The sequence below is a fragment of the Dokdonella sp. genome (assembly GCF_019634815.1).
Classification (GTDB): domain Bacteria; phylum Pseudomonadota; class Gammaproteobacteria; order Xanthomonadales; family Rhodanobacteraceae; genus Dokdonella_A.
Window position 1 is genome coordinate 1 of the sequence record NZ_JAHCAP010000014.1, and the last position, 56,772, is coordinate 56,772.

Annotated in this window: 52 protein-coding genes, 1 tRNA gene, 1 pseudogene and 1 riboswitch (1 of these 55 only partly in view); of the genes and pseudogenes, 32 read left to right on the top strand and 22 right to left on the bottom strand. The window is 65.9% G+C overall.

Annotation, left to right across the window (positions count from 1 at the left end; translation table 11 throughout):
• From KF759_RS08405 to KF759_RS08475, 15 genes are all read left to right on the top strand, one after another.
• Positions 1–925, top strand: a 925-nt coding sequence (locus tag KF759_RS08405) for a KUP/HAK/KT family potassium transporter (protein ID WP_291224473.1), incomplete at its 5' end; no start/stop codon positions are given.
• A 141-nt stretch (positions 926–1,066) separates the two neighbouring features.
• Positions 1,067–2,140, top strand: a complete 1,074-nt coding sequence (ruvB, locus tag KF759_RS08410) for a Holliday junction branch migration DNA helicase RuvB (protein WP_291224474.1) — start codon at positions 1,067–1,069, stop codon at positions 2,138–2,140.
• Positions 2,137–2,610, top strand: a complete 474-nt coding sequence (gene ybgC, locus KF759_RS08415) for a tol-pal system-associated acyl-CoA thioesterase (protein WP_291224476.1) — start codon at positions 2,137–2,139, stop codon at positions 2,608–2,610. The genes ruvB and ybgC overlap by 4 nt, the downstream gene beginning before the upstream one ends.
• The gene (gene tolQ / locus KF759_RS08420) at positions 2,595–3,275 is read left to right on the top strand and encodes a protein TolQ (RefSeq protein WP_291224478.1); all 681 of its coding nucleotides are present in this window, start codon (positions 2,595–2,597) and stop codon (positions 3,273–3,275) included. The genes ybgC and tolQ overlap by 16 nt, the downstream gene beginning before the upstream one ends.
• A 123-nt stretch (positions 3,276–3,398) precedes the next feature.
• Positions 3,399–3,839 carry a protein TolR gene (tolR, locus tag KF759_RS08425; protein WP_291224480.1) on the top strand — a complete coding sequence of 147 codons (441 nt, stop codon included), beginning with the start codon at positions 3,399–3,401 and terminating at the stop codon, positions 3,837–3,839.
• Between the two features lie 4 nt (positions 3,840–3,843).
• Positions 3,844–4,788, top strand: a complete 945-nt coding sequence (locus KF759_RS08430) for a cell envelope integrity protein TolA (protein ID WP_291224482.1) — start codon at positions 3,844–3,846, stop codon at positions 4,786–4,788.
• Positions 4,789–4,800: 12 nt separating this feature from the next.
• A complete protein-coding gene (tolB, locus tag KF759_RS08435; protein WP_291224484.1) occupies positions 4,801–6,111 on the top strand; it encodes a Tol-Pal system beta propeller repeat protein TolB in 1,311 nt (436 codons plus the stop codon).
• Between the two features lie 118 nt (positions 6,112–6,229).
• On the top strand, positions 6,230–6,739 hold the full coding sequence (gene pal, locus KF759_RS08440; RefSeq protein WP_291224486.1) for a peptidoglycan-associated lipoprotein Pal: 510 nt from the start codon (positions 6,230–6,232) through the stop codon (positions 6,737–6,739).
• A gap of 6 nt (positions 6,740–6,745) precedes the next feature.
• The gene (gene ybgF / locus KF759_RS08445; protein ID WP_291224488.1) at positions 6,746–7,612 is read left to right on the top strand and encodes a tol-pal system protein YbgF; all 867 of its coding nucleotides are present in this window, start codon (positions 6,746–6,748) and stop codon (positions 7,610–7,612) included.
• An 11-nt stretch (positions 7,613–7,623) separates the two neighbouring features.
• A complete protein-coding gene (gene queE / locus KF759_RS08450; RefSeq protein ID WP_291224490.1) occupies positions 7,624–8,331 on the top strand; it encodes a 7-carboxy-7-deazaguanine synthase QueE in 708 nt (235 codons plus the stop codon).
• Position 8,332: 1 nt separating this feature from the next.
• A complete protein-coding gene (gene queC / locus KF759_RS08455; RefSeq protein ID WP_291224492.1) occupies positions 8,333–9,016 on the top strand; it encodes a 7-cyano-7-deazaguanine synthase QueC in 684 nt (227 codons plus the stop codon).
• Positions 9,017–9,092: 76 nt separating this feature from the next.
• Positions 9,093–9,167 (top strand) — tRNA-Lys (locus KF759_RS08460).
• Positions 9,168–9,252: 85 nt separating this feature from the next.
• On the top strand, positions 9,253–9,462 hold the full coding sequence (locus KF759_RS08465) for a hypothetical protein (RefSeq protein WP_291224494.1): 210 nt from the start codon (positions 9,253–9,255) through the stop codon (positions 9,460–9,462).
• 374 nt (positions 9,463–9,836) lie between these two features.
• Complete coding sequence (locus tag KF759_RS08470) at positions 9,837–10,238, top strand: DUF1778 domain-containing protein (protein WP_291224496.1); 402 nt, start codon at positions 9,837–9,839, stop codon at positions 10,236–10,238.
• The gene (locus KF759_RS08475; protein ID WP_291224498.1) at positions 10,235–10,639 is read left to right on the top strand and encodes a type II toxin-antitoxin system VapC family toxin; all 405 of its coding nucleotides are present in this window, start codon (positions 10,235–10,237) and stop codon (positions 10,637–10,639) included. The genes KF759_RS08470 and KF759_RS08475 overlap by 4 nt, the downstream gene beginning before the upstream one ends.
• Before the next feature lie 258 nt (positions 10,640–10,897).
• Here KF759_RS08475 and KF759_RS08480 read toward each other — a convergent pair whose 3' ends face one another.
• From KF759_RS08480 to rnk, 8 genes and pseudogenes are all read right to left on the bottom strand, one after another.
• The gene (locus KF759_RS08480) at positions 10,898–11,185 is read right to left on the bottom strand and encodes a HigA family addiction module antitoxin (RefSeq protein ID WP_291224500.1); all 288 of its coding nucleotides are present in this window, start codon (positions 11,183–11,185) and stop codon (positions 10,898–10,900) included.
• 13 nt (positions 11,186–11,198) lie between these two features.
• Positions 11,199–11,420: pseudogene (locus KF759_RS08485) on the bottom strand (type II toxin-antitoxin system RelE/ParE family toxin); the annotation flags it as partial.
• A gap of 54 nt (positions 11,421–11,474) precedes the next feature.
• The gene (locus tag KF759_RS08490; protein WP_291224504.1) at positions 11,475–12,014 is read right to left on the bottom strand and encodes a hypothetical protein; all 540 of its coding nucleotides are present in this window, start codon (positions 12,012–12,014) and stop codon (positions 11,475–11,477) included.
• Positions 12,015–12,058: 44 nt separating this feature from the next.
• A complete protein-coding gene (locus KF759_RS08495) occupies positions 12,059–13,756 on the bottom strand; it encodes a Mur ligase family protein (RefSeq protein ID WP_291224506.1) in 1,698 nt (565 codons plus the stop codon).
• 80 nt (positions 13,757–13,836) lie between these two features.
• Entirely contained in the window at positions 13,837–16,635 is a 2,799-nt protein-coding gene (gene cphA / locus KF759_RS08500; protein WP_291224508.1) for a cyanophycin synthetase, read from the bottom strand.
• 76 nt (positions 16,636–16,711) lie between these two features.
• Positions 16,712–17,560 carry a cyanophycinase gene (locus tag KF759_RS08505; RefSeq protein ID WP_291224510.1) on the bottom strand — a complete coding sequence of 283 codons (849 nt, stop codon included), beginning with the start codon at positions 17,558–17,560 and terminating at the stop codon, positions 16,712–16,714.
• 20 nt (positions 17,561–17,580) lie between these two features.
• Complete coding sequence (gene iadA / locus KF759_RS08510; protein ID WP_291224512.1) at positions 17,581–18,762, bottom strand: beta-aspartyl-peptidase; 1,182 nt, start codon at positions 18,760–18,762, stop codon at positions 17,581–17,583.
• An 18-nt stretch (positions 18,763–18,780) separates the two neighbouring features.
• Positions 18,781–19,200, bottom strand: coding sequence for a nucleoside diphosphate kinase regulator (gene rnk, locus KF759_RS08515; protein WP_291224514.1), 420 nt, complete (start codon positions 19,198–19,200; stop codon positions 18,781–18,783).
• A 322-nt stretch (positions 19,201–19,522) separates the two neighbouring features.
• On the opposite strand from rnk, the gene dusA reads away from it, so the two are divergent.
• Together dusA and KF759_RS08525 are read left to right on the top strand one after the other, a co-directional pair.
• On the top strand, positions 19,523–20,566 hold the full coding sequence (gene dusA, locus KF759_RS08520; RefSeq protein ID WP_291224516.1) for a tRNA dihydrouridine(20/20a) synthase DusA: 1,044 nt from the start codon (positions 19,523–19,525) through the stop codon (positions 20,564–20,566).
• A 15-nt stretch (positions 20,567–20,581) separates the two neighbouring features.
• Positions 20,582–22,492 carry an ATP-binding cassette domain-containing protein gene (locus KF759_RS08525; protein WP_291224518.1) on the top strand — a complete coding sequence of 637 codons (1,911 nt, stop codon included), beginning with the start codon at positions 20,582–20,584 and terminating at the stop codon, positions 22,490–22,492.
• 85 nt (positions 22,493–22,577) lie between these two features.
• Here the strand turns inward: KF759_RS08525 and KF759_RS08530 are convergent, their stop codons facing one another.
• The 3 genes from KF759_RS08530 to KF759_RS08540 are packed head-to-tail and all read right to left on the bottom strand — an operon-like array spanning position 22,578 to position 26,374.
• A complete protein-coding gene (locus tag KF759_RS08530; protein WP_291224520.1) occupies positions 22,578–23,294 on the bottom strand; it encodes a tetratricopeptide repeat protein in 717 nt (238 codons plus the stop codon).
• The gene (locus tag KF759_RS08535; protein ID WP_291224522.1) at positions 23,287–23,973 is read right to left on the bottom strand and encodes a Fe2+-dependent dioxygenase; all 687 of its coding nucleotides are present in this window, start codon (positions 23,971–23,973) and stop codon (positions 23,287–23,289) included. The genes KF759_RS08530 and KF759_RS08535 overlap by 8 nt, the downstream gene beginning before the upstream one ends.
• A gap of 34 nt (positions 23,974–24,007) precedes the next feature.
• Positions 24,008–26,374 (bottom strand): TonB-dependent receptor, encoded by a 2,367-nt coding sequence (locus KF759_RS08540; RefSeq protein WP_291224524.1) that lies wholly within the window; start codon positions 26,372–26,374, stop codon positions 24,008–24,010.
• Positions 26,375–26,698: 324 nt separating this feature from the next.
• Between KF759_RS08540 and KF759_RS08545 the strand changes: the two genes are divergently transcribed.
• The 10 genes from KF759_RS08545 to gcvH all read left to right on the top strand — a co-directional run bounded on the left by KF759_RS08545 (position 26,699) and on the right by gcvH (position 37,612).
• Positions 26,699–27,967 (top strand): HlyD family efflux transporter periplasmic adaptor subunit, encoded by a 1,269-nt coding sequence (locus tag KF759_RS08545; protein WP_291224526.1) that lies wholly within the window; start codon positions 26,699–26,701, stop codon positions 27,965–27,967.
• A 63-nt stretch (positions 27,968–28,030) separates the two neighbouring features.
• Positions 28,031–28,753: an ABC transporter ATP-binding protein gene (locus KF759_RS08550; protein ID WP_291224527.1), complete on the top strand. Its 723-nt coding sequence runs from the start codon at positions 28,031–28,033 to the stop codon at positions 28,751–28,753.
• A gap of 10 nt (positions 28,754–28,763) precedes the next feature.
• Positions 28,764–30,068 carry an ABC transporter permease gene (locus tag KF759_RS08555; RefSeq protein WP_291224528.1) on the top strand — a complete coding sequence of 435 codons (1,305 nt, stop codon included), beginning with the start codon at positions 28,764–28,766 and terminating at the stop codon, positions 30,066–30,068.
• 138 nt (positions 30,069–30,206) lie between these two features.
• A complete protein-coding gene (locus tag KF759_RS08560) occupies positions 30,207–31,430 on the top strand; it encodes an FtsX-like permease family protein (protein WP_291224529.1) in 1,224 nt (407 codons plus the stop codon).
• 175 nt (positions 31,431–31,605) lie between these two features.
• Positions 31,606–32,955, top strand: a complete 1,350-nt coding sequence (locus tag KF759_RS08565; RefSeq protein ID WP_291224531.1) for a sigma-54 dependent transcriptional regulator — start codon at positions 31,606–31,608, stop codon at positions 32,953–32,955.
• A gap of 116 nt (positions 32,956–33,071) precedes the next feature.
• Positions 33,072–34,397 (top strand): ATP-binding protein, encoded by a 1,326-nt coding sequence (locus tag KF759_RS08570; RefSeq protein ID WP_291224533.1) that lies wholly within the window; start codon positions 33,072–33,074, stop codon positions 34,395–34,397.
• An 85-nt stretch (positions 34,398–34,482) separates the two neighbouring features.
• Positions 34,483–35,433: an SPFH domain-containing protein gene (locus tag KF759_RS08575; protein WP_291224535.1), complete on the top strand. Its 951-nt coding sequence runs from the start codon at positions 34,483–34,485 to the stop codon at positions 35,431–35,433.
• Positions 35,434–35,472: 39 nt separating this feature from the next.
• Positions 35,473–35,916, top strand: coding sequence for an NfeD family protein (locus KF759_RS08580; protein WP_291224537.1), 444 nt, complete (start codon positions 35,473–35,475; stop codon positions 35,914–35,916).
• Between the two features lie 120 nt (positions 35,917–36,036).
• A complete protein-coding gene (gcvT, locus tag KF759_RS08585) occupies positions 36,037–37,122 on the top strand; it encodes a glycine cleavage system aminomethyltransferase GcvT (protein ID WP_291224539.1) in 1,086 nt (361 codons plus the stop codon).
• A gap of 91 nt (positions 37,123–37,213) precedes the next feature.
• A complete protein-coding gene (gene gcvH, locus KF759_RS08590; protein WP_291224541.1) occupies positions 37,214–37,612 on the top strand; it encodes a glycine cleavage system protein GcvH in 399 nt (132 codons plus the stop codon).
• A gap of 96 nt (positions 37,613–37,708) precedes the next feature.
• Here gcvH and KF759_RS08595 read toward each other — a convergent pair whose 3' ends face one another.
• From KF759_RS08595 to KF759_RS08605, 3 genes are all read right to left on the bottom strand, one after another.
• Positions 37,709–38,326, bottom strand: a complete 618-nt coding sequence (locus KF759_RS08595; RefSeq protein ID WP_345777429.1) for a YdeI/OmpD-associated family protein — start codon at positions 38,324–38,326, stop codon at positions 37,709–37,711.
• A 239-nt stretch (positions 38,327–38,565) separates the two neighbouring features.
• Complete coding sequence (locus KF759_RS08600) at positions 38,566–40,173, bottom strand: peptide chain release factor 3 (RefSeq protein ID WP_291224543.1); 1,608 nt, start codon at positions 40,171–40,173, stop codon at positions 38,566–38,568.
• 67 nt (positions 40,174–40,240) lie between these two features.
• On the bottom strand, positions 40,241–41,650 hold the full coding sequence (locus tag KF759_RS08605; RefSeq protein WP_291224545.1) for a M20/M25/M40 family metallo-hydrolase: 1,410 nt from the start codon (positions 41,648–41,650) through the stop codon (positions 40,241–40,243).
• A 182-nt stretch (positions 41,651–41,832) separates the two neighbouring features.
• Positions 41,833–41,952, top strand: a riboswitch (SAM riboswitch).
• A gap of 79 nt (positions 41,953–42,031) precedes the next feature.
• Here KF759_RS08605 and KF759_RS08610 point away from each other — a divergent pair.
• From KF759_RS08610 to KF759_RS08620, 3 genes are read left to right on the top strand one after another with little or no spacing between them, the layout of a single operon-like run.
• Positions 42,032–43,075 (top strand): homoserine O-succinyltransferase, encoded by a 1,044-nt coding sequence (locus KF759_RS08610; protein ID WP_291224547.1) that lies wholly within the window; start codon positions 42,032–42,034, stop codon positions 43,073–43,075.
• On the top strand, positions 43,072–44,253 hold the full coding sequence (gene metB / locus KF759_RS08615) for a cystathionine gamma-synthase (RefSeq protein WP_291224548.1): 1,182 nt from the start codon (positions 43,072–43,074) through the stop codon (positions 44,251–44,253). The genes KF759_RS08610 and metB overlap by 4 nt, the downstream gene beginning before the upstream one ends.
• Entirely contained in the window at positions 44,250–45,329 is a 1,080-nt protein-coding gene (locus KF759_RS08620; protein ID WP_291224550.1) for a homoserine dehydrogenase, read from the top strand. The genes metB and KF759_RS08620 overlap by 4 nt, the downstream gene beginning before the upstream one ends.
• 6 nt (positions 45,330–45,335) lie before the next feature.
• On the opposite strand, the gene KF759_RS08625 is transcribed toward KF759_RS08620, so the two are convergent.
• The 6 genes from KF759_RS08625 to KF759_RS08650 form a co-directional block, all read right to left on the bottom strand.
• On the bottom strand, positions 45,336–46,244 hold the full coding sequence (locus tag KF759_RS08625; protein WP_291224552.1) for a DUF4097 family beta strand repeat-containing protein: 909 nt from the start codon (positions 46,242–46,244) through the stop codon (positions 45,336–45,338).
• 21 nt (positions 46,245–46,265) lie between these two features.
• Positions 46,266–46,706 carry a hypothetical protein gene (locus KF759_RS08630; RefSeq protein WP_291224554.1) on the bottom strand — a complete coding sequence of 147 codons (441 nt, stop codon included), beginning with the start codon at positions 46,704–46,706 and terminating at the stop codon, positions 46,266–46,268.
• Positions 46,703–47,287 carry a sigma-70 family RNA polymerase sigma factor gene (locus KF759_RS08635; RefSeq protein ID WP_291224618.1) on the bottom strand — a complete coding sequence of 195 codons (585 nt, stop codon included), beginning with the start codon at positions 47,285–47,287 and terminating at the stop codon, positions 46,703–46,705. The genes KF759_RS08630 and KF759_RS08635 overlap by 4 nt, the downstream gene beginning before the upstream one ends.
• Before the next feature lie 80 nt (positions 47,288–47,367).
• Positions 47,368–48,990, bottom strand: a complete 1,623-nt coding sequence (locus KF759_RS08640) for a sulfotransferase (protein ID WP_291224556.1) — start codon at positions 48,988–48,990, stop codon at positions 47,368–47,370.
• Between the two features lie 84 nt (positions 48,991–49,074).
• A complete protein-coding gene (locus KF759_RS08645) occupies positions 49,075–50,862 on the bottom strand; it encodes a phosphoenolpyruvate carboxykinase (GTP) (RefSeq protein WP_291224558.1) in 1,788 nt (595 codons plus the stop codon).
• Positions 50,863–50,965: 103 nt separating this feature from the next.
• Entirely contained in the window at positions 50,966–51,547 is a 582-nt protein-coding gene (locus KF759_RS08650; protein ID WP_291224559.1) for a TetR/AcrR family transcriptional regulator, read from the bottom strand.
• A 155-nt stretch (positions 51,548–51,702) separates the two neighbouring features.
• Between KF759_RS08650 and KF759_RS08655 the strand changes: the two genes are divergently transcribed.
• Positions 51,703–54,174 (top strand): acyl-CoA dehydrogenase, encoded by a 2,472-nt coding sequence (locus KF759_RS08655; protein WP_291224561.1) that lies wholly within the window; start codon positions 51,703–51,705, stop codon positions 54,172–54,174.
• 45 nt (positions 54,175–54,219) lie between these two features.
• Here the strand turns inward: KF759_RS08655 and fghA are convergent, their stop codons facing one another.
• Positions 54,220–55,062, bottom strand: coding sequence for an S-formylglutathione hydrolase (gene fghA, locus KF759_RS08660; RefSeq protein WP_291224620.1), 843 nt, complete (start codon positions 55,060–55,062; stop codon positions 54,220–54,222).
• A gap of 112 nt (positions 55,063–55,174) precedes the next feature.
• On the opposite strand from fghA, the gene KF759_RS08665 reads away from it, so the two are divergent.
• Positions 55,175–55,663 (top strand): 8-oxo-dGTP diphosphatase, encoded by a 489-nt coding sequence (locus tag KF759_RS08665; RefSeq protein WP_291224563.1) that lies wholly within the window; start codon positions 55,175–55,177, stop codon positions 55,661–55,663.
• On the opposite strand, the gene KF759_RS08670 is transcribed toward KF759_RS08665, so the two are convergent.
• Positions 55,648–56,772: the 3' portion of an MFS transporter gene (locus tag KF759_RS08670; protein WP_291224564.1), read on the bottom strand. It continues 138 nt past the right edge of the window; the window shows 1,125 of its 1,263 coding nt (coding positions 139–1,263); its start codon lies beyond the right edge, outside the window — the gene reads right to left on this strand; the stop codon is at positions 55,648–55,650. The genes KF759_RS08665 and KF759_RS08670 overlap by 16 nt on opposite strands.

The following is a 56,772-nucleotide window of genomic DNA, read 5'->3' on the forward strand; positions in this document are numbered from 1 at the left end:
GATCCAGCTCGGCTTCCTGCCGCGCATGCAGGTGCAACACACCTCGGTCGAGCAAAAGGGCCAGGTTTATCTGCCGTGGGTCAATCGCCTGCTGCTGGTGCTGACGTTGGCGGTGGTGCTCGGTTTCCAGTCTTCCAGCAATCTCGCCGCGGCCTACGGCATTGCCGTGGTCGGCACGATGACCATCGATGCGGTGCTGGTGATGATCGTGTTCCGCAAGCTGTGGAACTGGAATCCGCTGCGCGTGGTTGTCGTCGGCTTGGTATTCCTTGCGGTCGATCTGGCCTTCCTCACCGCCAATGCCGACAAGGTCGAGCATGGCGGCTGGTTCCCGCTGGTGCTTGGCGCAGCGATGTTCACGGTGATGACGACCTGGCGGCGCGGGCGCGAACTTGTGATGAGCAAGATCCGTCAGGCCGGCCTCGCGCTCGAGCCCTTCATTTCGTCGATCATCGCCCATCCGCCGCTGCGCGTACCGGGCACCGCGGTGTTCCTGACCTCCAATGCCGAGGGCGTACCCAACGCGCTGCTGCATAACCTCAAGCACAACAAGGTGCTGCATGAGCGCAACATCATCCTCACCGTCGAAACCGTCGACACGCCCACGGTCGAGCCCGAGGAATGCGTCGAGGTGCAATCGCTCGGTGACGATTTCTACAGCGTTTACCTGCGTTTCGGATTTGCCGAGGACATGGACGTACCGCAGGCACTGGCCGCAATCAAGGGCTGCGGGCCCGCGCTCGACATGATGGATACGACCTACTTTCTCAGTCGCGAGAGCATTGTTGCCAACGATCGCTCGGGCATGGCGCTGTGGCGCGACAAGTTGTTCGCCTTCCTGCAACGCAACGCGATGCCGGCAACCGCCTTCTTCCGCGTGCCGGGCAACCGCCTCATCGAGCTGGGCACCCAAGTGGAAATCTGATGCGGGAAGGAGCGCCCGCGGCTTGCATTCGGCCGCGCCGCGCCGCCTGTTCATTCCCGGTATGGCTTGGCTCGCCTACCGATGCGCGGAACCCCGCATAATTGCGCCTTGTCCCGGCTTGCCAGAAACACGCCCGCTGCGATGACCGACCGCCTCACCTCTGCCAGCGCCAGCCGCGATGACGATCTCGTCGAGGCGACGATCCGTCCGCAACGGCTGGCCGAATATCTCGGGCAGAACACCGTGCGCGAGCAACTCGGCATTGCCATCGAAGCGGCGCGCGCGCGTGGCGATGCGCTCGACCACGTGTTGATCTTCGGCCCGCCCGGGCTGGGCAAGACCACGCTCTCGCACGTGATCGCCAACGAACTGGGCGTGAACCTGCGGGCGACCTCGGGGCCGGTGCTCGAGCGTCCCGGCGATCTGGCCGCCTTGCTCACCAACCTGCAGCCGCGCGATGTGTTGTTCGTCGACGAAATCCATCGGCTGTCGCCGGTGGTCGAAGAGGTGCTGTATCCGGCGCTCGAGGATTTCCAGATCGATATCATGATCGGCGAGGGCCCGGCCGCGCGTTCGATCAAGCTCGACCTGCCGCCGTTCACCCTGGTCGGCGCTACCACCCGCGCGGGGTTGCTCACGGCGCCGCTGCGCGACCGCTTCGGCATCGTGCAGCGATTGGAGTTCTACAGCCCGCTCGAACTGTCGGCGATCGTGCGTCGCGCGGCGAAGATTCTCGACATCGACTGCGATGCCGAAGGTGCGGCCGAGATCGCGCGGCGCGCGCGCGGCACGCCACGCATCGCCAATCGACTCTTGCGTCGCGTGCGGGATTTTGCCCAGGTGCGCGCCAGCGGCGTGATTACCCGCGAGGTTGCCGATGCCGCGCTGGCGATGCTCAAGGTAGATGGCGAGGGTTTCGATGCGCTCGACCGGCGCCTGCTCACCACCATCATCGAGAATTTCGATGGCGGCCCGGTCGGCGTGGAATCCCTGGCTGCGGCGATCAGCGAAGAGCGCGGTACGATCGAAGACGTGCTCGAGCCTTTCCTGATCCAGCAGGGATTTCTCGTGCGCACCGCGCGGGGGCGCATGGTCACTGCACGCGCCTACCGTCATTTCGGCCTGGCCGCGCCACGCCGCGCCGTCGTCGAGGACCTGTTCGAGGGGGGCGATGGCGGCACCGGCGGGCCGTCGCCGGGCGGAACGCCCGCATGAGTCCGGTCGCCCGGCGCGGCCCAGCGCCCGCGTGCACGTCCGTCTCGTCCACATCCCCGTTTTGCTGGCCCTGCCGCGTCTACTGGGAAGACACCGATGCGGGCGGCGTCGTTTATCATGCGCGCTACCTGCACTTCCTCGAGCGTGCACGCACCGAATGGCTGCGTGCGCTGGGTCACGGCCAGCAGCAGTTGCGCGAGCGTGACGGCGTGTTGTTCGTCGTGCATCGCATGGAACTGGCGTTCAATGCCCCGGCGCGGCTCGACGATGCGCTCGTCGCCAGCGTCGAGGTCGTCGAGCGGCGCAGTGCGAGTTTCACCGTCTGGCAGACGCTGCGTCGTGAAGGCGAGGCCGTGATCCTGCTCGATGCGCGGGTGCGCATCGCTTGCCTCGACGCGGCGCGGTTCCGGCCGCGTCCGATTCCCGTCCACCTGATTGAAGAGATCGTCCAACCATGTCCAACGACCTGAACATTTTCGCGCTTGCGCTCGGCGCAAGTCTGCCGGTCAAGCTCGTGCTTGCCCTGCTGGTCGGATTCTCGGTCGCCTCGTGGTTCATCATCTTCCGCAAGAAGGCGATGCTCGATCGCGCCAACAAGAGTGCCGATGAATTCGAGGAGCGCTTCTGGTCGGGCGCCGATCTGGCCGGGCTGTTCCGCGAGCTGAGCGCGCGCAGCGACCAGCTCAGCAGCTCGGCGGCGATCTTCGAGGCGGGATTCCGCGAGTTCGCGCGCCTGCGCCAGCGCCGCGGCGTCGATCCGCGCGGCCTGCTCGAAGGTGCGCAGCGGGCGATGCGGGTGTCGGCCACGCGCGAGGTCGACCGCCTCGAGCGCAATCTCGAGTTCCTCGCCAACGTCGGCTCGATCAGCCCCTACGTCGGCCTGTTCGGTACCGTCTGGGGCATCATGATCGCGTTCCAGGGATTGGCCAACGTCAAGGAAGCGACCATCGCGATGGTCGCGCCGGGCATTTCCGAGGCGCTGGTCGCCACCGCGATGGGTCTGTTCGCGGCGATTCCCGCGGTGTGGGCCTACAACCGCTTCGCCACCAAGCTCGAGCGCATCGGCCTGCGCTACGACACCTTCGTCGAGGAGTTCTCCTCGATCCTCGCGCGCCAGTCGCACGTTGAGGAGTAGCCGGCTGCGTCGCCCGTTTGCGGGTGACGCGGCCTGACGCCGGACGCTGTCGCGGAGACGATTCGCGCGGGCAAATCCGGCAAACCCCGAACCCTTGCCGCAGACGTTTCCAAAGATCACGCCATGTCACTCGCCAATCGCCGCCGCAAGCACAAGCTCAAGGCCGAGATCAACGTCGTGCCCTACATCGACGTCATGCTCGTGCTGCTGATCATCTTCATGGTCACCGCGCCGCTGATGAACCTTGGCGTCGACATCGAACTGCCGCAGTCGGCCGCCAAGTCGATCCACAACGACAAGGAGCCCGCGGTGGTCAGCGTCGATCGGGGTGGCAAGCTCTACCTCTCGCTGGCCAATGCGCCGCGCGAGGAGATCGACGCCGCGACCCTGCAGAAGAAGATCGCCGCCTTCGTGCGCCAGAATCCGCAGATCCCGGTCTACGTCGCCGGCGACACCGCGGCTGATTACGGCACGATCTACCAGGCCATGGTGCTGCTGCAGCAGGCCGGTGTACCCAAGGTCGGCCTCATGAGCAAGCCGCCCGAAACGGCGAAGGCGCGCTGATCGGATGGCTGCGAGCCTGACCCGCAAGCGCGAGCCCTGGAGCGATGACCTGCGTGCGCTGGTGCTGTCGCTGGGCGTGCATGCGTTGTGCGTGCTGGTCGCGGTGGTCGGTTTGTGGTGGACCAGCACCGCCAAGCCGGTACTCATGCCCGGGCCGGTGATCGAGGCAACCCTGGTCGGCCCGACGGCCGCGCCCAGGCATCCCGTTCGCGCCGCGCAGGCAGCACCCAAGCCGCAGCCGTTGCCCACGCCGCCCAAGCCCGAGCCCGAGCCACCGCAGCCACAAGTGCAAAAGCTACAGCCGCAGCCCGAGCCGCCCAAGCCGGAAATCAGCAAGCCGACCGAGGTAGTGAAGCAGGATCGCGTCGATCAGGAGAAGATCGCCGCGCTCGCGCAGGAGAAGGCCGAGCAGGAGCGCAAGGAGCAGGAAGCCAAGGTGCGCCAGCAGCAGGTCGAACTCGAGGAAGAAAAGACACGCAAGCTGCGCGAGGAGCAGAAGAAGCAGCTGGCCGAGATCAAGCAGCAGCGCGAGGCGGCCGAAAGGAAGCTCAAGCTCGAGAAACAGCGCCTCGCGCAGATCGAGGATCGCAATGCGCGCGAAGCCGCGCAGGCGCAGCCGCAGGCCGAGCATGAGGCGCCGCAGGCGCAGACGGGCGCCAATGGTGCCGATGACGATCTCGCGGCACGGTATGCGGCGGCGATCCAGGCTGCGGTCACCAACAACTGGAACCGGCCCGAGAGTGCGGTGCCGGGCCTGCTTTGCCGCATCAACGTCACCCAGATCCCGGGCGGCGATGTCATCAGCGTTGCCATCGGTTCACCGTGCAATGCCGATGATGTCACGCGCAATTCGCTCGAACAGGCGGTCAAGCGCGCGCCGCTGCCCTATCAGGGTTACGAGAAGGTCTTCCAGCGCAACATCACCTTCAATTTCAGATACGACGGATAGGAATCACACGACATGTCCCAGCCATTCATCAGCCGTGTGCTCCTCGTACTTGCCGCTTTGCTGCTTGCAGGCGCGGCGCACGCACAGGGGCTCAACATCGACATCGTCAACGGCACCGCGACGGCGACGCCGATCGCGGTGGTGCCGTTTGGATATGACGGCACGGCGCTGCCGCCGGAAGGCAATCCCGGCGAGATCGTGCGTGCCGACCTGGCGCGTTCGGGGCAGTTCCGCACCTTGCCCAAGAACGACATCGTCGAGTACCCGACGCGCCAGAGCGAGATCAAGTTCCCTACCTGGAGCCTGCTCAAGCAGGACTATCTCGTGGTCGGCCACATGAGCGACAGCGGTGACGGTGTGCGCGTGGAGTGGGAGCTCTTCGATGTGCCGCGGCGACAGCGTCTGGCCGGCAGCGCGATCAGCGGTCAACGCAGCGGCCTGCGCGACATTTCGCATCAGGTCGCCGATGCCATCTACGAGGCAATCCTGCATGTGCGAGGTGCGTTCTGGACGCGCATCGCCTACATCACCGCGACGGGTGTCGCGCCCAACGCGCACTATGCGCTGATGGTGGCCGATTCCGACGGCTACAACCCGCAAGTGGTGGTGCGCTCGCGCGAGGCCTTGCTGTCACCGAGTTGGTCGCCTGATGGTCGCCGCATCGCCTACGTGTCATTCGAGAGCGGCAATTCCGCGGTCTACGTGCAGGACCTGGCCACCGGCGCGCGCCAGGTCGTGTCCAACAGCCGCGGCATCAACAGCGCACCCTCGTTTTCGCCCGACGGCAAGCAGCTCGCCTTGAGCCTGTCCAAGGGGGGCAATCCCGACATTTACGTGATGGACCTGGGCAGCCGCGCGCTCAGGCAGATCACTCGGCATTTTTCCATCGACACCGAGCCGCAATGGGCGCCCGATGGCCAGTCGATCTATTTCACCTCCGACCGTTCCGGCAAGCCGCAGATCTATCAGGTACCGGCCGGCGGAGGCGAACCCACGCGCGTGACTTTTCAGGGGCAGTACAACGCCAGCGTGAGCGTCGTCGAAGCCAAGGGCATCAAGCTCGCAATGGTGCAGGGCAGCGGAAACGTGTATCGTATTGCGGTTTTGGATCGGGCCAGCAACCAGTCGACTCTGGTCTCGCCGGGCAGTCAGGACGAATCGCCCAGTTTCGCGCCCAATGGCAGCATGCTTCTGTACGCCGCGAGCGAGGGCACGCGCGGAGTGTTGTTTGCCGCATCGGCCGATGGCCGGGTACGCCAGCGACTGGGGTATGCGGAAGGCGACGTGCGCGAGCCGGCTTGGGGCCCGTTCAGGCCACGCTGATCATAATTGTGAAGTTTTCGTTGCGGGTGGCGGGCAGTGGCCCGTCACGGTTTCAGCGATTGCTGTGTCAAACCGATTCGTTCCCATCCACTTTTCCTGAGTTCGAGGCTCCACATCCATGAACAACACCATTCGTATTGCGTTCTCGGTTCTGCTCGTTGCGGGCGTCGCGGCGTGTGCGAAGAAAAACGTCAAGCCGGCGCCGACCGAGGAAGTCCCGACGACCACGCAGACGCAGCCCGCCGACACCGGTGGTCGCTACACGCGTGACAGTCTCGATACCGACTCCTGCCTGCGCCAGCGCGTGGTCTACTTCGATCTGGACAAGAGCGAGATCAAGTCCGAGTTCCAGGCGCAGATCGCCTGTCATGCCGAATACCTGCGCCAGTTCCCCGATGCGCGCGTGACGCTGGAAGGCAACACCGACGAGCGCGGTTCGCGTGAATACAACCTCGGTCTGGGCGAGCGTCGTGGCAATGCCGTGCAGGGTGCCCTCAGCGCCGCCGGCGCCTCGTCCTCGCAGCTCAATGTCGTCAGCTATGGCGAAGAGCGTCCGGTCTGCCGTCAGCATGACGAGTCGTGCTGGTCGAAGAACCGCCGCGTCGAGATCGTCTACACCGCCAAGTAAGCCGGCATGACGCGCAAGTTGCACCTGTTGATCGCAACGGCAGCCCTGGCGGCTGCCGTTGTCATGCCTGCCTCGGCGCAGGACCGGCTGTCCCTGTCCGAGCGCGTCGCCCGGCTCGAAGCACAGGCCAACCCCGCCCAGGGTGGCGCGGTCGATCTGGTCAACCAGATCAATGCGCTGCAATCACAAGTGCAGACCCTGCAAGGCAAGGTCGAAGAATTGCAGCACGCGCTCGACCAGGCCCAGCAGCGCAACCAGCAGCAGTATCTCGATCTGGATTCACGGCTTGGCCGTCTCGAAGGCCGTGCGCCCGGTGCCGCGCCTGCGGCAGCCCAGCCGCCCAAGGCGAACGAAGCCTTGCCCGATGTGCAGCTCGGTGGCGGCGGTGCAGCCAATGCAGCCGCGGCGGGCAATGACACCCTGACCGCGGCCGATCGTGCCGCCGGCAGCCCTGCCGCATCTGCGCCCGCACCAGCCGACCCGGCTGCTGAATCGTCGAGCTACAACGAAGCCTTCAGCGCGCTCAAGGATGGCCGCTACGCCGAATCCGCGCGCCGCTTCCAGAGCTTCATCGACCAGTATCCCGCGAGCGATCTCGCCGCCAACGCGTATTACTGGCTCGGCGAGTCCTACTACGCAACGCAGAATTACCCGATCGCACTGGAGTCATTCCAGACCTTGCTCACGCGCTTTCCGCAAAGCCAGAAGGCACCCGATGCCCTGCTCAAGCTCGGCTACAGCCAATACGAGCTCAGGCAGTTCGATGCGGCGCGCGACACGCTGACCCAGGTGACGCAGAAATATCCCGACACCACCGTTGCCCGTCTCGCGCAGGGTCGCCTGCGCGCGCTGGCGGTCGACGCGGCGCACTGAGCGCGGCAGCGATGGGGATCGCCGCGGCCACTTCCGTCGCCGACGGCGGACTCGACGAAAGCGATTGCAGCGCGGCAACGCCGCGCCTGCGCATCACCGAAGTCTTCCATTCACTGCAGGGCGAAGCCGATGCCATCGGCTGGCCGACGGTCTTCGTGCGTCTCACCGGCTGCCCGCTGCGTTGCAGCTGGTGCGACACCACCTATTCCTTCCACGGCGGCGCCTGGCGCACGATCGACTCGATCGTCGAGGAAGTTGCCGGCCATCGCGTGCGCCATGTCTGCGTGACTGGTGGCGAGCCACTGGCGCAGAAGCGCTGCCTGCTGTTGCTCGCGCGATTGTGCGATGCCGGTTACGAGGTTTCGCTCGAAACTTCGGGCGCACTCGATGTCTCGGCGGTCGATGCGCGTGTGCGCAAAGTGGTCGATCTCAAGGCGCCCGGCTCGCGCGAAGTCGCGCGCAATCTGTGGAGCAATCTCGAACACCTGCTGCCGCATGACCAGCTCAAGATCGTGATCGCCGATCGCGGCGACTACGACTGGGCGGTCGCATGCCTGCGCGAACACGCGCTCGATGCGCGCTGCCAAGTGCTGTTCTCGCCCGTGCATGGCGCGCTCGCGCCGCGTGTGCTCGCCCAGTGGATACTCGACGACCATCTGCCGGTGCGCTTCCAGATGCAATTGCACAAGCTGCTATGGGGCGATGCGCCCGGACATTGAGATGACGCCTGCGAGCAAGCCACAACACGCTGTCGTGCTCGTTTCGGGCGGCATGGATTCGGCGGTCACGCTGGCGCTTGCGCGCGAGCGCGGTCTGGTCTGCCATGCGCTCGGGGTCGACTACGGCCAGCGCCACGCTTCCGAACTCGCTGCAGCGCGCCGCGTCGCCGACGATCTCGGCGCGATCGAGCACAAGCTCGTGCGGGTGGACCTGCGCAGCATCGGCGGCTCGGCGCTCACCGCCGACATCGACGTCCCCGACGAAGGCGGCGCCGGCATTCCGATCACCTATGTGCCGGCGCGCAACACCATCATGCTGTCGATCGCGCTGGGTTGGGCCGAAGTGCTCGGTGCGCGCGAGATCTGGTGTGGCGTCAACGCGGTCGACTATTCGGGTTATCCCGACTGCCGGCCCGAGTTCATCGCTGCCTTCGATGCGCTTGCCAATCTGGCGACCAAGGCCGGCGTCGAAGGCGCGCGCATCCACGTGCAGGCACCGCTGATGGCGCTGGGCAAGGCCGACATCGTTCGCGAAGGCCTGCGTCTGGGTGTGGACTTTTCGACCACGGTGTCGTGCTATCAGGCCGACGCCGAAGGGCGCGCCTGCGCGCATTGCGATGCCTGTCACCTGCGCGCCGAGGGTTTCCGCGCTGCCGGTGTCGACGACCCCACGCGCTACCGCTGAAGGCGCGGCGCAGGTAAACTGCGCGACCCCCGATGCCTGCAGCGCAGCAGCCGCAGTCAGCACCAGTTTCAAATCCGGGCCGTTAGCTCAGCGGTAGAGCAGTGGACTTTTAATCCATTGGTCGATGGTTCGATCCCATCACGGCCCACCAGTCAAAACAGTGACTTGCAAGAAGTCGCAAGATGCGAGAAGCGCTAACGGAACAGTTTCGGTGCAGCACCGAGACGCAACGACTGATGGCGACGATCCGCAAGAAGGGTTGGCCGACCAGCGCCAAGATCTTTTGTACCAAACGCGATGCCGAGGATTGGGCGCGCCGTGCAGAGGATGAAATGGTCCGCGGCGAATATATCGACCGTTCGCGCTCGGAGCGCATGAGCTTCTCCGATGCGATCGACCGGTATGTGTCTGAAATGCTACCGACCAAGAGACTGAGCACGCAGTAGTCGGAGATGCAATGCGCCGACCGACAACGCGAATTTTTCGGTGCGCACTCTCTGGCGGCGATCACTCCAGATTTGGTGGCGCGCTTCCGTGACGAACGCCTCGTCACGCCCGGTCGGCGCGCGCATCGCCTTCCCGGCCGGCCGACGCCATTGAGTCCCAACACCGTGCGACTGGAGTTGGCGCTGCCAAGTCACCTGTTCAACACCGCCATCCGCGCTGCTACTGAACGGCATGCTGCTTGTGCCGATCATCGGCGCTGCGGCGCGTCTGGCCGAGACAGCGCCAGGCTGGCTGGGACAGTAGTCCCGGCCCGTAGGGACGGCGATGGTGTATTCTTGACGCGTACGGAAAAGTTCCGTACCCGGAGACCACCATGACCACGACCGACGCCCGCCTCGACCTGCGCCTGAACACCCGCGACAAGGATCGCATTGCCCGTGCTGCCGCACTGCGCGGCGTGCCGGTGTCGGCCTTCGTGCGCGATGCTGTCCTGCGCGAGGCCGAAGCCGCGATGGCCGCCGACATGACCATCACTCTGTCGCCCGAAGAGACGCGTCGTTTCCTCGCCGCGCTGGATAAACCGTTCAAGCCCAACGCCAAACTGAAGCAGGCGATGGAGCGCGGCCTCACGCTGGCGGTCCGGAGCGCCGAGACCGATGCCGCGCCGGCCGGCCCGACCCCAAGCTGGACCGGTTCGCTCGCCGATCGCCTGCGCGGCCGCGCCAGCTCGCGCATGAGCACCGACGACATCATGAAGCTGACGCGCGGCGCATGAGCCGCGTCCTGGTGGATGCCAACGTCCTGCTGGACGTGCTGACCGAAGATCCACGCTGGTATGCGTGGTCGGCCGGCCAGCTCGATGCCTGCGCCGAGCGCGCGCAACTGTGCATCAATCCCATCGTCTATGCCGAAGTCTCGGTCGGGTTCGAGCGCATCGAGCAGCTGGACGACGCGCTGCCGCCGGATGCCTTCATCCGGCTGGAATTGCCATGGGAAGCCGGCTTTCTCGCCGGCAAGGCGTTCCTGCACTACCGCCGTGCCAAGGGCGCGCGCACCTCGCCGCTGCCGGATTTTTACATCGGCGCCCATGCTGCGATTGAGGGCATGACGCTGCTGACACGCGATGCGCGGGGCTACCGCACCTACTATCCGAAGCTGGAAATCATTAGCCCGTGACCCGGCACCTTCGCCACGTCACCCGACCATCCCCATTCGTTCCGGTATCGCGCTCTTCCGGTGCGTGATGCTCGCGGGTTGCCGGTTGTCGCGGCCGTTTGATTTCCCCCAGCGGAAAAATGATCTGCGCGTGCGGGAACGTGCGGTTTCGAGCGCAAACATCCGCAGACTTTGCAACGTCCCTGCCCGATACGTGCTCCCCGCGTCAGTCTGGGAAGGTGCCTGGTGCTCGGTGATCAGCCTGGGCGCGGTGCTCGGTCATGTACGCGCGTGTCCGCCAATCGGGCGCACCTTCGCGCGGAACCGGCGCTGCGCTTGCCACAAGTCCTGGTCGGCTTGCATGGCATACCAGCTTCCGGGGATCGTGCCCAGCGCCTTCGATAGCCGCGAGTCCATGTCTGCGCTGACAGCGGCGGAACCGTTCAACACGCGCGACAACGCAACGCGTGTCACGCCCAAGCGGTTCGCCGCTTCAGTCACGGTGATTTCAGTCAGCCATTCGCGCAGCACTTCGCCGGGGTGTGGGGGGTTGTGCATGGTGGCCATGATGTTTGCCCTGGTGATAGTCCTGATAGTCCACAAGTATCGCGTCGCCATTCTCGAAGGTGAAGGTCAACCGCCAGTTGCCGCTAACCCAAACCGCCCAATGGTCGGCAAGCCTGCCGTGCAGCGGATGCAGCTTCCAACCGGGTGCGGCCGTGCCGCTTTGCATCGCGTGCGTCGCGCCCAGTGCAGCGGGAAGATGGGCGCATGATGCGGCGCGTGTGCCCGCGTGGATCATCGCGTGCCATGCAGCCAGCAGGCAGGGCACTGCCCTGGCGTGTCGCTCGATGCGTCAATCGACGCACAGGAAGTCAGTCAATTTCCCGTTCCTGATTTCGACAAAGCAGCCGAACGGGTTGTCGTTCCTGCTGCATTGCCCGACAGCGGCTTGCGCAAGGGGTCGTTTCTGCTCGTCGCCCTCGAACAGGCACCTGCCCTTGCACTGACCTGAATCGGTGCATGGCTGGCCGCCATCGGCGTAGGGCGTGATGCAGCGGAACCTTCCCATCCTGCCGGCCTGCGCCATTTTCCCGCCGCCTTTCTCGCAGGCGGTTCTGGCGTCCGTTGCGGGTTCGCATCTCTCTTTCTCCGCGTTCCAGATGCCTCCCCATTGTTCCGTGCACTGGCTGGCGTCGGACGCCTTGCACGGACTCGGCGTGGTCGCGATGAGGCAGATCAGGGCGAAAGCGGATGACAGCCGGCGGAAGAACCCACGGGTCGACATGGACGCGCTCCTCGAGAAAACCAATCCACGGGAAACCCGCAGCAGCGGCGCCACGGCGGGGCGCCGGACGAGCAGCAAGCGGGCATGGACAGCGTGCAACGCCTTCATGCGTGTAGCGGGGTTCACGGGAGCGTCGCGGCTGGGCACACGACTCAGCCAGGCGCGGCGGGCAGCGGCGTGCCCGGCGCCCAGTGCTGCGCCTGCATCGCCGCGAGCAAGGCGCCCACCTTGGGTCGCTCGAGCTTGCCGTGGATCGGCAAGACCAGAAGATCACCCGGCCGTGCCCAAGTGAGCAGGGTGCGCACGGCGGTGTATTCGTCGAGGCAGGTGACGAGCTCTTCATCGCGCAGTCCGCGGCGCAGCAGTTCCTCGCGCAGCAGCGCGGGCACTTCGCCGACTGCGCGTCCGCGCAGCATGCCGCTCATGTCCTTGAGCACGATGCGGTTGGGTGCGAATTCGGCGGCGACGCCCGCCAGTTCGCGGATCTCGCCATCGGCGCGGTTGCCGGCCTGGCCGAGCAGCAGCGCCAGGCGTCCGCCTGAGGTCGGCCTCGCCAGTTGCAGCAGACCGCGCAGGCCGTCGGGATTGTGCGCGTAGTCGACGAGCACGCGCACACCGCCCAGTTCGAAGTCCTGCAGGCGTCCCGGATTGTCCTGCGGCGAGTGGCCGAAGCGTTCGAGCACGCTGCGCAGCTGCGCGTCATCCACGCCGAGCAGGTGCGCGGCGATTGCCGCGGCGGCGATGTTGGCGATGTTGTAGCGCGCGCTACCGCGCAGGGTGAGCGGCATCTGCTCGATCATGCCTAGGTCGTGCGTGTCGGCGCCGTGTTCGAGCACGAGACGATCATCGCGCACGCCGCAGGTGATGCCGCCCCGCGCGCGATGCTCGCGCAGCAGCGGTGCGTCGGCATCGAGCGCGAACCACGCCAGCGGCACCGAGATGTTGGCTGCGTGGCGTACGAGCAGGGCATCGTCGGCGTTGAGGATCAGCATGCCGTGTGCATCGAGTGCGCGCGCGACCGCGAACTTGGCGAAGGCCAGATCGTCGAGGTCATGCACGCCGTATTCGCCGAAGTGATCGTCGCTGAGGTTGGTGATGATCGCGCAGCGCGCATGCGTCGGCGCCAGACCGCGACGCAGCAGGCCGCCGCGCGCGGTTTCCAGGATCGCCATCTCGACACCGGCTGCGCGCAGCGCCTCGCGCGCGCCGGCGGGGCCGGAATAGTCGCCCGCGGCGAGTTCGCGCGTGTCGACATGGACACCGTCGGTGCAGGTGTAGGCGGTGTGCCAGCCCTGGGCGCGCGTGAGCGCGGCGAGCAGGCGCGTGGTGGTGGTCTTGCCATTGGATCCGGTCACCAGCGCCACCGGCACGTCGTGCAGCGCGGACCAGTCGAGCGTTGCCGGGTCGGGCAGGGCGTTGCGCGCGAAACTCCGGCAGCCATTGCCCATGCCGATCGACAGCGTGTCCTCGTCGATCAGCACGCCGAGCCCTCGCGCTTCGGACGCGGCGACCAGTGCGCACAGCGTCGGATCCCGCTCGGCGCGCGCGTGCGCCTGGAGCGTATGCAAGGCCAGCTGCGTGTCCCATGCCGCCGGATGGCCGGGCGCGAACAGCAGGGGCGGTTCGTGGTCGGCGGCGAGCAAGGCGGCCAGCCAGGCCCATTCATTGACCTCGGTCGCGCTGAGCAACTGATCGAGCGGCGCGCTGAATGCGAGCGAGGCATCGCGCGCATGGGCACGCGCGACCAACACCTGCTCGGGCCAGTCCAGCCGGCGGGACATCTCGACGACGCGCTCGCGCCAGCCAGACACCAGCGCAGCGTCGATCGCAACGCCGCAGGTCTCGAGCACGGCGCCGACCTCGGCGAAATACGGGTTGGGGCCGGTGAGACGGCGCGAATCCTCGAAGGGCAGGGACGGCGTGGCGGTGTTCAGTCGTCGCCCTCCCGCGACAGGCGGATGCCGCGTTCGTCGCGCACGATGTTGCCGAGCGCGGCGAAGCTCGCCTCGTCGAACACCGGTTCGGGCGTGGCCACGGGTGCCGGCGCCGGAGCGGGTGCGACCTTGCGCGGCGCGCCATCGGCCTGGAAGCGGATGATCTGCTTCCACGAGCGCACCAGCGAATCGGCAAAGATCAGCAGCAGGTCACCGGCGCGGCCCATCGCCAGAGCGGCGTCGATCGCCTTCTGTTCGTCGGGGATTTCCTCGATCGCCTCCTTGGGCACGCCTGCGGCAACCAGCGCGCGCGCGATGATGCGCGGCACTTCATCGCCATCGCGCCCGCGCAAGGCATCGTCGCGCCGGCAAATGTAGTGGTCGAAGCGACCCGCGACCGCCTGCGCGATCGCCACCAGGTCCTCGTCGCGGCGATCGCCGGGGCCGGCGACCACGACGATGCGCCGCCCGCTGACGTCCAGCCGCGTGGCCAGATCGGCCATCGCAGACACCGCGGCGGCATTGTGACCATAGTCGAACAGCACCTTGAACGGATGCTCGTCATAGACGTTCATGCGCCCCGGCGCCTGGAAGAACGTCGTGTCGAAGGTGCGCAGGCCCTGGCGGATCGCGTCGAGCTTGATCCCGAGCGAATACGCCATCGCCGCCGCGAACATCGCGTTCTGCACGTTGTGCAGCGCGCGGCCCTCGAGCGTGGCCGGGATCAGGTGCGTCCACAGCAGCGGGATGTGGCTGTTCTTGTCGTAGAGCGTGATCATCGCGCCGTTGACGCCGGCTTCGAGCGCGCAGGCGCGGCCACCTGCGCGCACGTGCTCGCGTACCAGGGCGTGCGAGGGATTCATCGTCACGTAGCAGATGATCTTCGCGTCGGTGTAGCCCGACATCTTGAGCACATTCGGATCATCGGCATTGAGCACTGCGCAATCCTGCGCCACCTCGACGACGATGCGCTTGACTTCGGCGAGTTGCTCGAGCGAGTCGATTCCCTTCATGCCCAGATGGTCGGACTGGATATTGAGCACCGCGCCGACGTTGACGTGGCGCACGCCCATGCCCGCGCGCAGCAGGCCGCCGCGCGCGGTTTCCAGCACGGCGACGTCGATGCTCGGATCGGCCAGCACCATGCGCGCCGAGACCGGCCCGGTCATGTCGCCCTCGACGGTGCGCTGCCCGTCGATGTAGACGCCGTCGGTCGAAGTCAGGCCGGGCGTATGTCCGGCCATCTTGGTGATGTGCGCGAGCATGCGCGCGGTGGTGGTCTTGCCGTTGGTGCCGGTGATCGCCGCGATCGGCACGCGCGCGGGCGTGCCCGGCGGAAACAGCATGTCGATCACCGGGCCGGCGGCATCGCGCGGCGTACCTTCGCTCGGGCTCACGTGCATGCGAAATCCCGGTGCGGCATTGATCTCGCAGATGCCGCCACCGGCCTTGCGGTAGCTCTCGGCAATGTTGGGGCTGAGGAAATCCACGCCACCGACGTCGAGCCCGATCGCGCGCACCGCGCGCTCGGCCATGTCGCGATTGTCGGGATGGATGATGTCGGTGACATCGGTGGCGGTGCCGCCCGTGGACAGGTTCGCGGTCGAGCGCAGGTAGACGATTTCACCGGCCCTGGGCACCGAATCGGCCGTGCTGCCGATGCGTGCAAGCATCATCTCGGCCTCGCGGTCGAGGTTGATGCGCGTGAGAACCTTCTCGTGGCCGATGCCGCGGCGCGGATCCTGATTGACGATGTCGATCAGCTCGCGGATCGTGCGCGTGCCATCGCCAACCACGTGACCGGGCGTGCGACGCGTCGCCGCGACCAGTTGACCATTGATCACCAGCAGGCGGTGGTCATCACCCTGCAGGAAGGTTTCGACGATCACCGAACGCGAATGCTCGCGCGCGGCGACAAAGCCCGCGCGCACTTCCTCGTCGGTGTTGAGGTGGATCGAAATCCCGCGGCCGTGATTGCCGTTGTAGGGCTTGGTCACCACCGGGTAGCCGAGCCGGCGCGCCGCACGTACCGCCATGTCCTCGCTCTGCACCAACTCCTGCTGCGGCACCGGCAGGCCGAGCGAGCCGAGGATCTTGTTGGTCTCTTCCTTGTCGCTGGCCAGTTCCACCGCGATGTGCGAGGTCTTGCCGGTCACCGTGGCCTGGATGCGCTGCTGGTACTTGCCATGCCCCAGTTGCACCAGCGACTGGTCATTGAGGCGCAGCCACGGAATGTCGCGCTGCTCGGCGGCGCGCACCAGCGAGGCGGTCGAAGGTCCGAGCGCACGCCGCTGCGCGTAGCGGATGAACTCATCGCGCGCCTGCGGCCACGACCAATCGGCCTCGATGTCGCTCGCGCTGCGCAGCTTCACCGGCAGCAGCGAGGTGATGAGCTTGAGCGCGAGCTCGCCCGCGGCAATGCCTTCCTCGCGCTGCGTGTATTCATAAACCACGCTGTAGATGCCCGGCCGATCATCGCTGATGCTGCGCGTCTTGCCGAAGGTCACGTCTTCGCCGGCGATGTTCTGCAATTCCAGCGCGACGTGCTCGAGCACATGGCCGAGCCAGGTGCCTTCGTCCTCGCGCATGCGGCGCAGGAAGCCGCCGGGTTCGCGGTAGGAACAGCCATGCTCGGCCAGGCCGGGCAGGGCCTCGACAAGACCACCGATGAAGGATTCGCCGAGGCGGGCGGTGGGCCAGTGCTCCAGCTCGCCCAGATCCAGTTCCAGTTTTATGACCGGAAAATGCGCGTAGGTCGATGGGCCGACGTAGACCGAACGATTGAGGACGCGCATGGAGCCTCCGCTGTGAGATCAGGTTTGGATGATGCCTGCAATCGTGGTCTTGGGCATGTTGCGAGTGCAGCGGTGCTCAGGAATCGAGCTTGCTTGCGGCGAGCGAACCCGACGAGGCGCGGCGCGTGTGCAGATTGAAGGTTGCGCCGGCGACGAGGATGTGGATCTTGAGACCGAGCAGGCACACTGGCTCGCTTTCGCCGGCCTGATCCATCGAGGAGAACTCCAGTTCGCTGGCATCGACCACGGTGATCCCGCCCGAGCCCTCGACTTCGAGCGTGTTGTCGGGGCGGATGAACGCGGCGGTGTCCTCGTCCAGACCGATGCCGACGGCGAAGGGGTTGTAAGCCAGCGCCGCGAGCAGGCGCCCGAGGCGATCGCGCTGGCGAAAATGCTGGTCGATGACGAAGCGGTTGGTGAGGCCCAGGCCAGGCGCGAGACGCACGCTCGATGCGGTCGGCGAGCCGCCTTCCTTGCCGAACGCGATCATGTGTTCGGACAGGATCGCCGCGCCCGCACTGGTGCCGGCGACGTGCACGCCCTTGGCGTTCTGCAGGCGGATGAGTTTCGCGATCGGCGTGCCACCGAGCACGGTCGACAGGCGCAACTGGTTGCCGCCGGTGAAGAAAATGCCGTTGGCGCGTTCGAGACGTTCGAGGCGGTTCTGTTCGGCGGCATCGCGGCGGGTATCGAAGTCGAGCGCGGTGACCTGGCCCGCGCCGAGCTCGGAAAAAATGTGCTCGTAGCGCTTGCCGGTATCGGCGCGCTGGCTTGCGGTCGGGATCACCACGATGTCGGCGTCATCGCCGCCGCACAGTTCGACGAAGCGCGTGAGGATGCGCGTGTCGTGTTCCTTGTGCTCGGCGCCGCCGATCGGCACGATCCAACCGCGCTCGCTTCCCTCACGTACCCTGCTTGGACACATCATCTACCCCGGTTTCAATCTCAGGTTTCTCGGCGTGCGCTTTCGAAGGTTCCACGAATCTGCAACTGGCCATCGCGCACATGCACGACACCGCCGGCGATCACGAGATCGGCCTTGCCATCGGTGTCGAGTGCGACGAGATCGGCATCGGCGCCGACTTCGATGCGGCCCTTGCGCGCCAGACGCAGCAGTCGCGCGGGATTGCTGGTGAATGCCGGCAGCGCCGTCGCGAGCGGCACGCCGCGCGCGAGCAGGTCGTTCAGCGTGGTCAGCAAGGCGCCGGAATCGCCCACGTCCATGTGCATCATGTGGCCGTCGGCGTCGAAGCAGGGCAGTGAGCCACCCGCATCGGAGCTGATGCTGACGCGCTCGCCGGGTGCGCCGCTGTCGAGATAGCGGATCAATGCGTCGCTCGCGCTCCAGGCATCTTCGCCTTCCTCGACCGGGAATGCGGTGAGGTCGATGTGGCTTCCGCCGCGCGCGAGCGCGATGGCTTCCTCGAACAGCGCCTTGCGCCGATTGACATGCGTGGGCTGGAACACGCGCGCGGGCAATTCGCTGCCCGCCAGTGCCTGACGCACGAGTTCGAGGCCACGTGGACCGTCACCCAGATGCAGGTGGACGATGCCCGCCTTGCCGGTGAGCAGGCCCGCGACATGCACTTCGGACGCCAAGCGCAGCAATTCATCGAGCGTAGGCTGGCTCGAACGGTGATCGCTCAGTGCCACCTCGCCCGCGCCGATCAATGCGTCGATGCAGACCAGATCACTGCGCACGGTGCCGGTGAGCGTTGCCAGCGGCAGGTGATAGCCGCCCGCGTAGGCGAACGCCGACAGGCCTTCCTCGCGCAGCGCATGCACGCCGGCGAGCAGCTCGCGCGGCCCGCGCATGACATCGTCGGTGCCCAGCAAGCCCACCACGGTGGTGATGCCGTGGGCGGTGTAGCGCGACAGCCCCAGCGGCGGCACGCGCGTGTGATAGCCGCCTTCGCCGCCGCCACCGGTCACATGCACATGACCGTCGATCAGGCCGGGGATCAGGCGTCGGCCTTCGAGGTCGATCTCCTGCACCGCGAGCGCGGCGGGCAGGTCCGGGCGTTCGTTGCCGAGCCAGAGGATGCGCCCGCCACCCAGCAGCAGGTGGCACACACCCAGCGCGGCGGGCGCAAAAACCTCGGCGTTGTGGATCAGCAGCAGGCTCATCCGCGCAAACGCCTCCGCTCAGCGGTGCAGTTGTCCCGCCGCTTCGGGCTGGAAGGTGACTGCCTTCACGCGCAGGCGCAGCGGTTGCCCGTCGGGTGTCTTCCAGTCGATCGTCTGGCCGACGGTGAGTCCGAGCAAGGCCGCGCCGACCGGGGCGAGCACCGAAACACGGCCCTTGGCGGCATCGGCTTCGGCCGGATAGCACAGCGTCAGGGTGTGTTCCTTTCCACCCAGCTCCTCGACACAGGTCACGGTCGAGTTCATCGTCACGAGATTGCCGGGGATCTTGTCCGGCGCCAGCACCTGGGCACGATCAAGTTCCGCGCGCAGCGCCTGCGCGGTCGCGTTGTGCTGCCATTGCGGCGTGTCGAGCAGCGCATCGAGGCGATCGAAATCGCGGCTGCTCAAAGTGATGCTGGGTGACGCCTGCTTGGACATGGTCCGCTCCAATGCGAAAAGCGGCGCAACAAGGCGCCGCCCGGGCAAAATCTAGTCGGGATGACACTAGCTGCTGCAGCGGCCTGATTCAAGAATTGACTTTGGCAGTGGCGCCCCCAACGCAAACCGGCTCCGGGAGGCGGTTTTTGGGGGGCGGGGTTGGTTCGGCGTGCGCGCGGCGTGGTTGAGCGGCAGGTCAAAGGATCGGGGCGATATTGGCTCCGGTCGGTGTGCCTCGTGCACCGCATGGGGCGCGGCAATGCGTCAGACCATCCGAATTCGGTCATCAAGTTTGCCGTTGGCAAACGCTAAACTGACGGGCATGCATCCCCGACTTGCCGACCCGCCGCCGATCAATGGCGCGGCCAATCCCATCGCTGCGCCCGATCGCAGGCTTTGCGTCGCGCCGATGATGGACTGGACCGATCGGCATTGCCGCTACTTCCATCGCCTGCTCGCGCCGCATGCCTTGCTCTACACCGAGATGGTGACTGCGGCGGCGGTGATCCACGGTGATCGTGCGCGCTTGCTCGGGCATGACGCGGCCGAGCATCCCTTGGCTTTGCAGTTGGGCGGCAGCGAGCCGTCGCAACTGGCGCAGGCGGCGCGGATCGGTGCCGACTTCGGCTACGAGGAAATCAATCTCAACGTCGGTTGTCCGTCGGATCGCGTGCAGTCGGGGCGCTTTGGTGCCTGCCTGATGCGCGAGCCGGCGCTGGTGGCCGACTGCGTGCGCGCGATGCGCGAGGCGCTGGCGGGGCGCGCAGTCGAGGTCACGGTCAAGTGCCGCATCGGCGTCGACGAGCAGGACGAGTACGCGGGCTTGGCCGATTTCGTCGAGCACGTGCATGCGGCCGGCTGCGCGACCTTCATCGTGCATGCGCGCAAGGCCTGGCTGCAGGGTCTGTCGCCGAAGGAAAACCGCGAGGTGCCGCCGCTCAACTACGAGCGCGTGTACCGACTCAAGCACGAACACCCGCAACTCACGATCATCATCAACGGTGGCATCACCCGCGTCGATGCAGTGTGCGAGCACCTGCAACACGTCGATGGCGTGATGCTCGGCCGCGCGGCCTATCACGAGCCCTGGATTCTGGCCGAGCTCGAACAGACCTTGTTTGGTGCGCCCTTGCCCACGCGCGACGAGGTGTTGGCACGCCTGCGTCCGTATGTGGAGGCGCATCTGGCGGCGGGCGATCGCCTGCAGCATGTCACGCGCCACATCCTCGGCCTGTATCAGGGATTGCCCGGCGCGCGCGCGTTCCGTCGCGTGCTCAGCGAGCAGGCGCATCGCAGCGACGCCGACTGGCGCGTGGTCGAACAGGCCATGGCGGCGCGTCGCGGCGAACTCAGTCGCGCAGCATGAGGATCAACTGAAAACATGGCACTGATCCAGTTGCTCGGCGTCGACTACGGAGTCGGCGGTCCCTTGCTGCTCGAACAGGTCGATCTCACGATCGAACCGGGCGAGCGCGTCTGCATCGTCGGCCGCAACGGTGCCGGCAAGTCGACCTTGCTCAAGCTGATCGCGGGCGAGTTGCGCCCTGATGATGGCGAAGTGCGCGTGCAGGGTGGCGTGCGCATTGCCCGGCTCGGTCAGGAAGTACCGCATGAGGTTTCCGGTTCGGTGTTCGACGTGGTCGCGGGCGCGCTCGGCGAACTGGGCGCACTGCTCGCGCAGTTCCATCATCTCACCCACCATCTCGAAGTCGAGGGCGCTGCCGCGCAGCTTGCCGCGGTGCAGGCGCGCATCGACGCCGGCAATGGCTGGAACCTCGACCAGCGCGTGACGCGCGTGCTCGCCCGCCTCGAACTCGACGAAGAACGCGAGTTTGCCGTGCTTTCGGGCGGCATGAAGCGCCGCGTGCTGCTTGCGCGCTCGCTCGTGCTCGAACCCGATCTGCTGTTGCTCGACGAGCCGACCAATCATCTGGACATCGAGGCGATCGATTGGCTGGAAGGCTTCCTGCGCGAATTCACGGGCAGCATCCTGTTCGTCACCCACGACCGCCGCTTCCTGCGCGCGCTCGCCACGCGCATCGTCGAAATCGATCGCGGACAGGTCACGAGTTGGCCGGGCGATTACGCCAACTACCTGCGCCGGCGCGAGGAACGCCTGCATGCACAGGCGCAGGCCAATGCACTGTTCGACAAGAAGCTCGCGCAGGAAGAAGTGTGGATCCGCCAGGGTATCAAGGCGCGGCGCACGCGCAACGAAGGTCGCGTGCGTGCACTCGAAGCGATGCGTCGCGAGCGCGCGCAGCGGCGCGAAGTGCAGGGCCGCGTGCGCCTGCGCACGAGTGACGCGGGGACCTCGGGTCGGCGCGTGGTCGAGGCCGAGGATGTGGGCTTTGCCTTTGCCGGGCGGCCGATCGTGAAAGGATTTTCTACCACGATCCAGCGCGGCGATCGCATCGGCCTGATCGGGCCCAATGGCTCGGGCAAGACCACCTTGCTCAAGCTCCTGCTCGGCGAGCTCAGGCCTCAATCGGGCGAGATCACACTTGGCACCAACCTGCAGATCGCGGTGTTCGACCAGCATCGCGCGAGCCTGCGCGAGGACTTGTCGGCGCTCGACAATGTCGCCGAAGGGCGTGAGTACATCGAGATCGACGGCAGCCGCAAGCATGCACTCGGCTATCTGCAGGACTTTCTGTTCAGGCCCGAACGCGCACGCGCACCGATCACCGCGCTCTCGGGTGGCGAGCGCAACCGCCTGCTGCTGGCCAAATTGTTCGCCAAGCCATCCAACCTTCTGGTGATGGACGAGCCGACCAACGATCTCGATGTTGAAACGCTTGAACTGCTCGAAGAACTGCTCGCGGCCTACCGCGGCACCTTGCTGCTGGTCTCGCACGACCGCGAATTTCTCGACAATGTGGTGACCTCGACGCTCGCGCTCGAAGGCGAGGGCGGGGTCGGCGAATACGTCGGCGGCTACAGCGACTGGTTGCGTCAGCGGCCGGCCGCACGCGCGCGCAACGATGCGGCCGCAACCGGGAAGAACGCCGCGTCGCAAGAAGGCACGCCTGCCATTGCGCTGACTGCAGCACCGGCGGACGCCACACCCGCCAGGCGCAAGCTCGGCTTCAACGAGACGCGCGAACTGGCGCAGTTGCCGCAGCGAATCGAAGCGCTCGAGACGCGCATCGCCGAACTCGGCGCGCGCATGCAGGAGCCGGCGTTCTATCAGCAGGATGGCGCCCTCATCCTCAGCGCGAACACGCAATTGTCTGCCTGGCAGGTCGAGCTCGACGCGGCCTACGCACGCTGGCAGGAGCTTGAAGGCTGAAGGGTGTGCCAAGGCGCGTGGCGTGTGCGTGGCGCGAAACCGGTGTGAGGACGAGGCCGCGGGCAAGCGGGCCTGCGCGCAGCACTCAGGTCGGCATTTCCGCGGTGAGCGCCCGCAATTGTGCATGCGACGAGGCGGCGAGCTGCGCGCGCAACTGAGTCAGAAAGGAAGGCGAGCCGTTGACGATTGCACGGCGCAACCATGCTGCGGCCTCATCGATTTCGCCGGCGTGGGCGAGGATCGCGGCGAGGCTGGCCTGACCACGAAAATCGCCCGCCTGCGCCGAGCGCCGATACCATGCGAGTGCGGCCCGTGGATCGGCTGCGACCTCCCAACCTTCCTCGTGGAAGCGGCCGACGAGATTCATTGATTTGGCGTGACCCAGTTCCGCTGCCTGCCGGTACAGCGCATAGGCGCGTGCACGGTCGGGCGCCACGCCGCGGCCGGTGGCGAGCAGGTTGGCGAGGTTGTACATGCCCCAGTCGAGCCCCTGATCGGCGGCCTTGCGATACCAGGCGGCCGCAAGCGACGCATCGACGGGCGTGCCACTTCCCAATTCGTGGCAACGTCCGATCATGTTCATCGCCAGCGCATGCCCGCCGCTGGCGGCGAGCGAATACCAGTACAGGCCTTCGCCTTCGTCGCGCTCGCCCGCGCGACCTTCGCAGTACATCTGCCCGCACAGGAATTGCGCATCGGTGTCGCCGCGTCGCGCCGCAGCCAGCAGATGCTCGCGCGCCGCGCGCGGGTCGCTGCTCAGCATGCGCTCCAGTTCAGCGCGTTCGATGGCCTGCTCAGGCATCGCTCCATTCGCGCAGCAGGTTGTGGTAGACGCCAGTGAGCTGCACCAGCTCGCGGGCGTCGGGAAGTTGCATGGTGAGTTTCTGGATCGCGACGTCGAGATCGAACAGCAGGCGCCGGTGCGCCTGCGATCGCACCAGGCTCTGGATCCACATGAACGATGCGACGCGGGCACCGCGCGTCACCGGCCGCACCTCGTGCAGGCTGGAACCGGGATAGAGCACGAGATCGCCCGCCGGCAACTTGACTTCGTGCGTGCCGTAGGTGTCCTCGATCACGAGTTCGCCGCCGTCATATTCATCCGGCGCGGCGAGAAACAGCGTGGCCGACAGATCGGTGCGGATCGGCATGGCCGGTTCGACACGGCGGTCATAGCGCACCGCATTGTCGACATGCCAGCCGAAGGCCTGGCCGCCGGCGTAGCGGTTGAACAGCGGCGGATAGATCCGTCTTGGCAAGGCGCCCGCAAAGAACGTGGTATTGCGTGAGAGCGCATCGACGATGATGGCGCCCAGTTCCTGTGCAATCGGATCGCTTTCCAGCAGTTGACCATTGTGCTTGGCGCGCGCCGATTGATAGCCCGCGGTCACGCGACCATCGGCCCAGTCCGCGGCGGCCAGGCGCGTGCGGCACTGGCCGAGCTGATCGGCGTCGAGCACCTTTTCGATATGCAGCAACACGATGCTTGCTCCTGGCCGACGCGCGCGTTCGAAATCAGAACTTCAGGCTTGCCGAGAGGATTGCCGTGCGGCCCGGGGCCATCGCCGCGAAATGTACCGGATAGGCCTTGGTGTAGTAGGTCTCGTCGGTGAGATTCTGCAGGTTCAGGCGCAGATCCAGGTTCTCATTGATGTGCCAGCTCGCCATGGCGTCGAAGCGCCAGTACGAGGGCACGCCGTATTGGGTGATCTGCCGGTCGGCGGCGTTGACGCGATAGCTGCCCGCGACTTCGCCGACATGGAAGGCACCCCCGGCGAGGCTGATCGCCGGTGTCAGCTGCCAGTTGGTCCATAGACTCAGGCTGTGCCTGGGCGTATTGGCCAGCGGCGTGCCATTGAGCGGGTTGGGCCCGCCGTTGACGAAGCCGCCATCGAGCAGCTTGCCGTGCATGTAGGCATAGCCGGCGAACACGCTCCAGCGCTCGGTCAGCTGGCCGTTGGCCGATAGTTCCACGCCTTGCACGCGGGTCTTGCCGATGTTGGAAAAGCCGCCCTCGGCATTCTGCTGGCGCGCATTGGTCTTCTCGGTCTGGAAGATGTCGGCGCTCACCGCGAGTCGTTCGCCGAGCAGGTTCCATTTCACGCCCAGTTCGAGATTGCGAGTGTGTTCGGCATCCAGATCGATCTTGCCGAGCGGGTTGGTGTCGCTGCCTTCGCCGAGGAAGCTGCCCGGCGGGGTCGCCGAGGTCGCCCAGGAAAAATAGACGCTCGCCGGTTCAACAGGTTTCCACACCACACCCGCTTGCCAGCTCCATTGGCCACTGGTCGAACGGTGATCCTCGGTGATGCGTGTGCCCTGATAGCCGCGCGGGCAGACGTAGCCGGGAAGGTCCGGGCACCAGGTGACTGGTGCGGTGGTCGAGAAGCGGTCGTAGCGTGCGCCCAGATTGAGCAGCCACTGCTCGGCCAGCTGCACGGTATCGAGCGCGTACACGGCCTGAGTGGCCGAGCGGGTGCGGATCGGCGCATTGGCTCGCGTGATCGCAGCCGGTACGAAGCTGCCATTGGTCCAGGTGCCCGGCTGCCACGGATCGTGAGGATTGGCATTGCCGAGCAGGGTGCAGTTCCACATCGAAGCCGCGCCGGGCCCGAGCTGGCCGCAGGCGGTGGCGGCATTGAAATAGGGCACGACAAAGCTGTCACGATGGGATTTTTCGTTCGCCAGTTCCAGACCCGTGCTGAAGCGGTTGTCGAAACCACCGAGCTGGAAGGTGCCGGACAGATCGGTCTGGTTGATCGCGCTCACGGTATTGCCCGCACGCGTGTTGACGCGGCGCCAGACCTCGCCGTGCACGACATTGCCCTGACTGTCGTCGGGCTGGGTGAGGATGTAGTCCTGCTGTGAGCGACCGTAGCGTGTGGTGTTGCGCAAGCTCAGGCCGCCGTCGAATTCGTGGCTGAGGATCAGGGTGCCGATGTTGGTGTCGCTACGGCGGAAATCACGGTCGAGCAAGCCATAGAAGGCATCGCGATTGCCGCCATCGTCGGGGCGCACCACGCGCACGCCGGCCGGCAGATTGCTCATGCCGAAGTGATACGGCACACCCGAGTCGGGCACTTCATCGGTGTCGAGATGGTAGAAGCTCAAGGTGGCCTGGGTCGGGCCGCCGAGGCCGAAGCTGAAGGAAGGCGCAAGGCCGAAGCGGCGACCATGCACCGCATCGCGCCCGGCAACGCCTGCATCATGGCCAAGCAGGTTCACGCGCAGTGCGGCATTGCTGCCGATCTGCAGATTGCTGTCGATGGTGGCGCGCCGGTAACTGCCATTGCCGATGCCGACATCGATGCGGGTGAAGTCGTCGGCCTGCGGCAGTTTGCTGATCAGGTTGATGCTGCCGCCGCCGTTGGAGCGGCCGTTGAACACCGAGTCGGGCCCCTTGACGACTTCGACCTGCTCGATTGCGAAGGTCTCGCGTGACTGCGCGCCGACATCGCGCACGCCATCGACGAAGATCGAGCTCTGCGCATCGAAGCCACGCAGGAATGGCCGATCGCCCTGCGGGTTGCCGCCTTCGCCGGCGCCGAAGGTGATGCCGGGAACCACGCGCAGGGCGTCGATGAGGTCGGTCGCGCCCATGTCGGTGATGAGCTTTTCGGGAACCACGCTCACGGCGCGCGGGGTATCGAGCAAGGGCGCGGTGAACTTCGGTGAGGCCGGTTCGCGCACGAACTTGCCTTCGACCGTGACGCGTTCGAGCTGCTGGGTGTCGCGCGCATCCGGATCGGGCGCAGCAGCGTCGTTCGGCGCTGCGGCAGCCGGGTTCGCGGCGGCCGGGCCGGCGATCAGGACGGCGCCGATCGCAGTGGCGAACAGGCGGGTGGGCGGAAGGGCGCGGGTCGTGATGAACGAAGTCGATGACATGAATGGATCCGTGGAAAGGACAGGACGGGCACGCCCAATCGCCCGGCGCAGCGCGGTTTGAACGCGCAACCGGTCGGCCAGCACCCAAGCGAAACTCGATTGAATTGTATAGCAATGCGAATCACTCGCACTACCGTTTGCGAGTCGAGCCCAAACTCGGCATGGCCGCGTTTCGAGCGTGTCCGCAGATCGTCCGCAGGGTGCGCGGACGCTGTCCACGACAAGCGGACAGTCATAAAGACGTTTATTATCAATTAGATGGCGTTGGCACGGTGCTTGCTGGATTTGGATCATCGAAATCGATCCACCCGGAGTTCCAACACCATGATCCGCGATACCTCTGCCCAGGATCGGACCATTACCGCACCGAAGAATCGCCGCAAGCCGGTCCTGCTGGGGGCCGCTGCGCTAGCGCTGATTGCGGTCCTCGCCCTGTTGGCGCCGACGGTGCTGCGACTGTTTTCCGCCGATTCGACGGCCAGTACGGCGCGCCTGCGCATTGCCGAGGTCAGGCGTGGTGACTTGGTGCGTGATGTTTCGGTGCAGGGCACCGTGGTCGCCGCCAACAGCCCGACCCTCTATGCGCGCAACGGCGGCACGGTGAATCTTGAAGTGCAGGCTGGCGACAAGGTGGAAAAGGGCGAGGTGCTGGCGGTGATTGATTCGCCCGAACTGAGCAATCGCCTGCAGCAGGAACAGGCCACACTCGATGGCCTGGAGCTGGAAGTCGAACGCGCGACCATAGCCAACCGCAAGGCCGAGGCCGCCTCGCAGACCGCCTACGAACAAGCGGTGATCGACCGCGAAACCGCCGAGCGTGAGGTCGAGCGCAATCGCCGCGCCTTCGAAATGGGCGCGCAGGCGGAAATGCCGGTGTTGCGCGCCAAGGATGCACTGGCCAAGGCCCGGCTCGGAGAGGCCAATGCGCGCCGCAACGTCGGTCTGGATCGTGAAACGCTCGCGTTTGAACTCAAGACCAAGCGCTTTGCGCACGATCGCCAGAAGTTGCTGGTCGATGATCTCACGCGCCAGGTGGACGAGCTCAAGATGCGCTCGCCGGTCGATGGTCAGGTCGGTCAATTGCTGGTGCAGCAGCGCGCCAATGTCGTTGCGGGTGCGGGCGTGCTCAGCGTGGTCGATCTGAGTGCCTACGAAATCGAAGTGCGCGTGCCCGAAACCTTCGCGCGCGAACTGGGGCCCGGCATGAGTGCGCAAATCCAGGATGCCAATGGCAAATACGCCGGCAAGGTCAGCGCGATCTCGCCCGAGGTGGTCGATGGCCAGGTCGTGGGCCGCATCCGCTTCAGCGGCGACCGGCCCGAGGGGCTGCGCCAGAACCAGCGACTGACCACCCGCATCCTCATGGATGAGCATCCGGGCGTGCTGATGGTCGAGCGCGGTCCGTTCGTGGACACCGGCGCCGGTCGCGTTGCCTATGTCGTGCGCGGACAGGTCGCCGAGCGCACACCAATCCAGATCGGTGCCACCAGCCTCGATGCCGTCGAGATCGTCAGTGGTGTCAAGGAAGGCGACCGCATCGTGATTTCCGGCACCGACGAGTTCAAGGGCGCGCAGCGCGTCGCGCTCAACTGATTGCCTGCGCCGCTTGCCCACACCCACGCATCCCACCCGACGCACCCAGACGAGGCCCGCTCCATGTTGAAGATGACCCACCTGCAAAAGGTCTACCGCACCCACCTGATCGAAACCTATGCCCTGCGTGATTTCTCGATCAACGTGGCCGAAGGCGAGTTCGTGGCAGTGACCGGACCATCGGGTTCAGGCAAGACCACCTTCCTCAACATCGCCGGTTTGCTCGAGGAATTCACCGGCGGCAGCTATCTGCTCGATGGCGTCGATGTCCATGGCCTCGATGACAATGGCCGCTCGCGTCTGCGCAATGAAAAGATCGGCTTCATCTTCCAGGGCTTCAACCTGATTCCGGATCTCAACCTGTTCGACAACGTCGATGTTCCGCTGCGCTATCGCGGCTACGGTGCGGCCGAACGCAAGCGCCGCATCGAGGAAGCGCTGGGTCGGGTCGGTCTGTCCTCGCGCATGAAGCATTACCCGTCCGAGCTGTCGGGCGGTCAGCAGCAGCGCGTCGCGATCGCGCGCGCACTCGCAGGCTCGCCTCGGCTGCTGCTCGCCGACGAACCCACCGGCAACCTCGACTCGCTGATGGCGCGTGGCGTGATGGAACTGCTCGAAGAGATCAATGGCCAGGGCACCACCATCGTGATGGTCACTCACGATCCGGAGCTGGCGGCGCGGGCACATCGCAACGTGCACGTGATCGATGGCCAGGTCACGGATTTCGATGCCGAGTCGTCGCCACGCCACGTCGATGCCGGCGCCCCTGTCGCCGCGATCTCCTGAGGAACGGACCATGTTCGCCTACTACCTGCAGCTGGGCCTGCGCAGCCTCCGGCGCAATCCCGTTCTCACTGCGCTGATGGTGGCCGGTATTGCACTGGGCATCGCCGCCAGCATGACCACGCTCACCGTGATGCACCTCATGGGCAGCGACCCGATCCCGTGGAAGAGCGACCGGCTGCATTATGTGCAACTGGACAACTGGGGTCCCGACCAGCCTTACAGCGAAGATGGCCGCCCCCCGGACCAGGTCACCTACCGCGATGCCACCGCGCTGATGGCGGCAGGCAAGGCCGACAAGCAGACGGCGATGTTCAAGGTCGTGCTGCCGGTGCAGCCGGAAAATACGCAGCTCAAGCCGTTCCGCGCCTTGGGCCGCGCGACCTACGCCGACTTCTTTTCAATGTTCGAGCCGCCGTTCAAGTACGGCGCCGCGTGGAATCGCGATCAGGACGCCGGCCATGCGCGCGTCATCGTGCTGGGCAAGGAGCTGAACGAGAAGCTGTTTGGCGGACAGGACAGCTCTGGCAGGACCGTGCGCATGGATGGTATCGACTACCGCATCGTCGGGGTGCTCGATGACTGGAACTTGCGCATCAAGTATTACGACCTCACCGTGGGCGCCTTCAGCAGTGCCGACGAGTTCTACATGCCGTTCACCAGCGGCGTCGACCTCAAGCGACGCTCCAGCGGCAACAACAGTTGCTGGAAATCGCCCGGCGACGGCTGGGATGCATACCTGCAATCGGATTGCGTATGGATCCAGATGTGGGCCGAGCTCGATACGCCGGCGCGACTGGCCGACTACCGGTCGTTCCTCGACAGCTACGTCAACGAGCAGAAGAAGCTCGGCCGCTTTGCCAGGCCGCTCAACAATCGCCTGCTCGACGTCAATCAGTGGATGCGCGATCAGAAGGTCGTCTCACGCGATGTCCAGGTGCAGACGGGGTTGGCTTTTGCGTTCCTGCTGGTGTGCCTGATCAATACCGTCGGTTTGCTGTTGGCCAAGTTCACGCGCAAGTCCGGTGAAATCGGCCTGCGTCGCGCACTCGGTGCGAGTCGGCGCGAGGTGTTCACGCAATTCTTCATCGAATCGGGTGTGATCGGCTTGAGCGGCGGCGTGCTCGGCCTGATGCTGACCGCGCTCGGCCTCATGACGGTGCGAGCGCTGTACACCAGCTACAAGACCGTGGCGCATCTGGATTGGGCAATGGTCGCGGCAACCGTTGTGCTTGCGGTCGTGTCGGCGCTGCTGGCGGGTTTGTATCCGACCTGGCGCGCGTGTCGGGTGCAACCGGCCGCCCAGCTCAAGCTGTGAGCCTTGCGCGGTGTGGTGCGCAGCGCCGCGGCTGGCAATGGCGCAGCACGCTGCGAGTCTGCCGTCAAGCGATGATTTTTCGCCATCAACCCTGCCGGCATCGTCTCTCGCCGGGAGCAGAAAGAACAGGAGAATCCCGTGGAAATACGCCCCATCCTTTCCGCACTGCTGCGCAGCAAGGTATCGATGATCCTGATCGGCTTGCAGGTCGCCTTGACGCTGGCGATCGTGTGCAACGCGTTGTTCATCATCGGCCAGCGCTTCGAGCGCATGCAGCGGCCAAGCGGGATGAACGAAACAGACACGTTCGCAGTGTCGAGCGTCGGCTTCGGCGAAGGGTTTGACGTGCGCGCCGTGCAGGCGGCCGACCTCGCCCTGCTGCGCCGGCTGCCCGGCGTCGTCGCAGCCACCTCGATCAATTCAACTCCGCTCAGTGGCAGCGGCTGGTCCAGTGGCGTGCAGTTGACGGCGGAGCAGAAGACCCAGAGCGCCAACGCCGCGTTCTACATGGTCGACGATCACGGATTGGACGCGCTGGGCGCCAAATTGATCGCCGGGCGCAATTTCCTGCCTACCGAGGTCGGCATTCGCACGCTCGACGAGACGGTCGCGCCGGCCAGCATCATCATCAGCCAGGCGCTGGCCAAGAGCTTGTTTCCGGGCGAGAGCGCGGTGGGCAAGCAGATCTACATCGACGACCCGCAGACCACGCCCAAGGCCACCATCGTCGGCGTCGTCGAGCGCCTGCAGACGCCGTGGGTCAATGACGGCTATGCGGATATCGAAAACTCGCTGATCCAGCCGCAGATGCTGGTCATTGGCACGGCCTCCCAATACCTGATCCGCGCCGAGCCCGGACGACGCGACGAAGTGATGAAGGCGGTCGAGACGCAGTTGGCGGCAGCCAACCCGAGTCGCATCGTCGGCAAGTTGCGCGACATGGAGGCGCAGCGGCGTGATGCCTATGCGAACGATCGCGCAATGGCGATCATCCTCGGTGCCGTGATCATCGCCCTGCTTGCGATCACCGCGCTGGGTATCGTCGGCATGGCCAGCTTCTGGGTCGCCCAACGCACGCGTCAGATCGGAACGCGGCGCGCGCTCGGCGCCACGCGCGGTGACATCCTGCGCTATTTCCAGACCGAGAACTTCATCATCACCACGTTGGGACTCATCCTTGGCAGCATTCTCGCCTATGCGCTCAGCCTGTGGATGATGCAGGCCTATCAGTCGCCGCGCCTGCCCTGGCATTACGTGCCGATCGGGTTCCTGTGCCTGTGGGCACTGGGCCAGATTGCGGTACTCGGCCCGGCCTTGCGCGCCTCACGCGTGCCGCCTGCGGTGGCGACACGGACCTTGTGAGTGAGGACGGGCGTGAGCGATTCAGGTCGTTCAATGCGGACACCACGCCGCGCCGGGCGCGACGGCTTGCGGCGCGCCCGGACCGCATGCCACGCTCGCCATCGTTGCCTGCAACCCTTCGCCGCCTTGCCGCATCCAAGTCTGGATGCGGCGAAACCGACACAGCGATGAACCCATGCGCACCGTTCTGGTGATCGACGACAATCCTGCCGTAGGCACCGCGCTCGAACTGCTGTTCGGCTTGCGTGAAATCGTCACCTTGCATGCGGATTCGCCTGCACGTGGCCTGGCGATGCTTGCCGACGAAGCGGTCGACGTGGTTGTCCAGGACATGAACTTCGCTGCCGACACCACCTCGGGCGACGAGGGCATTGCCCTGTTTCGCGCAATCCGCGCTGGGCATCCGGACTTGCCGATCGTGCTGCTCACTGCATGGACGCATCTTGAAACCGCGGTGGAATTGGTCAAGTCGGGCGCCGCCGACTATCTGTCCAAACCGTGGGACGACAACAAGCTGATTGCGACGGTGGAAAACCTGCTCGAACTGGCGCAGGCCACGCGCGAGGTCGCGCGCTTGCGCGGGGAGCGTCGTCGTCGCAGCAAGGTACTGGCCGAAAAATACGACCTGCGTGGCATGGTGTACGCGGCGGCCGCGACCGAACGCGTGATTGAGCTGGCATGCCAAGTCGCGCGCGCCGACGTGCCGGTGCTGATCACCGGGCCCAACGGCGCCGGCAAGGAACGCATTGCCGAGATCGTGCAGGCCAATTCGTCGGTGAAGTCGGGGCCGTTCATCACCGTCAATTGCGGCGCCTTGCCTTCCGAGCTGATCGAGGCCGAACTCTACGGCGCCGATCCCGGCGCCTACACCGGAGCCTCAAACCGTGCACGGGAAGGCCGCTTCGAACTCGCCGATGGCGGCACGCTGTTCCTCGACGAGATTGGCAACCTGCCACCCGCCGGCCAGGCCAAGCTGCTGCGCGTGCTCGAAAGCGGGCAATTCGAGCGCCTCGGGTCGAGTCGCACGCGCTCGGTGCGCGTGCGGGTGGTCAGCGCCACCAATGCCGATTTGCCGGCGATGATCCGCGAGGGCCGCTTTCGCGAAGACCTGTACTATCGGCTCAACGTGATCGAGCTGCGCCTGCCACCGCTGGCTGAGCGCAGCGATGACATCCTGCCGTTGGCCGAGCATTTTCTCGAAGGGCACGCCCGTTTCGACGACGGCGCACGCGCCGCCTTGCTCGCGCATGCCTGGCCGGGGAATGTGCGCGAGCTCAAGAATGCGATCCAGCGTGCCCGCTTGCTCTGCGCCGATGGCGTGATCAGCGCGTCCGATCTCGGTCTCGGGCCGGCACGTCCGGCAAGCGCGCGAACCCATGGCGATGTCGAACCAGACCGCGCGATGATCGAAGAAGCCCTGGGCAATGCCCGCGGGGTGATCAGTCAGGCAGCCAGCGCCTTGGGCCTGTCACGTCAGGCGCTGTATCGGCGCATGGAGAAGATGGGCCTCAAGATCGAAGGGTGATGCAAAGGCAAATGATCGAGGTGCGCGAACGGGGGCGTCGACCCCGGGGCGCGGCGATCGGTCATTGCCAGCAGCATCGCGGCCTGCGATCTTGGCAGGCCTCGCAGCTTGACCGTATGCAGATGCGCTTGTACTCGCTCGAAGGAAAACTCGCCGCGGCATTGGCCTTGGCGATCCTCGCCGCGGCCATGTTGGCAGCATGGCTGGCGATGGTCACCGGATCGCCTTGGCTCGGTGCGGGCGTGACGATCCTGTTGCTGATCCTGCCGGTCATGCTCGCCGCGCGATTCCTGGCGCGACCGGTCGCGGCCTTGATTCGCGCCTTGTCGGGCAGCGTGAGTGCGTTCCGCGACGGCGATTTCAGTTTCGCCATCGCCGTCCGCCGCCGCGATGAAGTCGGTGATCTGGTCGCCGCCCACAATGAATTGGGACAGGTCCTGCGTGAGCAGCGGCAACACCTGTTTCAGCGTGAATTGCTGCTCGACACAGTCGTGCAGAACACGCCGACCGCCTTGGTACTGATCGACCCGCGCGGCAAGATCGTCCATGCCAATCTTGCCGCGCGCCATCTGCTCAATGGCGGGCGACCGTTGTTGGGTCTGGCCTTCGATGCCCTGGTGGCCGCGGCACCGCCGACGCTAGCGCAAGCGCTGGCGCGTGGGGACGAAGGGCTTTTCAGCGTCGAGCACGAAGGTGATGAGGAAACCTTCCATCTGTCCACGCGACGCTTCGTGCTGCAAGGACGCGCGCATCGCCTGTTGCAGGTCAAGCGATTGACGCGCGAGCTGGCGCGTCAGGAAGTGGCGACCTGGAAGAAGGTCATTCGCGTGATCAGCCACGAACTCAACAACTCGCTCGGCCCGATCCGCTCGCTTGCGCACAGTGGTCGCCAGCTTGCGCAGCGCGGCGATCTGACACGCTTGACGACCGTGTTCGACACCGTCGAGGAACGCACGCGCCATCTGGAAAGCTTCATCCAGGGCTATGCGCGCTTCGCGCGCCTGCCTGCACCGCGGCCCGAGTGGGTCCAGTGGCCGGCATTTCTGGCGGCGCTCGAGCGGCATTACCCGTTCGAGTTGCGCGATCCGCTGCCGTCGGCTGCGGCGTGGTTCGATCGTGGCCAACTCGAACAGGCCCTGATCAATCTGCTGAAGAACGCGCACGAGTCCGAAGGCGCGCCCGGACAGGTGGAGCTGGCGGTTGCTCAGCTCGGCCACGGCGTGCGCATCGAAGTTGCCGACCGCGGCAGCGGGATGAGTGAAACCGTGCTTGCCCACGCCCTGCTGCCGTTTTATTCGACCAAGCGTGCCGGGACCGGGCTTGGCCTTGCCCTGGTGCGTGAAATCATCGAGGCCCACGGCGGCCGTGTGCATCTGGCCAACCGCAGCGGCGGCGGGCTGCGCGTGACGCTGATGCTGCCGGGTCCGTCGCCATCCGCCTGAGTCCGCGCGCCGCTGCGCGGGCCGCGCCTTTGCCGCGCCGATGCCGTTTATACTGCGGGCACATACTGGGGTTCGGGAGAGCGTCGTGGGTGGATATGTAGCCGTTGTCGTCTTCATCTTTGCCATCGTGCTGGTCACCAAGCTGGTACGCATCGTGCCGCAGGGTTTCGAGTGGACAGTGGAGCGTTGGGGCAAGTACACGCATACGCTTTCGCCGGGATTCCATCTGCTGATTCCGGTCATGCAGAACGTCGGCCGCAAGATGAACATGATGGAACAGGTGCTCGAAGTGCCTTCCCAGGATGTCATCACCAAGGACAACGCGGTGGTGCGCGTGGATGGCGTGGTGTTCTATCAGGTGCTCGACGCGGCGCGCGCGGCCTATGAGGTCTCCAATCTCGAGAACGCGGTCATCAATCTGGTGATGACCAATATCCGCACCGTGCTCGGCGGGCTGGATCTCGACGAATCGCTGTCCAAACGTGACCAGATCAATGCCGCCCTGCTCAAGGTCGTCGACGAGGCGACCCACCCGTGGGGTCTGAAGGTCACGCGCATCGAGCTCAAGGACATCCAGCCGCCGCGCGATCTGGTCGATTCGATGGCGCGGCAGATGAAGGCCGAACGCGAAAAGCGCGCCAACATTCTCGAGGCCGAGGGCTTGCGCCAGGCGGCGATCCTCAAGGCCGACGGCGAAAAGCAATCGGCGATCCTCGCCGCCGAGGGCCAGAAGGAGGCCGCATTCCGCGAGGCCGAGGCGCGCGAGCGCTTGGCCCAGGCCGAAGCCAAGGCCACCGAGGTCGTCTCCACGGCGATTGCCGGCGGCGACGTCAACGCGCTCAACTACTTCGTCGCCAACAAGTATGTCGAGGCACTCAAGGCGATGGCGGGCTCGCCCAACCAGAAAATGCTGCTGCTGCCGATCGAGGCGAGCGGCATCATCGGTTCGATGGCCGGCATCGCCGAACTGGCCAAGAATGCGCTCGACAAGCAGGTCGATTCGCGTCAGGCGCAGCCACGCACGCCGCCGCGCTGATCGGAGGCGTGAAATGACCTTGGTTGATCGGGACGGGCCATGAACGAGTTTCTCGACCATTACGGCTGGTGGGTGCTGGCCTTGGTGCTGGTTGGCGCGGAAATGATCGCGCCTGGCTATTTCCTGCTTTGGATCGGTATCGCCGCCGGTTTCATGGGCTTGGTCACCCTGGTGTTTCCCGACCTTTCCGCATTGCCGCAGGCGGTGATCTTCGGCGGGTTGGCAATCGGCACCTGCTACGGCTACTGGAAATACCTGCGGCCGCTGGCCGAGCGGCGCAATGACCAGCCCCTGCTCAACCGGCGCGGCCAACGCATGATCGGCCGACACGTGCTGGTGTGCGAGGCAATCGTCAACGGTCGCGGCAAGGTTGCGGTCGGCGATGGCGAGTGGCTCGCCGAAGGCCCCGATCTGCCGGTGGGCAGCGAAGTCGAAGTGGTCGCCGTCAACGGCACCACGTTCACCGTGCGCGCGGTCCCCTGAGCACGGCGCGGTCGGGCCGAACCCGGCACTTTTCCGTGTCTGCGCGCACGCAGCGGACAAGACAAGGTCGCGCCGCGCCGCGATAATGGGCGACTCCCCATCCACCAGGCCGCCTCAGCCATGACCCAGAAGACCGTCCTCAACGACACCCACCGTGCGCTCGGCGCGAAGATGGTCGATTTCGGTGGCTGGGACATGCCGATCCACTACGGTTCGCAGATCGAGGAACATCATGCTGTGCGTCGCGACGCCGGCATGTTCGACGTTTCGCACATGACCGTGGTCGATCTGCATGGTGCGCGCTGCCGCGAATTCCTGCGCCACCTGCTTGCCAACAACATCGACAAGCTCAAGGTCACCGGCAAGGCGCTGTATTCGTGCATGCTCAACGAGCAGGGCGGCGTGATCGACGATCTGATCGTCTACTTTCTCGGCGAAGAGTTTTTCCGCGTCGTCGTCAATGCCGCCACGCGCGACAAGGACCTGGCGTGGATCAGCCGCCAGGCGGCGAGTTTCTCGGTGCAGGTCGAGGAGCGCCCCGAGTTCGCGATGATTGCGGTGCAAGGTCCGCACGCGCGCGACAAGGTGCTGGGTCTGCTGTCGCCGGCAACGCGCGAAAAGGCCGCCAAAATCGGCAAATTCGTCGCCGCCGAAGGCGATGGCTTGTTCATCGCACGCACCGGCTACACCGGCGAGGACGGCTTCGAGATCATCGTGCCCGAAGCACAGGCCATCGACTTGTGGAATCGCCTGCGCGATGCCGGTGTTGCGCCTGCGGGTCTTGGCGCGCGCGACACCCTGCGTCTGGAAGCGGGCATGAACCTTTACGGCCAAGACATGGACGAGACAGTCACGCCGTGGGAAGCCAACCTCGGTTGGACGGTATCGCTCGATGCCGGGCGTGATTTCATCGGCCGCGCCGCACTCGAAGCGCAAAAGGCGCAGGGCGTGCCGCGCGAGATGATCGGTCTGGTGATGGATGACAAGGGCGTGCTGCGCCACGGCCAGCGCGTGGCGACGCCGCAGGGCGATGGCGAGATCCTTTCGGGCAGCTTCTCGCCGACGCTTGCCTGCGCGATTGCCTTTGCGCGCGTGCCCAGTGGCGCGCGCGACGCCCTGCAGGTCGACATCCGCGGTCGCTTGGTGCCGGTGCGCGCGGTCAAGTATCCATTCGTGCGCGACGGCCGCAGCCAGCTCGGGGCCTGAGCGGCTCCTGCTTGGCGTTTCGCCAAGGCGATGTAGAATCGCTGCCGTTCGTGTGCAACGGTTTCATCCAACCCACCATCAGGACCGTGTCATGCAAGAAATCCCAGGCGATCTCAAATTCATGAAGTCCCACGAGTGGGCGCGCGTGGAGGATCAGGGCACGGTCACGATCGGCATTTCCGATCATGCGCAGGGTCTGCTCGGCGATCTGGTCTACGTTGAACTGCCGGGAGTCGGCGACACGGTCAAGGCCGGTACCGCCTGCGCGGTGGTCGAGTCGGTGAAGGCGGCTTCCGATGTCTACGCACCGGTGTCGGGCGAGGTCGTGGCGGTCAATGAGGCACTCGCCGACAAGCCGGAGACGATCAACGAAGACGCCTACGGTGATGGCTGGTTGTTCGTGGTCAAGCCCGACAACCTCGCCGAGGAACTCGACGAATTGCTCGATCCCGATGCCTATGCCGAGCAGCTCGAGGAAGACGAATCCTGAGTCTGCTGATCCGAAGCAAGGAAAAAAAGGGCGCTTTTGGCGCCCTTTTTCGTCTCCGCGGCCTCGTCGGGGCAGTGCAGCGGCTGAAGCGGGAGGCTACTGTTCGGCCTCGGGCGAGCGGAAGCTCTTGCTGTAGTAGCCGGATGGATCGAAGCAACACACGCGCTGCTTGCCGCTGGCAAGCATCTTGCGGGCAGTGTCCACGCGTGACTTTCGTGTCGCCGCCTGCTTCGCGGATTCGACCCAGTGAACCCAGTCGATGCGCGCAATGGTTGTCGTGGACTCCCACGCGCGCGTGGCTTGGGGGCACGCCGCAATCGCATTGCGCAGATCAACCGGAACGCTTGGTTCGAACTCGGATTTCGCGCGAGACACTTGCAGCTTGACCACGTCCCCGAACTCGATGCCCGCAGCCTTCCGCAACGGCTCGTCCACGCGGAGCCAGTGGCTCAGCTGGCCATCCGGCTCAAGCGTGGCCTGGAACGGATGGCCATTGATGGTGCCGACCACCGAGGTTCTGCCACGCCTGGGCAAGAGCGCGCTTGCTTGCCTTGGCAAGACGAGGAACGCCCACGAGTCGTCCATGCCTGGCTGCGCCGGACGCAAGACCTTTGCTTCGAAGCTGATCGAGTCCGACTTTGCCACCATGAGCCTCCCGAGACAGTGTGCGCACGAGCTGCGGTGAGCCGTCAGGTCGAACGGCTTGTGCCGCATCAATCTCGATCCGGCGCGCCAAGCGGAAACAGGCAACGGCCGGGCTGCGCTTCGTCAACGACGCGCGCAAGCGAAGGATGCCGGAGCACCTGCGCACGATAGACCTTGAGCGCGCCGGAAGGAATCGGCTGCGCCCAATCGGAATGGAACGGTGTCGGCGCCGCGGCGCAGTCGGTGATGCTGAAGCGGTCGCGGTGGGCGCGAAGGAGTCTGCGCCCGCCACTGCGAAACAGGACGGATTACTCGGCGCCGAGCGTGGCGCTGGCATGCTCGCGCGTGGCCGAGAATCCCACGCCGGGCGAGCGCTCCTGGGTGAGTTGCAGGTTGACGCGGGTCGGCGCGAGATAGACCAGTTCGCCTGCGGCATCGATCGCGAGGTGGCTGGCGTTCTTCTCGCGGAATTCCTCGAGCTTTTTCGCATCCTCGCAATGCACCCAGCGCGCGGTCGTGACGGCGACGTTCTCGAACACCGCTTCCACGCCGTATTCGTCCTTGAGTCGGTAGGCAACCACGTCGAACTGCAGCACGCCGACCGCGCCGAGGATGAGATCGTTGGACATCAGCGGGCGGAAGAACTGCGTCGCACCTTCTTCCGACAACTGCGCCAGCCCCTTCTGCAGCGCCTTCATCTTGAGCGGATCCTTGAGGCGCGCGCGGCGGAACAGCTCGGGCGCGAAGTTGGGAATGCCGGTGAACGACAGCGCCTCGCCGTCGGTGAAGGTGTCGCCGATCGAGATCGTGCCGTGGTTGTGCAGGCCGATCACATCGCCCGGCCAGGCGGTGTCGACGATCTCGCGATCGGAGGCCATGAAGGTGAGTGCATTGGCGATGCGCATGTCCTTGCCGCTGCGCACATGCAGCATCTTCATGCCGGCGTCGTAGCGGCCGCTGCACACGCGCAGGAAGGCGACGCGATCGCGGTGCGCTGGATCCATGTTGGCCTGGATCTTGAACACGAAACCGCTGAATCTTTCCTCGGTCGGCTCGACCTGCCGCGTGGTGGTCGCGCGACTGCGCGGCGCGGGGGCGTGTTCGACGAAGAAATCCAGCAGCAACTGCACGCCGAAATTGTTGACTGCCGAACCGAAGAACACCGGCGTGAGCCTGCCGGCGAGGTATTCGTCGGCATCGAAGGCGTGCGAAGCGCCGCGCACGAGATCCAGTTCTTCGCGCAGTTCGACCAGCGCCTCCGCGCCGATGCGCGCAGCCAGCTGCGGATCGTCGAGCCCCTTGAAGATCGTCGAATCCTGACGGGTGAAATTGCGCCCCGGCTCGAACAGGTGCACCTCGTCGAGCAACAGGTGATATACGCCCTTGAGCCGCGAGCCCATGCCGATCGGCCAGGTGATCGGTGCACAGGGAATCTTCAGCACCGACTCGACTTCATCGAGCAGTTCGATCGGCGCGCGCCCCTCGCGGTCGAGCTTGTTGATGAAGCTCATGATCGGCGTGTCGCGCAGGCGGCACACGTCCATCAGCTTGATCGTGCGCTCCTCCACGCCCTTGGCGCAGTCGATCACCATCAGCGCCGAGTCGACCGCGGTGAGCACGCGATAGGTGTCCTCGCCGAAATCGGCATGGCCGGGTGTGTCGAGCAGATTGACGATCTTGCCCTCGTAGGGGAACTGCATCACCGAGCTGGTGACCGAGATGCCGCGCTCCTTCTCCAGCGCCATCCAGTCGGAGGTGGCGTGGCGTGCGGCCTTGCGGCCCTTGACGCTGCCGGCCATCTGGATCGCGCCGCCGAACAGCAACAGCTTTTCGGTCAGCGTGGTCTTGCCCGCGTCGGGATGCGAGATGATCGCGAAGGTACGGCGGCGCGCGGTCTGGCTGGCGTGTTCGGACATGGGGCAGGGCAAGGGGACAAACCGTGCATTGTAGCCTCTGCCGCGCCATGGCGACCGCGCAGTTTGATCAACGCGGTGCGGAGGGGCGATCCAGCAGTTTGAGCAGTCGATACCAGTAGTCGAGCGCGGCTGGTACTTCGGCGGTGGGCAGGCGCTCGTTGAGTCCGTGCGCAAAGGTGTCGTTGGGTTTGGCGAAGTTCGGGCTCACACCGAAGCTGGGCACGCCGGCGACGCGGAAGTACATGCTGTCCGTCGCGCCCGCAGACATTCCCGGCACCACGTCCAGCCCGGGAAAGCGAGCGCGGATGGCCGTGGTGACTGCCGCGAGCACGTCGGCGCGCAAGGGCGAGCTGGGGCTTTCCACCGGCGGTGGCGGGCGCACCGTGATGGTCACGCTGGAATCGCCAATGACCTGCTCCAGCGTGTGCTTGACCGCCGCCACCCCGGTGCCGGGGAAGATGCGGCAATTGATGTTTGCCTGAGCGTGCTGCGGCAACGCGTTGAGTGCATGGCCACCCTCGAGCGTCGTCGCAATGCAAGTGGTGCGGATCTGGCCGACGTAGGCTGGATCCGCCGTGATGGTCGCGGCCGCCTGGGCGTTGTCAGGCGTGGCGGCAAAGTCGCGCATCGCCTGCGCCAGAGGTCCTTGCCCGCGGGAGCCGAGCGCCTTGAGCGAGGCGAGTGTGATGTCGCTGTGCTGCACCGGGAACTGGTAGGCGGCAATCGCTTCGAGCGCGCGCGCTAGGTGGTAGATCGCATTACGAGCCGGGTCGGGTTCGCTGGAATGGCCGCCGGCCGAGGTCACCGTGAGCGTGAAGTCGGCGTAGCTTTTTTCGGCTGCCTGGATCTCGTAGCCGATCGGCTTGCCATCCGCATCGAGCGTGCCACCACCTGCGTCGGCATTGAGCAGGAAGCGTGCCTGATGAAAGCGGCGCGCCAGTTCGCGTGTCGAAGCCATCTGCGTTTCCTCGTCGCCGGAAAACAGCAGGATCAAGTCCTGTCGCGGAACGAAGCCTTCGCGCTTGAGTCGCATGAAGGTCGCCACCAAGGTCACCAGATTGGTTTTCATGTCGGCGACGCCGCGCCCGTAGAGGTAGCCGTCTTCCTCGATCAGGGTGAACGGATCGCGCTGCCAATCGGCTGGATTTGCAGCGACCACGTCCATGTGCCCGGATATCAGGATGGGTTCGCCTTTGCCCTTGCCGCGGTAACGCACCACCAGTGCGGCGGTTTCGCCGACCGGGATGATTTCGATGTCGGCCTTGGCGAAGCCGGCCGATTCGAGCTGGTCGGCAAGACGGCGCGCAAGCGCGGGTACCTGGCCCTTGCCTTCAACCGTTTGAGTGGAAATCGCCTCGCGCAGCAGCTGCATCGTTGCCGGCAGGGTCGGCCCGCTGGTCCGCGCATGCAGCGGAGTAAGGCCGGCCAAGGTACAGGACATCAAGGCGACGAGCGCGGCGCATGAACGTGGTGACATGGCAGACCTTCGCAGGCAATGGCGGCGCGACAGTATACGCGCCGTGCCGGCGCGCCGGCGGCGACGGGGCGTTTCCATGGGTTTGCTGCCGAAGGTGGCGCAAATCACCACTCGACATATGGGTGGATGGACGGCTATATGGCCGTTGACAGGAACGGCCGGGATCACTACAGTGCGCGCACTGCTCATCAAGACCGGCTGAGGGACAGGCCCTTTGACGCCGGGGCAACCAGCGCAACGCATTCGCGCCACGGTGCCAACTCCCGCGGGGACGTGACCAGCGTCCAGCCGAGAGATGAGTCGCAAGACGCGCCGTGCCGGCGCGCGCTGCGATGCACTCGAAGGCTTCCTCGGGGCGATGGGCCCAACCGGAGCCTAGCGATGTCACTGCACGCCAGCCAGATCGACCAAGCCGCCGCACCCGCCGACAGCGCGCGCTTCGAGGCCTTCTCTGCGCCTGCCGCGCAGGAACGCCGGCAGGGCGAGGCGCGCGTGTGCATGACGCCGCGATACGGCGAGGGCGAGCGTGAAGTGCGCGTGCACTGGCGCCTCGAAGGCGCCGCGGGTGCTCCGGTCATCATCGTTCAGGGCGGCATTTCGGCCGATCGCAATGCCTTGCCCAGCGCAACCCATCAAGGCTGGTGGCGCGGCTTCGCCGGTGCCGGTTGTGCAATCGACACCGCGCGTTGGCGCGTGCTCGGCATCGACTGGCTCAGTCGGCGTGATCTCGGAGCTGCACGTGCGATCGACACCGCCGATCAGGCCAGCGCGATCGCGGGTGTGCTCGGTGCCCTCGGTATTGCGCAGGTGCATGCCTTCATCGGGGCTTCCTATGGCGCGATGGTCGGGCTGGCCTTTGCGGCCCGGTTCCCGGCGCGGCTGGCGCGCCTGTGCGCGATTGCTGGTGCGCACCGTGCACATCCGCTGAGCGTTGCCCTGCGCAACATCCAGCGCGACATCGTGCGTCTGGGCGCACGCAGCGGCGATGGGCTGGGCGGCCTTGCCCTGGCAAGGCGCCTGGCCATGACGACCTACCGCAGCGATCGCGAGTTCGCCGAGCGCTGCAGTGATGCGCCGGTATATGCCGATGGCCGCTTCCAGTTTGCCGAGGAGCCGTGGTTGCGTGCGGCGGGCGAGCGCTTTGCGGCACGCTTCGACGCCCAGCGTTACCTTGCCCTGTCCGAATCGATCGATCTGCATGCGGTCGAGCCCGAACGCATCGGCGTGCCGGTGACCCTGGTAGGCATATCGTCCGACCGCGTGGTGCCACTGGCCGATGTCTGCGAATTGCAGCGCCGCTGTGGCAGCAGCGCGACCCTGCATGTGATCGATTCGCTGTACGGACACGATGGCTTCCTCAAGGAAGACGCGCAGATCGGCGCGATCGTCAGCGAAATTCTTGAATCCCGTGGAGGTGTGCAGTGAGCCCTGGTGCCCAGACCCGTGCCGTGCGTGCCGGCATTGAGAGCGACACGCAACATGGCGCGGTGGTGCCGCCGCTGCACTTGAGCACGAACTACACGTTCGATGGCTTTGGCCGCAAGCGCACCTACGACTACTCGCGCAGCGGCAATCCCACGCGCGACCAGCTCGCCGGCGCACTCGCCGATCTCGAAGGCGGCGCCGGCGCGGTGGTGACCGCGAGCGGCATGGCTGCGGTGGCGCTGGCACTCGAACTGGTGCCGTCAGGTGGCCGCGTGGTCGCCGCGCACGATTGCTACGGCGGCACCTGGCGTTTGCTTGATGCATGGGCGAAGAAGGGACGCTTCCAGGTCGAGTTCGTCGACCTCACCGATCCGGTGAAGCTCGCCGCGGCACTGGCGCAAAAGCCCGCGCTGGTATGGGTGGAAACACCGTCCAATCCACTGCTGCGCATCACCGACATTCGCCATGTCGCCCAGGCCGCGCATGCGGCGGGCGCGTTGTGCGTGGTCGACAACACCTTCCTCTCGCCAGCCTTGCAGCAGCCGATCGCGCTCGGCGCCGACGTGGTCGTGCATTCGACCACCAAGTACATCAATGGCCACAGCGATGTCGTCGGCGGCGCCGTGATCGCGCGCGACGCCGCGCTCGCCGAGCAGCTCAAGTGGTGGGGCAATTGCCTGGGTTTGACCGGCGCGCCGTTCGACAGCTTTCTCACCCTGCGCGGCTTGCGCACGCTTGGCCCGCGCCTGCGCGCGCATTGCGAAAACGCCGCACGCATCGCCGCGCTGCTCGATGCGCATACTGCCGTGACGCGCGTGTATTGGCCGGGGCTCGCCGATCATCCGGGGCATCTACTCGCCGCGCGCCAGCAGACAGGCTTCGGTGCCATGCTCAGTTTCGAGCTGGCCGGCGGCGTGGAAGCGATCGCCGCCTTCGTCGATGGCCTGCAGTTCTTCTCGCTGGCCGAGTCGCTGGGCGGCGTGGAAAGCCTGATCGCGCATCCGGCGAGCATGACCCATGCCTCGATGGCGCCCGAAGCGCGGCGCAATGCGGGCATCAGCGACGACCTGCTGCGCCTGTCGGTGGGCATCGAGGACGGCGAGGACCTGTGCCACGACCTGACCGCAGCCCTGCAGCGCGCGCAGCGCGCCGACAAGCTCAAACCGGTGTGTGCATGAGCGCCGTTCCACGTTCGCTTGCGCCGGCGGTGGCAGACACCGCACTGGTCCTGCTCGGCACGGGTGTCGTTGGCGGCGCCTTGCTCAAGCTGCTTGCCACGCCGTCCGCGGAGCGGCTGTATTTGGTCGGCGCCGCCAATTCAACACGGCAGATCGCCAATCCGCGCGGCATCGTGCCGGCCCAGGTGGTGGCGCAGCTTGGTCAGGCCGAAACCGGTCGCGACGACGCCAGCCTGCTCGCTGCGCTCAACGCCAGCGGCGCGCCGCGCCGCGTGATCATCGATGCCACCGCCTCGTCCGACGAGGCTGCGCGTCACGCGACCTGGCTTGCCGCGGGCTATCACGTCGTCAGCGCGAACAAGGCCGCCACGGGCGAGGCGCTGGCCGGCTGGACTGCGCTCAGGCGCGCCAGCGAACGCGGCGGTGTCGCCTATGGCGATGCAGCGACGGTTGGCGCGGGTCTGCCGGTGCTCTCCACGTTGCGCCGCCTGCGCGATTGTGGCGATCGCCTGCTCGCGCTCGATGGCGTGTTCTCGGGGTCGCTGTCGTGGCTGTTCAACCAGTTCGATGGCAGTCGGCCGTTCTCCGACCTGCTGCGCGAGGCGCGCGCGTTCGGCTACACCGAGCCCGATCCGCGCATCGACCTCGGCGGCGCCGATGTCGCGCGCAAGTTGCTCATCCTTGCGCGCACCGCCGGCCATGCGCTGGATGTGCGCGATGTCGATGTGGAAAGCCTGGTGCCGAAGCAGCTGCGCACGCTGCCGCTGGATGAATTCCTGTCGCGCCTGGACGAGTTCGACGGTGTGCTGGCCCGGCGCCAGCACGAAGCTGCGGCGCAGGGCAAAGTGCTGCGCTTCCTCGCGCGGCTCGACGAGCATGGCCATGCCCGCGTCGGCCTCACCGAAGTCGCCACGACGCATCCGGCCGCGCGTCTGGCGGGTGCCGACAATCTCTTTGCGCTCACCACCCAGCGTTATCGGGCGCAGCCCTTGGTGATCCAGGGCGCGGGCGCCGGCCCCGAGGTCACCGCGCAGGCCCTGCTGGGCGATGTGCTCGCGCTGCGCGTGGCGCCGTGAGTGCGCTCAGCGTTCGGCCTTGCGGATCTCGATGTCGCCACTGAAGGTCTCGATCTTGATCTCGCCGCCGGCACTTCCCAGTTGCAGCTCGAGATGGCTGCCGGGACCGTGATCGGGCTTGCTGGCGGCACCAAAATCGCTGCGGATGTCGCCACTGAAGGTTGATGCGTCCAGCTTTGCCGAGACACCTTCGGGCAAACGCAGATTGATATCCCCGCTCATCGATTCAACATCGATCTCGGCATTGCTGGCGGGCACGCCGCGAAGCTTGATGTCGCCCGAGACACTGTCAGCCGACAGCCGCTGATAGCCGCCATTGTCAGCGTCGATGTCGCCAGACACTGTTTCGAAGTGGATCTCGCCGCCGAGACCGCGGCTGAGGATGCTGCCCGAAACGGTCTCCACGTGCGTCTTGCTGGCCTTGCCGTTGATTTCGACGCTGCCGCTGATGCTGTCGACTTCTAGTTCGCCGGCACCACTGTCCAGCCGCAGCTTGCCGCTTACCGAATTCACCGAGAGGCTACGGCCATTGACCTCGCTCAGATCGACATTGGCGCTCACCGTTTCGAGTTTGAGTTGAGCGTTGCGCGGCACCTTGAGTTCGAGGGTGGTGTCGCCCATCGCGGTGTCGGCGCCCCAGCTGAACCAGCTTGTGCTGCCGGGGGCTTCGACCTTGATCTGCAGATGCGCGGCGTCGCCTTCGATGCTCAGGCCCTTGGCGCGTGCGCCGAGCGTGCCGCTGATCGCGACTTCGTCCTTGTCCCAGCCGTGGACGCTGATCGAGCCCTTGATGTTGGAGACATCGATGCGTGCATCGGAATTGACCGGGCGCGTCTGATTGATCTGGGTCTGCGCGCTGGCAAGTCCGGCCACGAAAAGAAACGGCAGGATGAGCGGGAATGCGATGGCTTTCATGGGCTTGGGCTCCGTGGTGGGTCAGCCGGTCTGGTGGCCGAATTGTTCGAGTCGATCACGTCGCGTCTGCGTGCGCTTGAGCAGATCGCGCAACAATGGATGATCCGGATCGATGCGCAGTGCCTGCTCGATCTGTGCCTGTGCGGCGTCGAGCACGATCGCGCCGGCGAGCAGGCGCGGATCCTGATTCGGCGCCTGACTGCGGGCAAGCGGGAAGGTGCTTGGCAGGTCGACCGACGGCGTCACGTCCGCCGCCAGCCAGCGATGCGCAAGGGCAGCGGCGGCCAGTGCCAGCGGCAGGCAGGCAGCCAGCGCCAGCGCGGGTCTGTGCCAGGCACGTCGGCGTGGCCGCTTGCTGTCCGGAGCGCTGATGCGCTGGGCGATCGCCGGCCACGGATCGTGTTGCGGCTGGCGTTCGATGCGCATTGCTTGCAGCTGCCGTTGAAGCTCGAGCTCGTTCATGGCTTGCCTCTCGTCGCGGCAGGCGCGGCGTGATTGTCGAGCATGGCGCGCAGCAAGCTGCGCGCCCGGTGCAGTTGCGCTTTGGACGAACCCACGGCCATGCCCAGTTCGCGGCCGATTTCCTCGTGCTTCCAGCCTTCGACATCATGCAGCACGAGCACCGCGCGCGCGCGCGGTGGCAGGTTCGCCACCGCCTGTTCGAGATCGGCGCGCTCACCGGCGCAAAATGGCTGATGACTGCCGCCGCAGGCTTCGAGCAGGGCTTCGTCGCAAACTTGCTCCGGCGGTTCGCGGCGCAGGTCCATCAAGGCGATGTTGACCGCGAGCCGATGCAGCCAGGTGGCGAACGCGCTCTCGAAGCGGAAGCCGGGCAGGCTCTGCCAGGCACGCACGAAGGCCTCCTGGGTGAGGTCCTCGGCGCGCGCGCCGTTCATGCCGCAGATGCGCCACACCACGCCGTGCACGCGCGCGACGTGACGACGATACAGGCTTTCGAAAGCGCGCAGGTCGCCGGCCGCCGCGAGGCGCGCCAACCGCGCATCGTCATCGCCGGCTTGGTGGTCCACCGCGGCTTGGCTCATCGGCATCGGCAAGGTCAGGCAGGCGTTCATCTTGCCAGCTTGGATGCGGATGCGAGGCCGCGGGTTTAAACGGCCCGCAATCAGCCGGCGGCAGATGGTTCGGCAAAGTCACTCGCCGGCAGGTGCTCGCGCAGCAGTGCGGCCGCGCCGGCCAGCGGCCCGGCGTAACGCCGCCAGGCGCCGATCGAGCGGGCATGCAGCGGCTGGCGCACCTGCGAGGTGCTGGCTGTTGCCGACGGCGCGGCGTTGCGTGCAAGTTCGGCGCACGCCGGCTCGAACGGCAGGCCGCAGAACCCGAGCGCGTCGCGCATGACCCGCTCAGGTTCGCCTACCAGGTCCTCATAGCGCACTTCGTGGATCGCGCCGGGCATGACCTCGTGCCAATGGGCGAGCAAGTCGCGGAAGCGCACGATGTGCGCCGCTGTTTCCAGCGGATCGTAGCTGTAGGGATAGAAATCGCCTGCGAACAGTTCCTTGAGATTGGACAGGCAGCTGTCGAGCGGATCCCGCACGAGGCAGATCATCTTCGCCTGCGGCAATGCCTTGTGGATCAGCCCGGCATGGAGGAAGTTGCGCGGGAACTTGTCGATCAGATGGGTCGATCCCGCGGCGCGCCAGTCGGTGCGCTGCAGATAGCCGCGGCCGAGGGCGCCGAAGTCGATCGTCCTGCAGGCTTCGAGCAAGCGTGGGTCGAGCAGCTCGGGCGTGCCGAAATCGGCCTCCCAGCACAACTGCAGATGGAAGTCGTTGAGCTCCCCCGCGCTTGCCACGCCAGTGTGGTTGCCGAGCAGGCGCTCGAACACGGTGGTGCCGCTGCGCGGCAAGCCAAACACGAACACCGGCGTGCAGGCACTGGCTTCGGCCGGAGCGCTGGCGTTGACGAACTGCGCATCGCACAGCGCCTTGACCGCCGCGAAACCGGCTTCCTCGCGAGCGCCGTCCCAATCTAGCCTGGCGCGCTTGGCGCGCATGCCTTCGGCGAGTGCGTTCCAGGCGTTTTCAACATCGCCGGCGGCATCGAGCTGGATGAACAGTGCGTACTGCAACATCGCATACTGCAGACTGTCGGTTTGCGCGCGGGTGAGCGCGGCGCGGATGCGCGCAAGCTGGCCGGCGGCGTCGGCGTGGGGGTCGTGGCCGGCGAGCATGAGCATCGCCGCGGCATAGTCGGGCGCAAGCGCAAGGCAGCGCTCGAATTCGGCGGTGGCCTCGGCGCCGCGCCCGAGGTGGCGCAGGGTGGTTGCCCGCGTGTAACTGAGCATCGGCGTCGGTGCGTGGCGCGCAAGCGCCAGATCGAGCAACTGCAGCGCATCGCCGTGGCGGTCGGCCAAGCCCAGGCATTGAGCAAGCAGGGCAGCTTCGTCCGGGTGCGTCGAAACGCGCGACCAACCCGCGCGTTCGATGATGTGCGTGGCAAATCGCGTTTCACCAAGCGCCTGCAGGTGGTGGGCAAGTTCGTTGAGGCCCTCGAAACGGCCGCTTTCGCGCATGCCCAAGGCAGCCGAGCGGGCATGCTCGACCGCGGTGCGGAATTCGCCATTGGCGTTTGCCGCCGAGGACAGCGCAAACCAGGCCATCGGGTGGGAACGGTCTATTTCGACGACCGCGGCAAATGCGGCGAGCGCATTGGCGTAGTCGGCGTTGCGCATGCATTCGTTCGCGCGCTGCCAATGGCGGGCGACTTCGGCTTGGGGATTGGTCACGGTTCGAACCTGATGCGAAAAAGGAAACCGCGGCCGCGCGCGCCTGCGCACGGCCGGGAGCGGATCATTTTGACGCGACGGCGCTCAGGATGCGACTGCAGCGTGCTTCGGCGGTGCCTGCTCGCTGGCCAGTGCCGCGGCGACGCGGCGCTGTTCCGCGTGCAGGCGCGCTGGGGTGTGCGTGCCGAAGGAGTCGAGATAGCGGCCGATGTCCTCGACTTCGGCGGCCCAGCGCGGGACGTCGATCGCAAGCAACTCATCGAGCGCGCCTTCGCGCAGGTCGAGGCCCTGCGTATGCAGATCCTGCGCGCGCGGCAGCAGGCCGATCGCGGTTTCCTGCGCGCCGGCACGGCCCTCGCAGCGTTCGATGATCCACTCGAGCACGCGCAGGTTCTCGCCGAATCCCGGCCACAGGAACTTGCCATCGGCACCCTTGCGGAACCAGTTGACGTGGAAGATCTTCGGCAGCTTCGCGCCGGCCTTGTCGAACGAGAGCCAATGCGCGAAGTAGTCGCCGTAGTTGTAGCCGCAGAATGGCTTCATCGCCATCGAGTCGCGCCGCATCACGCCGACTGCGCCAGTTGCCGCGGCGGTGGTTTCCGAGCCCATTGCGGCACCGACGAGCACGCCATGCGCCCAGTCGCGCGCCTCGAACACCAGCGGCACCAGCGAGGGCCGGCGACCGCCGAACACGATTGCGCTGATCGGCACGCCCTGTGCGTCCTCGGCCTTGGGTGACCAGCTGGGGGCCTGTTTGGCCGAGACGGTGAAGCGCGAATTGGGGTGTGCGGCCGGACCATTGGCGGGATCAAAGGGACGGCCTTGCCAGTCGGTGACCGGTGCGCCTTCCTTGAGGCCTTCCCACCACGGCTGCATGTCGGTGGTGACCGCGACATTGGTGTAAATCGTGTCGCGCTGGATCGAGGCGAGCGCATTGGGGTTGGTGCCGTGGTCGGTGCCCGGCGCGACGCCGAAGAAACCGGCCTCGGGATTGATCGCGTACAGACGCCCATCGGCGCCGGGTCGCATCCAGCAGATGTCATCGCCGATCGTCCACACCTTCCAGCCGGCCTGACGATAGCCTTCGGGCGGAATCAACATGGCCAGGTTGGTCTTGCCGCAAGCCGATGGAAAAGCGGCGGCAATGTAATGGGTCTGCCCCTGCGGGTTCTGGATGCCGACGATCAGCATGTGTTCGGCGAGCCAGCCTTCGCTGCGTGCCTGCCACGAGGCGATGCGCAGCGCATGGCATTTCTTGCCGAGCAGGGCATTGCCGCCGTAGCCCGAGCCATAGGACTTGATCGTGAGTTCTTCGGGGAAGTGCATGATGAAGCGGCGCTCGGGATCGAGTTCGCCGGTCGAATGCAAACCCTTGACGAAGCTGCCTTCGCGCTCGATGCGCGCGAGTGCCGCGCTGCCCATGCGCGTCATGATGCGCATGTTGGCGACCACGTACGGCGAGTCGGTGATCTCCACGCCGCAACGAGACAGTGGCGAGTCGATCGGGCCCATGCAGTAGGGAATCACGTAGAGCGTGCGGCCTTTCATGCAGCCGGCGAACAGCGCGTCGATCTTGGCATGGGCCTGGACCGGCTCCATCCAGTGATTGTTGGGACCGGCATCGGCCTGGTTTTTCGTGCACACCAGGGTCAGGTGCTCGACGCGGGCGACGTCCGATGGATGCGAGCGGTGCAGGGTGCAGCCCGGGTGGGTGCTCTGATTGAGTTCGATCAAGGTGCCATCGGCGAGCATCTGCGCGCGCAGGGCGGCGGCCTCGGCATCGGAGCCGTCGCACCAGTGGATCTGGTCGGGTTGGGTGAGGTGGGCGACGTCGTCGACCCAGCGGTTGAGCGCTTCGAGTGTGCTTGGCATTGGAATGGCGCGAAATGACTCGCGCGACAAATCAGGACAGGGGACGGTAACGAGCAGCCCCGGGCAATGCAAGGCGGGGCGCGACAAAGGCAGGATTGGCGCGCTAGCGCGGGATCAGGGTGGCGATGAAATCGCGAATGTAGTCCTCGAACTCCTCATGCGTCATGCGTGGTTGGCCGATTTGGGCGAGCTGAACGAAACCGACATAGGCCGAGAACGCAAGCCGCGCACGGTTTGCCGCGGTGTTGGCATCGAAGCCCGCATGGCGGAAGGCTTCGGTGAGGAAGGCGATGCGCCGCGCCGAGACGCGCTCGACCAGCGGGCCGACCAGGGGCTGGTCGAGCGTGCGGAACAGGGCTGCGAACACCGCATGCGACTGGCGCTTGCGACTGACCTGACGGATCAGCTCGCGCAGGCGCTCGCGTGGGTCGGCAACGGCGGCGGCGGGTGCGATCACCTGATCTTCGTCGCTTTTCTCCCAGCGCTCTATCGCGGCCTGGATCAGGGCCTCGCGGGTGGGGAAATGCCAGTAGAAGCTGCCCTTGGTCACGCCCAGACGCCGCGCGAGCGGCTCGACCGCAACCGCGGCAAGGCCGCTTTCGGCGAGGGCCTCGAGCGCGGCCAGTTCCCAGTCCTGCGCGTTGAGGCGTGCCTTGGGTTCGGATTTGCGGGTCTTGCGGAGCATCATTGCAGTGTGCCGCAGCCTCGCTGCCTGCGAAAGACCGCAATGTGACTCGACACGCTTTGCTGCAATTAGATTGACAGCTCGAAATCGGCAATCCCATACTGTGCCGTATGGTGCATTCCTGCCCGTGATTCCTCGATGCGGAGGGCCGCGTGATGATCGTGCTGATTCCTTTCCTGTGTGGTGTGGTGGCGCTGCTGGTGGCTGCGTATCTGCGCATGCGCCTGCCGCTGTGGTCGCTGATGACGGCGGTGGTGATCGTGGCCGCGGGCTGGTTCGCCAACGCGGGGTTCTGGGCAACTGCCTTGCCGCTCGTTGCGCTGGGCCTCGTGGCGCTGCCGCTCAACCTGCCGCGGTTCCGCCGCACACGCCTGTCCGCGCCGCTGCTCGCGTTGTTCCAGAAAGTCACGCCGCAGCTGTCGGAAACCGAGCAAGTCGCGCTCGATGCGGGCACGGTTGGCTTCGAGGGTGAGCTGTTCAGCGGCAAGCCCGACTGGCGCAAGCTGCTCGACCAGCCCAGGCCGCAGCTTTCTGTCGAGGAGCAAGCCTTCCTCGATGGCCCGGTCGAAGAGTTGTGCGGGATGATCAATGACTGGCAGATCAGTCACGAGCTGGCCGACCTGCCGCCCGAGGTCTGGGACTTCCTCAAGCAGCATCGCTTCTTCGGCATGATCATTCCCAAGGCCTATGGCGGCCTGGGATTCTCTGCGCTTGCGCATTCGATGGTGCTGCAGAAGATCGCCGGGCTTTCCACCACGCTGTGCTCGACCGTGGCGGTGCCCAATTCGCTCGGTCCGGGCGAGCTGCTCGTCCATTACGGCACGCAGGAACAGAAGGACTACTACCTGCCGCGGCTCGCCGATGGCCACGAGATTCCCTGCTTTGCGCTGACCGGCCCGTATGCGGGTTCCGATGCGACCTCGATTCCCGACTACGGCATCGTCTGCATGGGGGAATGGGAAGGCGCGCGCGTGCTCGGCGTGCGACTGACATTCGACAAGCGCTACATCACCCTGGCGCCGGTGGCGACGATCGTGGGCCTGGCCTTCCGCATGCACGATCCCGAGCACCTGCTCGGCGATGTCGATGATCTGGGCATCACGCTGGCGCTGTTGCCGCGCGACACCAAGGGTCTGGAAATCGGTCGTCGCCACATGCCACTCAACAATCCGTTCCAGAACGGCCCGGTGCGCGGCAAGGACGTATTCGTGCCGCTCGCGCAATTGATCGGCGGGCCCGAGATGGCCGGCCACGGCTGGCGCATGCTGGTCGAGTGCCTGTCGGTCGGGCGTGCAATTTCACTGCCGTCCAACACCAGTGGCGGCGCCCGCTTCGCGGTGGCCGCGACCGGCGCCTACGCGCGCGTGCGCAAGCAGTTTGGCCTGGCGATCGGTCGCTTCGAAGGCGTCGAGGAAGCGCTCGCGCGGATTGCCGGCTACACCTACCAGATCAGCGCCTTGTCACTGGAAACTGCCGCGGCGGTCGATCGCGGTGAGAAACCCTCGGTGCCTTCGGCGATCGCCAAGTACCACGCCACCGAGCGAGCGCGTGAGGTCGCCAAGGATGCGATGGACGTGCATGGCGGCAAGGGCATCGTGCTCGGGCCGGGCAACTGGCTCGGTCGCGGCTGGCAGGGTGCGCCGATCGCGATCACGGTCGAAGGCGCCAACATCCTCACGCGCAGCCTGATGATCTACGGTCAGGGCGCGATCCGTTGCCATCCCTTCGTGCTCAAGGAAATGCAGGCGCTCAAGATCGCCGATTACGGCGAGCGCCTGCGTGCCTTCGATGCGGCACTGTTCGGCCACATCGGGTTTTCCATTTCCAATGGCGTGCGCAGCTTCGTGCTCGGCTTGTGCATGGCGCGGATCGGCAGCGTGCCGGGCACCACCTACACGCGCCGCTACTACCGCAAGCTCAACCGCTATGCGGCGGCGCTCGCGCTGGTGTCCGATGTCTCGATGCTGGTGCTCGGCGGCAAGCTCAAGTTCAAGGAAAAGCTCTCGGCAAGGTTGGGCGATGTGCTGTCCAACCTCTACATCGCCAGTGCGATGCTCAAGCGCTTCAATGACCAGGACAATCCGGTCAACGATCAGCCGCTGCTGGCCTGGGGCATCCACGACAGCATGTATCGCATGCAGGAGGCGCTCGATGGCGTGCTGCGCAACTTCCCGTTGCGGCCGGTGGCATGGTTGCTGCGCATGCTGGTGTTCCCGCTCGGTCGTCGCGAAGTGCCGCCGTCCGATCGCCTGGGGCGCCGGGTCGCTGCGATCATCGCTGCGCCGGGCGAGGCACGCGCGCGCCTGCTCGGGCCGATCTACCTCACGCCCAGCGCGAACAATCCGGTCGGTCGCATGAACGCGCTGCTGCCCGACGTGATTGCCGCCGAGCCGATCGAACGCAAGTTCCTCAAGGCGGTCAAGGCTGGCGAGCTCGCGGGCTACGACTACGACAGTCAGCTCGCCGATGCGCTCGCCAAGGGCGTGCTCGACGCGGCCGAACATGCGCTGCTGGCGCGCGTGCGCAAGGCCAGCTTCGAGTTCATCTCGGTCGATGACTTCGATGCCGAAGAACTCGTTGCCGGCGCACGCGGCAGGGCCAGGCGTGATTTGCGGCCTGCAGCCTGAACCCGGTCCCGGCGGCCGCCACTGCGGTTGCCGGAAGCCGTGCGCTCAGGGCAGCAGCGCGGATGCGTGATGGCGCAGGTGATCGGCGATGAAGCTCTGCACAAACCAGTAGCTGTGGTCGTAGCCGGCATGCACGCGCAGGGTCAACGGCTGCCGCGCGACGCGCGCGGCTGAATCGAGGCGCCAGTACTGCAACTGGGTGTCGCGGAACTTGTCGGCCTGTCCCTGATCGATCAGCGCCGTGCCCGGAAAACGCTGGCGATCTTCGATCAGGGCCACCGCATCCCAGGCGCGCCAGAGTTTGCGATCCTCGCCGAGATATTTGCGCAACGCCTTGTGACCCCACGGTACCTGACTCGGTGCAACGATCGGCGCGAACGCCGATACCGAGCGGTAGCGGTGCGGCAGCTTGAGCGCGATCGTGAGTGCGCCGTGGCCGCCCATCGAATGCCCGCAAATCCCGGCACGTTCGATGTCGAGCGCGGGAAAGTGCGTGCCCAGCAGGTAAGGCAGCTCCTTGGTGAGGTAGCTGAACATGCGAAAGCGCGGCGCGAATGCCGGCGTGGTCGCGTCGAGATAGAAGCCTGCGCCTTCGCCGAACTCCCAATCGCCGGTGGCGCCCTCGATGCCGGTGTCGCGCGGGCTGGTGTCTGGCGTGACGAGCGCGATGCCGAGCTGCGCGGCAATGCGCTGTGCGCCGGCCTTGATCGCGAAGGTTTCCTCGTTGCAGGTGAGGCCGGCGAGGAAATACAGCACCGGCGCGCGCTGACCGCGCGGCAGCGGCGGCACGTACACACCAAAGCGCATGCAGCCGCCGGTCTCCAGTGAATCGTGCCGATAGAAGCCCTGCTCGCCGCCGAAACAGCATTGTTCGGAAATGGTGTCGATGCTCATGGTCTTGCTTTGGGCAACTGCAATGCGTGGCGTGAGTGGGGTGGGGGCAACGGTGACGGCTTGCCTTGGGCTACTCTACCTGCGCTTGCCCATTTGCAGAAATCCAATGCCCTATACGCCGATCCTCGCCACCCTGGGTTACGTGCTCTCACCCGATCGCAGGCAGGTACTGATGATTCACCGCAATGCCCGCCCCGACGATCCGCATCTGGGCAAGTACAACGGTCTGGGCGGCAAGCTCGATCCACTGGAGGACGCAGCTGCGGGCATGCGCCGCGAGATTGGCGAGGAAGCCGGCATCGAATGCACGCAGATGCAACTGCGTGGCACCTTGAGTTGGCCGGGATTCGGCAAGCAGGGCGAGGATTGGTTCGGTTTCATTTTTCTTGTCACGCAGTTCCGCGGCACGCCGCTGGCACACAATGCCGAAGGCACGCTGGAGTGGATCGAGCGGGAACGGTTGGACGAGCTGCCAATGTGGGAAGGCGATCGCCACTTCCTGCCGCTGGTGTTCGATGACGATCCGCGCCCATTTCACGGCGTGATGCCCTACCGCGATGGCCGCCCGCAAGCCTGGAGCTATTCGCGCGTCTGAGTCGGGTTGCGTTCGGCCAGTCGCGCCGCGGTCCAGCCGATGCGCGCCGAACAGGCGGCTGCAATCACGGTGAGTGCGGCGACCAGCGGCAGGCTCGCGCCGAGCGCGCGCACACCGTTGAGCCCGCTGGTGACCACCACGTCGCCGAATCGCCAGACCGAGGTGTCTATGAAGTTCTTGGTCTTGTAGCGCGTTTCGGCATCCACGCGCGTATACAGCGAGTCGGAGGCGGGCTTGAAGATGCCGTAGGCGCTCGCGCGGGTGAGCACCGCGACGGCGGCGATCCACGCGCCACCAAAAACCGCGAACAGGCCGAGCATGACCGCCTTGACCAGGCCGTCGAGCACCAGCGGCGCGCCGGGGCCGAAGCGCACCATCAAGGCGCGCGTGACGCCGATCTGCAGCAACATTTGCAGTACATTGGTGGACAAGTCGATGTTGGCCTGAAAGTTGATGCGCGCCTCGCGCGTGAGATTGACCGCGCCGTTGTAGTCGGCGAGCAGGGCATAGATCACCGTGCCCACGGCGTCGCCGAGCAGCATGAGCAGCGCCATGCGCCGCATCAGAGGCGACTTGAAGGTCTCAACCGCGCCGGCCAGAAAGCCGCCACCGATGATGCGTTCATCGCGGCGCTCGTCACCGGCGACCGGATGACGCCGGCCCCAGTCGGCGAGAGCCATCATCGCAAGGATCGCCGCGCCCAACAGCAGCGCCGATACCACCAGCAGGCCGCTGACACCGAGCTGTTGATTGAGCAATTTGGTGAGCAGCGGGCCGACGATCGCGCCGATCGCGCCGCCCAGCGCAATCACCGGGAACAGGCGATGCGCCTGCTCGGCATCGAACAAGTCCGCCATGAAACTCCAGAACACCGCAACCACGAACAGGTTGAACACGCTGATCCAGACGAAGAAGGCCGAGCCGAGCAGGCGTGCGCCGATCGCATCCTGCATCTGGAACAAGGGGATGAAGGCGATCGTGCCAAGGATGAAGAAGAGATACACCAAGGGCACGAACACGCGGCGCGGAAAGCGCGCGACCAGTGCGCCGAACGGCGGCGCCAGCAGCAGGGTGGCGACGAAGGTGGCGAGATAGAAGATCGGCAGCGC

Coding starts and splice junctions, on each gene's coding strand:
- ruvB (WP_291224474.1), top strand. CDS start 1,067: ATGACCGACCGCCTCACCTCTGCCAGCGCCAGCCGCGATGACGATCTC.
- ybgC (WP_291224476.1), top strand. CDS start 2,137: ATGAGTCCGGTCGCCCGGCGCGGCCCAGCGCCCGCGTGCACGTCCGTC.
- tolQ (WP_291224478.1), top strand. CDS start 2,595: ATGTCCAACGACCTGAACATTTTCGCGCTTGCGCTCGGCGCAAGTCTG.
- tolR (WP_291224480.1), top strand. CDS start 3,399: ATGTCACTCGCCAATCGCCGCCGCAAGCACAAGCTCAAGGCCGAGATC.
- KF759_RS08430 (WP_291224482.1), top strand. CDS start 3,844: ATGGCTGCGAGCCTGACCCGCAAGCGCGAGCCCTGGAGCGATGACCTG.
- tolB (WP_291224484.1), top strand. CDS start 4,801: ATGTCCCAGCCATTCATCAGCCGTGTGCTCCTCGTACTTGCCGCTTTG.
- pal (WP_291224486.1), top strand. CDS start 6,230: ATGAACAACACCATTCGTATTGCGTTCTCGGTTCTGCTCGTTGCGGGC.
- ybgF (WP_291224488.1), top strand. CDS start 6,746: ATGACGCGCAAGTTGCACCTGTTGATCGCAACGGCAGCCCTGGCGGCT.
- queE (WP_291224490.1), top strand. CDS start 7,624: ATGGGGATCGCCGCGGCCACTTCCGTCGCCGACGGCGGACTCGACGAA.
- queC (WP_291224492.1), top strand. CDS start 8,333: ATGACGCCTGCGAGCAAGCCACAACACGCTGTCGTGCTCGTTTCGGGC.
- KF759_RS08465 (WP_291224494.1), top strand. CDS start 9,253: ATGGCGACGATCCGCAAGAAGGGTTGGCCGACCAGCGCCAAGATCTTT.
- KF759_RS08470 (WP_291224496.1), top strand. CDS start 9,837: ATGACCACGACCGACGCCCGCCTCGACCTGCGCCTGAACACCCGCGAC.
- KF759_RS08475 (WP_291224498.1), top strand. CDS start 10,235: ATGAGCCGCGTCCTGGTGGATGCCAACGTCCTGCTGGACGTGCTGACC.
- KF759_RS08480 (WP_291224500.1), bottom strand. CDS start 11,185: ATGGCCACCATGCACAACCCCCCACACCCCGGCGAAGTGCTGCGCGAA.
- KF759_RS08490 (WP_291224504.1), bottom strand. CDS start 12,014: ATGAAGGCGTTGCACGCTGTCCATGCCCGCTTGCTGCTCGTCCGGCGC.
- cphA (WP_291224508.1), bottom strand. CDS start 16,635: ATGCGCGTCCTCAATCGTTCGGTCTACGTCGGCCCATCGACCTACGCG.
- KF759_RS08505 (WP_291224510.1), bottom strand. CDS start 17,560: ATGTGTCCAAGCAGGGTACGTGAGGGAAGCGAGCGCGGTTGGATCGTG.
- iadA (WP_291224512.1), bottom strand. CDS start 18,762: ATGAGCCTGCTGCTGATCCACAACGCCGAGGTTTTTGCGCCCGCCGCG.
- rnk (WP_291224514.1), bottom strand. CDS start 19,200: ATGTCCAAGCAGGCGTCACCCAGCATCACTTTGAGCAGCCGCGATTTC.
- dusA (WP_291224516.1), top strand. CDS start 19,523: ATGCATCCCCGACTTGCCGACCCGCCGCCGATCAATGGCGCGGCCAAT.
- KF759_RS08525 (WP_291224518.1), top strand. CDS start 20,582: ATGGCACTGATCCAGTTGCTCGGCGTCGACTACGGAGTCGGCGGTCCC.
- KF759_RS08530 (WP_291224520.1), bottom strand. CDS start 23,294: ATGCCTGAGCAGGCCATCGAACGCGCTGAACTGGAGCGCATGCTGAGC.
- KF759_RS08540 (WP_291224524.1), bottom strand. CDS start 26,374: ATGTCATCGACTTCGTTCATCACGACCCGCGCCCTTCCGCCCACCCGC.
- KF759_RS08545 (WP_291224526.1), top strand. CDS start 26,699: ATGATCCGCGATACCTCTGCCCAGGATCGGACCATTACCGCACCGAAG.
- KF759_RS08550 (WP_291224527.1), top strand. CDS start 28,031: ATGTTGAAGATGACCCACCTGCAAAAGGTCTACCGCACCCACCTGATC.
- KF759_RS08555 (WP_291224528.1), top strand. CDS start 28,764: ATGTTCGCCTACTACCTGCAGCTGGGCCTGCGCAGCCTCCGGCGCAAT.
- KF759_RS08565 (WP_291224531.1), top strand. CDS start 31,606: ATGCGCACCGTTCTGGTGATCGACGACAATCCTGCCGTAGGCACCGCG.
- KF759_RS08570 (WP_291224533.1), top strand. CDS start 33,072: ATGCAGATGCGCTTGTACTCGCTCGAAGGAAAACTCGCCGCGGCATTG.
- KF759_RS08580 (WP_291224537.1), top strand. CDS start 35,473: ATGAACGAGTTTCTCGACCATTACGGCTGGTGGGTGCTGGCCTTGGTG.
- gcvT (WP_291224539.1), top strand. CDS start 36,037: ATGACCCAGAAGACCGTCCTCAACGACACCCACCGTGCGCTCGGCGCG.
- gcvH (WP_291224541.1), top strand. CDS start 37,214: ATGCAAGAAATCCCAGGCGATCTCAAATTCATGAAGTCCCACGAGTGG.
- KF759_RS08595 (WP_345777429.1), bottom strand. CDS start 38,326: ATGCGGCACAAGCCGTTCGACCTGACGGCTCACCGCAGCTCGTGCGCA.
- KF759_RS08600 (WP_291224543.1), bottom strand. CDS start 40,173: ATGTCCGAACACGCCAGCCAGACCGCGCGCCGCCGTACCTTCGCGATC.
- KF759_RS08605 (WP_291224545.1), bottom strand. CDS start 41,650: ATGTCACCACGTTCATGCGCCGCGCTCGTCGCCTTGATGTCCTGTACC.
- KF759_RS08610 (WP_291224547.1), top strand. CDS start 42,032: ATGTCACTGCACGCCAGCCAGATCGACCAAGCCGCCGCACCCGCCGAC.
- KF759_RS08620 (WP_291224550.1), top strand. CDS start 44,250: ATGAGCGCCGTTCCACGTTCGCTTGCGCCGGCGGTGGCAGACACCGCA.
- KF759_RS08625 (WP_291224552.1), bottom strand. CDS start 46,244: ATGAAAGCCATCGCATTCCCGCTCATCCTGCCGTTTCTTTTCGTGGCC.
- KF759_RS08630 (WP_291224554.1), bottom strand. CDS start 46,706: ATGAACGAGCTCGAGCTTCAACGGCAGCTGCAAGCAATGCGCATCGAA.
- KF759_RS08635 (WP_291224618.1), bottom strand. CDS start 47,287: ATGAGCCAAGCCGCGGTGGACCACCAAGCCGGCGATGACGATGCGCGG.
- KF759_RS08645 (WP_291224558.1), bottom strand. CDS start 50,862: ATGCCAAGCACACTCGAAGCGCTCAACCGCTGGGTCGACGACGTCGCC.
- KF759_RS08650 (WP_291224559.1), bottom strand. CDS start 51,547: ATGCTCCGCAAGACCCGCAAATCCGAACCCAAGGCACGCCTCAACGCG.
- KF759_RS08655 (WP_291224561.1), top strand. CDS start 51,703: ATGATCGTGCTGATTCCTTTCCTGTGTGGTGTGGTGGCGCTGCTGGTG.
- KF759_RS08665 (WP_291224563.1), top strand. CDS start 55,175: ATGCCCTATACGCCGATCCTCGCCACCCTGGGTTACGTGCTCTCACCC.